Genomic DNA, 57,671 nt, shown 5'->3' on the forward strand with positions numbered 1-57,671 from the left:
CTAGCCCCAATACTGAACACACCCCAAGAAACCGCCGCCGCCCCATCTCACCAGAAAACTGTTCGCTCATGCCGAAATTATTGCATTGCTGGATTCAAAAAAAGGAGACTGGTTAGAACTGCTATACAAATCGTTCGGATAGTGGTGGTTTTAGATGGATGAGACTACCGGCTTACGGATGTCTCGCCTTCCGCTTGCACCTCTAAATTCGTCCTTGCTGGATCGCTAAAGGATTGGGATGACGGTTGATCGATTCAGCTTTCCGTCAAACGTTTCCGCCATTGCTGGTAAATGCCTGATAGAGATTGCATTTGGAGGATTTGTACCAAGTCTTTTGGAGGAGTGAGTACCCTGCCACCTCTTGGCTGGCGACTGATGCAAGATAGCACGCAATTTGACGCGTCGGTGGAAGAAGTAAATCCGTTGTGTTCGGGGCCAGAGGAGCCTACACTACTCCGGAACGCGATCTCATGTGGGATGTCCGCTTCGTTTATTGGCATTGGCCAAAGGGGGGTGCAAGCATGTTTGCTTCGCTAGCGGCAAGATCACAGAAGACAGCATCCGTCGCTCCAATCAGTAAGCTGGCTCCGCAGCGCTCGACCTCTTTGCAACGATCTCGTTCCGACGTGCCCGTTCGAGAGGGCGTGTCGTCCGCGGCATGGAGCTTTGCCGACATGCAGGTGTTTTCTCCTGCGCGGACAAAAAGCGGAGGGGCTATTGCGGGCAGACACAGCTCCTCTCCCAATGTGGGAGGGACTGGGATTCAGCACGGCGGCGAGGGGCCAACCAAGACTTTCACCGACGGAATCGATTTGAAAGCCGCCGAGCAGGACCTCACAGATCAAGGGGGTGGACCTGATGCAGGCACGAAGGCACCTGATGCGGGGACGAAAGCACCTGATGCTGGGACAAAAGCGCCCGATGCGGGCACAAAAGGACCTGACGCGGGTGCGCCGGCTCCGGCTACGGCCACGGCGGTCACATTTGCTACAGTCAATGCTTCAACTACGCCGGCCAGCATGAGTGCTCGAATCCCGCCTCGCATTGACCAATCCGTCGCCGTCACCCTCACGGGATCGAGCAGTGTCGACATCTCCGTTGACGGCGCATCAGCCACGAACGGGACAGCCACGCTGGATGGAGCGGCAACCAAGACCCTTAGCGCGAGTGGCGCCGTAGCCCTTCGCGGTACTACGCAGACTGCAGCAGGTTCCGCCGGAATGCTTCGTCTTGTGGCCAAAGCTGGTGCGACCGTAGTTGGAACAAGCAACGCATTCACAATTTGTGCAATTCCGACGACAGTGTCGATTGTCTTGGCCAATCTTATTACTGGGACTGAGCGTGGTATAGCTGTGACTACAAGTAATGACTCTGATAGTGGTCAAGTACCTGATCTCGATAAGGTACAGATGTCGGAGAAGGTCCAGTATGTTAATGGCTTGGGTTGTTTCGCAGGAATTGTGAGTGGGAACAATTCGGGCTTTCTTCCGGCAAATGCTAGCCCTCATGGCGTGGATTCTCATGGCACTCCTATTGCGCTCCTTACGTCGGCTGGCTCGATCGATTCCAAGCAAGCGTTCGTATTCAACGACCTTCGTTCCGGAGCTGCTAACATCCCTGTAACTAACAGTGGCTTTAATATTCATCGAGAGGTCACCGCAGCAGCAGGTGGCGCTGGGACAGGATTCTCTATCACAACGTCGAAGGCTGGTTTGGCAACTACGGTCAACGGTTCCTCCGTTCAGGCTGGTAGTGGCAGTGCGACAGGGACTCAGGCTGTCTAAGACAATGACCGAAGCCGATCAATTCGCAGCTACACTCGCTTACGCGACGTGGCCAGACAAAGGGATGATCGTGCGTGGCCGGCGTCTCACTATTCTTACAATGCGAGAATGCGTCCGCCCCAATGAGACGACCCAGATCATCCATGTGGCCGAGGCGATAGATCCGAGCGCTGTGCTCTACACCATGGGGCCGAAAGCAGTATTAGGGGAACAAGTCGATGGCAAGCTTGTAACGGCGCCAGAGGTGGAGGACGGCGATGCTCTACTGCCACCCGGTCTCTACGACGGCCCAGTCGTTCCAGGGCCGGCGGTCGATTACGGCTACGAGATGTCAACGTATCGGTTCGAGACACCTGGAGTGCATCGGATCGTATGGCACCTTGGGGACCTCGTGTCCAACGAGCTTCTCATTTTTGTGGAGTAATAACGGCACCTAATCATGCATGAAAGGTCTTTGGTGCCTGTGGTACTTACTCGATAATCTGTGCGGCCAGACTTAACGAGGCTGATGTCGTGCTTGGTGGGAATGAAATGCGGTGGCGTCAGCAATTTTTCGCATCCAGCTTATTCGAGGGACATCAAACTGCTACAACGTTATTTATATAGAGAAATAGAAAGTAGGTTCGTTCACAATGGAAGAACAGTTGGCCAGCGCTGCCGTTAACTCATGGAAGATTGTCATCGGCCGTATCGATCACGCTATCGCGGCGCTTGATGACGAACAATTTCAGAGACAGATAGCACCTGGAAAGAATCGTCTTTTTTATCTCATCGGCCATCTCACTGCGATTCACGACCGCATGTTTCCCCTGCTCGGACTTGGGGAGCGACTTCACCCTGAATTGGATGAAGTCTACGTTACAAATCCAGATAGAGCGCTTCCTGATTCTATCTCGGCCTCCGACCTCAAACGAATATGGAGCGAGGTCAATAACCGCCTTACCACTGCTCTTGAAGCGCTGACAGCGAGAGAATGGCTGCAGAAGCACGGTGCGGTCTCCGATGAGGACTTCGCCAAAGATCCTACGCGCAATCGCATTGCAGTCTTGATGAGCCGCACCAATCACGCGTCGTTCCATGCGGGCCAGGCCGTTTTGGCAAAATAGTTCTAAGGTTCTAACATTACTGAATTTAAGGACATGACCGCCACGTATCCGTGGCGGTCATGTCTATTCAGAAGATGCCACCTGATCAGATCAGGTGGCATCTTCGGTCTATGATTTCGCTAGGATCTTCGCCAGCGCATGGATGCGATCTGCGTCTTCGGGTGTACAGGTGGCTGCATCTTTATCCAGACTCACTGCCAGCGCCTTTAATTGTTTGGTCTTTTTCTTATACATCGCTGCGTTGAGCGCACTCACCTTCTCGGGAGTTAGAGCATTGCTGCGAATCAACTGATCCATATAGGCGCGAGCGGTTACAAAGTTCTCCGGCCAAATGATCTTGGGTTGGTTTTGGACGTTCAGCTCCGCGAGATGCACTTGAGAGGCTGCATCAATCTCATTTTGGGTGAGATATTTGCTCGGCAACAGCTTCAAGACGTCGATGCCGCGTGCCATCTCCGAACCGAAGATGTATCCGTTGTACCAGTAAGACGACCACTGTCCTCCTCCTGCGCGTCTGCCACCTACACCAATTGGCCCGCGATCGAAGAAGGCGATCTCGAACGGATGGGTTGGGTCGGTGAAGTCCATGACGGAGATGCCGCCCTGATACCAGGATTGCACCAGGAGATTGCGACCAGGAACCGGAATCAGCGATCCATTGTGGGCGACGCAGTTTTCAAACTCCGATTGCGGTGCCGGCATCTTGTAGTAGGAAGCCAAGGTTAGCTTTCCATCTTTTAACTTGAAGATGGCATCTGCTCCCCAGTTCATCGGATCGCTGTCGCGGCAACGCGGCTGTCCGCCGCCGCCCCACTCATCCGTGAATAAGACACTCTTGCCGTCGTTCGCAAAGTTGGCCGAGTGCCAGAAGGCGTAGTTGGGATCGCTTACTGCATCGAGGCGCTTTGGGTGGACAGGGTCGGAGATGTCCAGCAGGATTCCGTTTCCAGAACATGCGCCAGCAGCCAGCCCCATCGACGAGAACACCGTAATATCGTGGCATCCTCTGGTAGCTGAGGTAGTCTGGGTGCCATCGCCATGGTTGCCGCCCTTCCAGAGGCCGTTTGCGTCTCCGGTTTGTGGATCGGAGAAGATACGCGGGCTGTTGACGACCTTCGCCAGCTCTGGATGTGCCAGCGGCACCTTGATGACCACCACGGTAAATAGTGCAGTATTGGGATCGTTGGAAGGATCGCCACCTGAACATCCACCCAACTCTTCCGCTAGACGTACGGGAGCAGACCCTGAGACGTAGATATAGACGTTATCTTTATCCTTGGGGTCGACCAAAAGGGTATGTGTGTGGGAGCCGCGGCATGTCTGGACATCGACGATCTGCTTTGGGTTGGCGATGTTCGTGATGTCGAAGATGCGAACGCCCTTGATGCGGTCTGCGCTCGCCGGATCAGGTGGCCGCGGCGCCCGCACGGGTGGTGTGCCCGCTACTGTGGGTACGGTGTTGGCAAGAGGATCCGAAGGCGGGGGGGCCTGGTCGGGCGCTAGAGGAAGTCCCTGGGTCCCGCAATCGAGTCGGCCATTGGCCGCCTCAACCGACATGAAGAGCAGGTGACCATATATCGAGACATCTCCCTGCCCACCGGGGCAGACCAGAGAGGTAACGAGCTTTATCTTCGCTGGGTCAGAGATGTCATAAAAGTTGATGCCCATGTAGTTTCCCGAGAAGAGATACTTACCAGCGAAGGCCAGATCGGAGTTGGTTCCTCCGTAGCTCGGACCCCGTGGCCCAGTTCCTCTTGGAGCACCAGGGGCAGGAGGTGGAGGGACCGGAGCAGCGTTGGCCGCTGCGATCGCAGCGAGGTCCGGAGCGAAGATGCCGGGCTTTGGCGTGGTGGTTACCAGTTCCAGCCCAGAGGCTGCCTGCCCTGCATCGTACAGTCCTCCCTTCAACCCTACGCGAGGATCATCGGATCCGGAACGCGGATTAACATAGACCGTTGGAGCGGTCTGGCCAAAGCTCAGAGCTGAGCTGACTAGAAACAGAGCAAACGCGATTGCAACCCGGTTGCCGGTCGATCGAAGAGAGGACTTTGAGATCATTGTTTCTCCTTGGAAAGCATGTGCCGCATGATGTCGATCTCTGCTTGCTGCGTGTTGTCTACATCGGACGTGAAGTCAAACAAGATGGGATCCTGACAGGCTCCCGGCGTGTCAAGGAGTTGCTTCACCATTGAGAGCGCCCCGGTGTGGTGTTGAATCATTCCCACCAGAAAGAGGTGATCGAACTGTTCGCTTGTTGCCTCTTTCAACGCGTGCATCTGTTGAGGCGTCAGCATCCCAGGCATCATTGGCATGGACTTCATATGCTCCATGCCTGCCATACCTTCCATGTGATCCATATCGGCGCTATCGGATAATGGAATGCCGCGATCCGAGAGCCAACGCTTCATGAAGCCCATCTCGTCCGTTTGCGAGATGCTGATGCGTTTGCCCAACGCCAGAAGATCCTGGTTGTGACTTCGCGAGCCCATCAGTGCTGTCATCTCAACGGCCTGCCAGTGGTGCATGATCATGCCACGCATGAACGCGATATCGGCATCGGAAGGCGTCCCCAGCGGGGGAGTCGTGTTCGTGGACGGAAGAGTCTTGTTGCTCTGTCCAGGTGCGCCCGGCTGCACCACTACTACGCCACCGGTCGCAGCCTGAGTCGATTGCCCAACAGTTGCTGTGGTGCTCAGGTAAAACAACATTACGACGGCTGTGAGATATCTGGGTAACTTTGCAGCTTTAAGCAGTCTGAGAGCTAGGGTTGTGATGTTATGCACAAACATGAGATTAGTCCTTGCTATGTGCTGGGATTAGAAAGAAAGTTTGAGTGCAAATTGTATATTGAACGGCTCACCATAACCCAGACCTGGTGCTCCTGAACCGTTACGTGTCTGGGTAATAAGGCCGAAGGTACTGCTAGCGATATTCGAGACGGTTGGGTTAGCAAAGTTGTTGAAGTTGAAGATATTGAAGATTTCTACGCGAAGCTCCGACATGACCTTCTCCGTGATGGGTGTGTGCTTGAACATCGAGAAGTCAATTGTTTTGAAGTTAGGGCCATAGAAAGAATCGCGTCGTACATTGCCATAGGTACCTGCGGCAGGAAGTGTGAAGTAAGCGTTATTCGCGTTGGTTAGCCAGCGATATTGGCGACCACTGGCCGTACTCGTGGCAAGCTGCAACCCTGTGTAGGGATTGGCTCCGGCCACCATGTTCGGGCGATCCTTGAGTTGGCCGGTCTTGCTGTTGTCGCCGTTAACCAGGGGACTGATCGGCAGACCAGTCGAGTAGGTGTACAAGGCGTTCAACTGCCATCCGTTGGTAAGGCGCGGAATCGCATGGAAGAGTTGTGGCACGTTGTAGTATACGAAGCCGTTCAACGTGTGGCGCGCGTCAAAGGTGCTTGGACCATAGTCTTGATGGAGGTTGTAGCTGTTCATGGGTGTGGTGTCTGAGGAGCTGTCGTCCATCGACTTCGCCCAGGTGTAGTTGAGTGTAGTTTGAACGCCATGCCATGCGGCCTGCTTCACTGTTGCCTGAAGAGAGTTGTAGTTCGAAGAAGCCGCAAAGTTCAGTTGATTGATTCCCCCCAATGTCTTGCCGTTCAGGAAGATCTGATTCTCGTTGGGGAACAACGTCGTCTGTGAGAAGGGACGCGGACCTGTCGTGCTTGTTCCGTTGGCGACAGGCTGGTTAAGGTCGTAGAGCACGGGAAGACGTCTGCCCTCCGTGCCAACGTAACCTACAGTAACCAGGGTCGACTTGGAGAGTTGCTGCTCGATGTTAAGGCTGAAGACCTCCGCGTAGGGCATCTTGAAGTTCGGATTGATACCGAATGCGCCCACTTGTGGGGCAGCTGCTCCCGTAAATGGATTGATTCCGACTTGCCATTGCACATTGTTTGCATTGAAGATCGCAGCCGCGTCGGGACCAGCAGGATTGTTCTGCGCATAGGCGGCTCCTCCATTTGTGGTGACACCCGAGATCCAATTGTTCATAGGAGGAAAGTCATAGAAGATACCAAACGAACCTCGTAGGACGGTCCTGTTGCTATCCAACGGAGAGTAGGAGAACCCTACCCGCGGAGCAACCGCGGCATAGTAGTTGTCGTAGAGCTTATGCTGAAACCCGGGATTTGGTCCAGGGACGAAGCTATACACATCGTCTTTTTCGGCGTGTATTACGCCGGGGATGGTATATCGAACACCGTAACTGATATTCAACTTCTTCGCAGCCTGGAAGTTGTCCTGAATCCAGAGATCTTCTGTAGTCATCGTCCACACCCGCTGTGCGTTGCCTTGGAGAAGCCTCGCGCCAGCGGAGTTGGATGGGGTGCCGTTCAGAAAATCCGCCACATAGCTAAGCGAATTGCAGGTGGCCGACGTGGTAAAGCCGAGAGTCGCACAGTAGCCCAAGGCAGTAGAAGTAGCCGTGGACCCACCACCGAACCAGGGGCCGCGAGTTCCATCGAAGGTGAAGGTGCCGCGGGCGCTAGAAAAATAAAGTTGATTGACGTTCGAGTGCCGGTACTCGCCGCCGATCTTGAGTGCATGGCGCCCGATGGTCCAATGTAGCGAATCGGTGATGTGGCCGGTGACATCGGTGCGGCCGGAGGGCTGAGTTGCGCCGCTGATGTCGAAGCCGTTGACCGTAATAGTCGGTGCGCCGGCTGCAATAATTCCTGAAAGGCCAAGATTCAACCCCGCGTTCGCAGGGAAGAAGTTCTGGCTCGCGTCATTGAATGTCTGTAGGAAGTAATTTGTAGCCAACGTGACTTGATTCAGAAGGTGGCTATTGAAGATGTAGCTGTGCACAACGGAGAAGTTGTGAATGTGCATCGGCGCCGTCTGGAAGTACTCGGCAAAGCTCGAGTTGGTAACCGGCGCCGTCTGTCTTCCCGTTGTACCGAGATAGCGCGCAGAAAGTGTCTGCTTCTGACTGAAGGTGTGATCGAGTTTAATAATGCCGTTGTAACTGTTATAGTTTGCGATCCCGTTCGCAAAATAATTGCTGTTTGTAGCAGCCCCGGTTTTGGAATCAGCTGGAAAAAGAACGTTGTAAAGGTTCAGGCTGAGTTGGTTTGGCGTCAGGCCGTAATTGGCCATGTATTGCTTTGCCGCATTAATCCATGCGTCGGAGAGAACTGTATCGGTAATTGCGGTGTTGGCTTTGGCGATCTGGATTTCACCAGCAGTAAACAGGAAGGTATGGTCTTTCCAGATTGGTCCCCCCAGAGTAAAGCCTCCCTGATGATTACGAATAAGCTGTTTGCGGCTACCCACCGGCGCAACCGGTGAGATCGCAGCGAAGTACTCGTTTCTATCGAAGTAGAAGACATCGCCGTGGATGTTGTTGGTGCCAGACTTGAGCACCATGTTGGAATTGGCACCGGCATTGCGCCCTTGATCAGCTTCGCCCGCGGACTGCATAGAGAACTGGTCGATGGCTTCAATCGGGATGAGACCGCCAGCCACATTTGCGATGCCACCCTGGTTTGACGCGACGAGACCGAGCCATGGATCCACATTGTCGGCTCCGTCCACCTGAAAATTGATACTCGCAGTGCGTGAACCGTTGACCGAGTTTGCGAGCGCACCAACGCCAGGAGCATACTTCACCATTTGAGTGAAGTTTCTACCATTCATCGGCATCTCTTGTACTGACTTGGAATCGATGACTGCGACCAGAGCACTGGAAGTAGTATCGGTCTGAATGGAGTTGGCAGTGACATCGACGACGGTAGTCTCAGAGCCTATGGCGAGATCTACTTTGAGGCTTGTGACCTTGGTTACGGCGACCTCGATACCATCGATCTTCTTAGTCGCGAACCCTCCCATCGAGACGGTCAATCGATAGATGCCGATGGGCAACTCCGGAAAGAGAAAGTCGCCGCCGCTACCAGACTTGGCGTTTTGCACAAAGCCGGTAGCAGGATTCATGAGTTGTACAGAGGCGCCAGCGACAACGGCACTTTGGCTGTCGACGACTGTCCCGGCTACTGTGCCACGAAAGGTCTGTCCAAAGGCAGGAATAGTTATATACAAAGCAAGAAATAGAGCGATGATCCAGGTCTTCTGCATTCGTGGTCTCCTGTGCCGCAACTTGGATAGCAATTTTTGAGCGCACTACTCTGTAACCCAAACGATGTGGGTTTATGGGAATCTGTTTTGGTATTACTGAGGCGGCTATCAGGTTGGTGACAGGCTCAGAGCCTGCCAGCACTGCGGATTTCGAATAGATGGAAGGAGCACCTATATCTTTGGCTCATCACCGTCGGTGAGTCTCATATCATTCGCCAAGAAATATAAAGTATTGCCACCATTCGTCAATCGTAGACGAGGTGAAGCTATAGAAATTACACGCCTGGGGAAGATCAAGAAAAGCAATGGAGTAGTTATCCAAGTAGTATCTTCATTGACAGATATCGTCAACAAGATTTTCTACATAATCCAACAGTAAGGTATCGCTTATCCCACACGAACCTTATAAGGCGCTGGCAATACATACTCTCTCGAAAATCGTAGGAGATTTTACTGACTCCGCAGATCAGTAGTTCTACGGAGCATCAGTAATGAAGCAAAATCTAAGCTTCATGGCGACGTGTTTCGCCGCTGCATTTCGATCGTACAGATTCTCCACTCAAGCAAGATCGTTAGAAAGCAAACCGTACTCCGAGTTCCATGCGCCGGGCCGTCTCGGCGGCGATGGACTGGCCGAGATTCGGAGAAGAGACAACAGTCCCCACCGCACTGGCGTTCGTGTGGTTCAGGACGTTGGCGGCGCGAACGTTGAATGTCAGAGATCTAACGTGATCTGTGTCCTTCGGATTGAGCTTGAAGACGCGGCTGACATTCGCGTAGGTGTGTAGCACGGTTGGCATGGAACCAAGATTACGGGGAACATTGCCGTTGACGGTATTCGTGCTGAGCAATCCGAAGGGCGTGTTGTAGACGCCAGCGCCTGGAGCAGATGCATAGGATGGACGATCGTTGTAGGTGCCGTCTCCATTTGCGTCTGTACCCGTCGTGATGTTGTAGGGGAGACCGGTGTGCATATAAAACTCTGCCGAGACTTCGATCTTGCCGGGAAGCTTTAACTCGGTCTCTGCTAGTGCCCCGCTCGATTGCCAATCGGGCCGAGACGACTCGCCCTGGTTGCTGTAACTGGACTGTGGTTGAGCCGATGCGTATCCGCCATTGGATTTGAAGTTCACACCCCAATAGCCGAGATTGAGGGTGAAGCGTTTGTAACCCTTCTGCTCGATCCCCGCCCAGAAGACGGTTCCCCGCGTATGCGCGGAGTTTTGATATTCGAGGATATTTTGATTCGGTCCGATCGGGCGGGGGGCCAGAAGGGCAGTTATTGGATCGGGAGCGGCACCGTTGCTACTGCTTACCTGCGGCGCGTTGATATTGATCGACCGGGAATCCGCCCAACCATCCGCCCAGGTGAACCAGACCGAGGGATGCCAATGGTGGGGGAGGTCGTGATCGACGCCGATCTGAAGCTGCGCCGATGGGGCCTGTTGAAAGGCACGTTGAAACTGCCACTTTGTGCCGACCTGGATTGAACCAGCAACTGGGGTTAGTGGATTCTCGAAGTTTGGGGAGTAGACCAGGGCTTGACTTTGACGGGATCCATTCAAGCGGTAGACCTGAGTTGGGTAGCTCAGGTTCGTCGGAGAGCTGAAGAGTCCGGCTCTCAGGTGGAGCACCCAGGTTGATTTTTTGTCGGGCGCCCACGAGACGCCAACCCGTGGGGTGAAGTTGGCGAAGCTGCTAGGAGCGGTCTGAAACGCATAGCGTAGCCCAGTGGCGACTGTGAGACGAGGAGCGAGTTTGATGATGTCCTCGGCGAAGAAGGCCAGACGCCATTGCGTGAAGGGGACCAGCGGCGTACCGCTGGTTTGTTGGTAGGTGGTGGGTGCGCCGCCGGCAAGATCAAATAGGGCTCGTCTGTACTGCTCGATCGCAGTGATCGTAGTCGTTTGGCCGGTCGGGTTGTTGCTTGCGTCCAGCGTTGGAGCACTACCGCCACCGAAGACATAAGCGCCGTTGAAGGTGTCGGGATCATAGTTGTGCACGAAGAAGCCCAAAGACTGTACACCCACTTTGAAGGAGTGATTGCCCCGCGTCAGCATCATGTCGTCGTCGATCTCGAGATCGCGCTCGCGGTCGTTCAGGTTCTGGCTCGTGGCACCACCGCCGAGAAAGTAGCCGGCGACCTGCAGAGAGGGTGCCGTGGAGAGCGGGGTCTGCTGTGTGCGCTTCCAGCTGTAGCCGATACGGGTCTCATGCAGGAAGTTTGAGTTCAGGGTCAACACATTTGACCAACGCAGATCGTACTCGCTTACCAGACTGGAGTAGCCTGCTTCAGCCAGTGTGAGTCCGCCGATGCCCTGGTTCCCCAGATTATTGACATTGGCTGAATAGGAGAGTGTCGTGACGTCCTTCGGCGATAACTGCCAGTCACCGCGGGACGATGCGATCCAGAGGCGCTGTGGAGCCGAGACTGTCTGTTGTATCGGAGTCTGATTCCCATTCGCGGCGAGTGAGATCGCATTGACGACGTTGAATTCATCAATATCCCGCTTCTCGAGGGCGAGTGAGAATCCGCTTTTCTTTCGCAGGATCGGGCCACTCAACTCGAAACCGTAGCGCCGCCTTCCTGCTGGGGTCGCGGTGACGGAGAATGGATTGGTTGCATTGAAGCTACCGTCGCTGTCGGTAAGGAAGAGCGCTCCATGAAATGAGTCTGCTCCGGGTTTCGTAAGAATCTCGATGCGGCCACCCTGGGATGAAGGACGTTCATACTCAGGTGCGAAGGAATCCGGATTGACGCGTACCGAGGCGATAGAGGACTTGGGAGGCAGTGCGCTTCCATTTTGAAAGCCATCGACTACGACCGTAGCCGACGAAGAGGCTCCTCCGCCGCTCGATGCAAGCAATTGAAGCTGCAGCAGAAGATCATCCGGATCATCGGGAAGCTGGCGTATCTCCTCCTCGGAGAGTGTTCTTGTCCCGGCGCCATTATCGGCGTCTATTGCTGTTGGGTCCGCCGTCACTTGTACGCTCGTCTCCATCTGCGTGATTGCCAGTTGGAGGTCGATGTGGGCGACTCTTCCCACTGCGCCAGCGATGTTGGCGGTATTCGAGTTGAATCCTTCGGCTTGTACTGTGATCGTCCCTACGCCGACTGGAACGCACGGCATCACAAAGTGACCCGCTTCGTCCGTCGTTGTACTTTCGCCATCGGCAGCCTGTACCTGGGCTCCGGGGATAGCAGCCCCACTAGGGTCGGTGATAGCGCCTTCGATGCGAACGCCGGTTGAGCAGGGCTGCTGGGCAAATGCCTGGACCGAACTCCAAAGCATCGCCAGGACGATTGCCAGTTTATATCTCATATCCATCGCCTTATGTGCCTCAGCACAAGGGTCGCCGATCCATTAGAAGCAATCGAGAGGTTTGCAGGGAAATACCAGAACGATGCAGGAGGACACGATTCCTCAGCAGCGAAGCCTATGATTGTTAGGTTTTGAGTTCACGCAGGACGATTACGAACACAAGGCAATTCCGAGTCAAAAAGGGTTAGTTGATGTTGTTATCAGGGGGAGGGCTATTTCTGGCTCGTGGCAAGCAGATTCTGCCATCCGACTTTGCTCATCTTCAAGCGATGTCCGTTTGACAGGACGACCCAGCCTTCGTTGCGTCCCTCGCGGAGAATTTCGCGCACATGGTTGATGTTCACGATCGCCGAACGGTGGACACGCACGAATTTGCCGGGGTCGAGAGTCTCCGCAAGCTGCTTGATGGTTTCGCGAAACATAAAATTCTTTGGTCCAACGTGCAGGCAGGAATAGTAGTCCGCTGCTTCGATCCATTCGATATCTTCAACCCCAACAAATGAGTCCCTCGTTCCATTGTGCACAACAAGCCGCCTCGGATATTCTTTACGCTCCGTGGCTCCGTTGTTCAAGACAGCCAATACAGATTTGAGTTGTTCCTGGTTGACCAGTGCAGTTCGTGAGGCGATTCGCTCTGTCACGCGCAGCAGGGCAGCCCGTAGCCGTTCGGGCTCTACTGGTTTGGTCAGGTAATCCAATGCATGAACCTCGAATGCCTTGACCGCATAGTGGTTGTGCGCCGTCACAAATACTGTGATGGGCATGTTCACCGATCCGACTTGCTCGATGATCTCGAACCCATCCCTCCCCGGCATCTGGATGTCGAGAAAGAGTACGTCGTAGCGCCTTTCTTTGAGTGCAGCCACTACTTCCCTGCCGTTCCGGCACTCGCCACAGATCTCGATCTCCTCATAGGAGGATAAAAGAAACCGCAGCCGCTCACGCGCGAGTGGTTCGTCATCGGCAATCAGGACTTTCAGCTTCATTTAGCCGCGCTCATAGGGGATGATGATCGCAACCTCGAAGCCGCCCGCTTCCATAGGGCGTGCCATCATGTCGTAAGCCCCAGGATAGAAATGTGCGAGCCGATCCTTGGTGTTACTCAATCCGATGCCATGGCCCGGTTTGGCATGGCCATTTTGACCCGGGCCGCTGTCACGTATATGCAAATGAAGGAAGTCCCCCTTTCGGCGAGCGGAGGCCTCAACCCTGCCTTCGTTCTCGCAATGTGCAATACCATGTCGAATCGCGTTCTCCACAATGGGCTGTAACAAGAAGCAAGGAACGAGCCCATCGAGTGCACCAGGCTCCACCTTGACTTCAATTCGCAGACGATCGGCAAATCGAATCTGTTCGATGGCAAGATAGTTTTCCACGATCTCCAACTCCTGCGATAGAGGGACCTTTTCGGGCGTCGTCCTCTTAAGTGTACTTTTAAGAATAGCGTTCAGATGCGTGAGCATCTCTGACGCTTCTTTTTGCCGGCCAAGTTCCACCAGAGTGGTGATCGCATTTAACGTGTTGAAGAGAAAATGTGGCTCCAACTGCATCTGCAGAGCCCGCAGGTGAGCCACAGAGAGCTGTCTCTCCAGTTCAAGCGCCCTCATCGCATCGCGTTGCGCTCGAATCTGAAATTGAACGATCCCCGTGATGCCAAAGACAAATCCGTAGATAAGCAGTTCCATGCCGAAGCGATTGATGTTGAGAAGACTCGTCCATATGGAAAGGGCGCTCTCATGCCTCTCCCAACCGGCTACGGTAAATCCTAAGCTTCCCAAAAGCAGAAGATGGACGACTCCCAGACCACACGCGAGGAGGAGATTAAATCCGATTGGTTTCGGCGAGAAACCCAGCGCGGTTGGCGTTCGCTGTCCAAGCTTCCAAATAACATTGGCGATACAGCCCCACCATCCCCAAAGTACGGCCCCATACATTAGAGAAGGAAGATGAGTGACAGAGTGGCATTCACTTGCAGTTGCGAGAGCGAGTGCCGTCGAAATCAAGGATATGACCACAGTGCCGTTGAGATGAATCTCCGGGCGTGAAGGCCGGGGATCTACAGATTCACGCTGAGACGGCGTCGAGACCGGATACGGGGATGTAGCTACGAGTGAGTTCACTGCAAAGTACCTCCTGTACTTCCATTTATTGGAAATTTGTTGCCCCGATTACGCAGGATTCCCGTTTTCTCGTCAGTTCAAATCATAGCGTTTTCAGGTTTATGCTCAGATCATTCATTTGCTCCTGACTGAAATAATTGAAGCCGGAGCATAGACCCCACAGCAACCGCTTGCTGTCTTCCCTTTTATCTCTTACTGACTGAGCCATCTCGAGACCTCAACTCAAGACTGATGCCTACCATGGACAATCTCCACTTGTTTGCAGTCAAACACGTCACAGCCGCAGTGAAAGCCTGAATCTCTACAGGGAATGAAGTGGCTCTTCTTAGGGACGAAGTCTGTTGGGAAATTTCGGCGTTCCGTACGCCAGAAGGATCGCCCCGAAATCAATGGAATTCCCATCACTCGCTCCATGGACGATCGATTGTTTACAATTCTCCTTTTCACCAGCCTTTTCCAGGAGCCTCTCCGACGATGTCCCATTTTCTGCGCCGAACGACTTTGACTATGGCATTCACGATTGCAATTTGCTCCCCCTTTGCGAGCTATGCGCAGAATCGACCTTCCGATGCAGAGGTTCGTGCTTTTGCGGATAAGTTGCTCAATCGCATGACTTTGGAAGAGAAGATCGAACAGATGGAGCAGGCCGCGGGCCAATATGTCACGCCCGAGAGGGCGAACGAACTGGCAAAGAAGGGGGTAGGGAGCTTCCTTTTTTTCACCGACCCCGTACGCATCAACGAGTTGCAGAAGATCGCCGTAACTCAGTCCCGCCTACACATCCCGCTGCTCTTCGGTTATGACGTAATTCATGGCTTCCGTACCATCTTCCCTGTCCCGCTCGCCATGGCCTCCTCCTGGGACCCTGGGGCAGTTGCTAAAGCACAAAGCATGGCTGCTCTGGAGGCCCGCGCCGCCGGCATCCAATGGGCTTTCACTCCCATGGTCGACATCGCCCGTGATCCGCGATGGGGACGCATCATGGAAGGGGCCGGAGAAGACCCCTACCTCGGCGAACAGATGGCAGCCGCTCAGGTTCACGGCCTCCAGGGGGACTACATCGGCAGCCCAGACCACATCCTGGCATGTGTCAAACATTTCGCCGGTTATGGTGCGGCCATCGGAGGCAGGGACTATGACAGCTCCGATATCTCCGATGAGTTGCTTCACAACGTCTATCTCCGTCCTTACCATTCCGCTGTCAAGGCTGGCGTTGCAACCGTTATGTCCGCCTATATGGATCTCAATGGTGTCCCCGCCAGCGCCAACCCCTGGCTCCTCCAGGACGTTCTTCGCAAGGACTGGGGCTTCAAGGGCTTCGTCGTCAGTGACTGGGAGACCTCCAAGAGCCTCCAGACCCACGGTTTTGCCGCCAGCCTTCAGGATGCCGCCATCCGCTCTGTCAACGCAGGCGTCAACATGGAGATGACCAGCAACCTCTACCGGGATTACCTCCCTGCTGCTACTCAGGCTGGCACCGTCACCTCCGCCACCCTCGATGACCTCGTTCGTCCCATCCTCGAGATGAAATATCGCCTGGGTCTCTTCACCAATCCATACATCGACGTAGCGCGTGCCCAACAGATTACCCTCTCTACCCAAGAGCGTGAAGCCAGCCGTCAGACCGCCGAGAAGACTGCGGTTCTACTGCGTAACCAAGCCAATATTCTCCCGCTCCGGAAGGACATCCGCTCACTCGCCATCATCGGCCCGCTGGCCGACAGTCAGGTCGACACGCTTGGCTCCTGGTCGATTCACGCCGAGCGCCAGGACACCATCACCATCGCCCAAGGCCTTCGCGAGAAGCTGCCAAATACAAAGATCACGGTAACCAAGGGCGTCGAGATCGAACGCCCCGCCCCGGCCTCTATCTTTGACGCACAGGTCCCACCCACGAAGGCCGTGATGACCACTGACGAGGAGCGTAAGACAGAGTTCGACCACGCTCTTGAAGCCGCAAGGACAGCTGAAGCAACTGTACTCGTCTTGGGCGAACTTCAGAACATGAGCGGCGAACGGGCCTCTCGCGCCACGCTCACCCTTCCCGGCAGACAGGAAGAGCTCCTCGAAGCAGTGACCGCGCTAGGCAAACCGGTCGTGCTTGTCCTCATGACCGGACGCCCACTCGACATCACATGGGCTGCGTCGCATGTACCCGCCATCCTTAACGTTTGGTATCCCGGGACCGAAGGTGGGCACGCAGTAGCGAACCTGCTTACCGGGGACGCCAACCCGAGCGGTCATCTACCTCTGACCTGGCCCCGCGAGGTCGGCCAGATTCCCCTCTTCTACAACACCAACCTTACTCAGATTCCTGACGATACCGCTCATCGCTATTGGGATACTTCGAGCTTGCCCCTCTACCCATTCGGTTTCGGTCTAAGCTATGCGGGTTTCGAAATCAGCGATCTCGCCCTGGCAAGCGCGAAGGTCAAGAGCAATAGCGTGATTCAAGCCTCGGTCAAGATAAAAAACACCTCTGCCGTAACTGGCGAGGAGGTCGTCCAACTCTATACCCACCAGAGGGCCGGTAGCGCATCGCGTCCGGTCCGCGAACTCAAGGGATTTCAGAAGTTGGCGTTAGCACCTGGAGAGACTAGAACAATCCAGTTCTCTATCCCCGCCGACGAGCTTGCCTTCTGGAGCCCTTTGCTCCGGAAGACCGTGCTTGAACCCGGAGCCTTTGATCTGTGGGTAGGAAATGACTCCTCCGCCAAACTTCACACCTCGTTCGAGGTAATCTCTCACTAAACGCGCCTGCAGCAGCCCCAGACTGGAGAGAGATGCCCGAAGCCACCACGCGCACGGAGTGCCTTCGACGTGTTGCATGTGTGTATTCGAGTTGATGCGTCCACTCGATAATGGGATCGGAGCCGACTAGCCGATGGATAGACAAAGTGCTATTTGTGCAAATAGAGAGACGCTTAGAACCTGCTCCCTGGGCACCCTGTTCGGGTACAAACCAAGTAAAACCGTTTATTCTAGGACGTACAACTCTATGCTTGCTACGACAGGGGTTAAAGTTCAGGCTAATCGCACGGCAGATGAACGGCCTCGCCAGATTCCATTTGCTCGGATTCTGTGTGCTTCAAGCGATAGGCCGTCATGTAAGTCAGAACTCTCTCTCGCAGATCTGGAGGAGTCTCAATACGTGGCTTCGCCCTTCTCACCGCCGCGGTGAATGCTTTCACATCCTCTAACTGCTGCTGACAGATAGCACAGTCTTTCAAATGGGTGTTGAGATCGTCTCGTTCTTTACTTGTCAACTCCTTGTCAATCAAGAGTTGAATCATGATGTTGTAATTGTGGTGACTTTTCGGCATGAATCCTCCCCTGAAGACTCCAGATTGTCTCCATCGGCGTACGCAGCATGCGACGCTTTGTGCCCACCATGAAGATCGCCGTGCTGACATGCACGCGTCTGCTAGGTGGGTTCGATGGGCGAATGGTTGAGGAAGGCATGTAGATCGTCCACGCGCCACTGACTCGGTCCGAGGTGCTGAGCGCAACTTCAGTCCTTGCTTTTTGATGGAGCATGCTCCCGGTGCATGCGATTTCGCAAGCCGGATGCGTTTTTTCACATGGTCGAACATCCACTAAAGAAGCCTCCGCAGTACGTCAAAGGATGAGGATAGATCTCTTGTCAAGGAAAGGTTTACAGAAAAATCATTTTTTTTCGAAATTGTCGTATCCGAACTCGCCCGTGGACCAATCTGTCCGAAATGCAAATTCATTACCTAGCCAACAGTGTAAGAAGCAGTAGACGCGCGCAGCACAAGACTAAGAACTGCTTGAGAAGAGGGCACTCAAGTAATGCTGGCCGCAGACGAATCTATTGCCTCGTGGTTCAGCCGGACGGGAGCTAAGATGATTGGCTAGCGCACAGATCTCAAAATTCAATAGGAGTCCGCGATCTTCCGGCCGAGTTTAAATTTAAGCTCGGTTACGTCAATCGCAAGGAAGTCCTGGCAAATTCCCGATCTGCGCCACGGTCGCTGGATTTGAATCGCCGATATTCCCCCGGAGATACTCCAGTTTGCGCCCGGAACACTTGCGTCATGTGGGATTGGCTGGAGAAACCACAAGTCATCGCAATATCGATCAGACTTTTGTCCTTCTTTTCGAGGAGACTCTTTACTCGCGCAATGCGACGTTTAACCAGATATTGATGTGGAGTGAGATTTGTGGCAGCACGAAACATGCTGATAAAGTGTCCTCGACTGTACCCTGTCTCTTCTGCAAGTGATTGCAGAGTGAGATTCGAGGACAGACCCTCTTCAATTCGCTCCATAACTCTCTTCAACGCGGGGCGAGGGAGCGCCGTAGTCAAGGCGCTATTTGGCGAGACTGGAGACCGCAGATTCAGGGTAAGATAGCGGACCGCGATTGTGTGAGCAAGGGATTCCACGTAGAGCGAGCTTGAGGGCGTACCCAGCTCGAACTCCTCTCTCAGGAGAGCCATAAGTCTCCGAATGGCAGAGTCTTGAAACCCGGTTCTTAGATAGAGTTCTGGGATTGGTCGATCTAGTTCCTGGCCGACATTCGCCATAAAGTTGTTGTCGAATCCCAGCAACATGAATTCCAGGTTGTCAGGAGATCGCCACGTTGGAAAGTGACCAATTGGAGTTACCGTAAGCGATCCCGACGGTTTGGTAAAAGGAACAACACGGCCCCCGTCACCGGCGTATTCACCTTTGTTGAGTTTTGTGCTCACCCACAGGACATGACAACCCAAAATAAAATGCTCCCGTTCTCCGGGCGGCACGCGATGCCGCTCGAGAAGGAACTTGCCCCATGAAAGTGAATTGCTCGAAGAAACGACCGAGGACTCCGGACCTGTCAAGGCTTTAAGCGAAGCGGGTATGTCACAGGAAGTAGAAGTAATAGCCATAAGTTCGTCTTTACCAGGGGAGATGATTCTGCGAAATGGGAGAACCGAACGAGGAATTAGTTCGCTGCGGCACTGAGTAGGTTGAAATGAACTGCGGAAAAACGGTCAGATTGTCCAAATACAGAGCGTGAGCTTTTCTTGTCTTTCCGGGTATGTCATTGATCCCATTGATATTAAGCGGCAACATATTCCTATTCATACCAAATTCTCCGTAAACTCGACGCTATCGCTCTTCGCGGCCCTGAAGCATGTCGTGCTTCAAAAGTGTCCAACCTTTGTTTCTGCTTCCGGACATATCATGGGAGTTCTATGCAACAGATAAGACACACGCGAGATTTGCTTATTCCCCTTGCAGCAGGACTTCCCGTCTTTATTTACATAGGCTCCACACGAATCACGTTGGAATGATTCGTAAGCCACCAAGATAGAGTCACTTACCCTAGAAACAGCCGGTATCACTGATTGCTCTCAAGCAGGAATATCTATGCACGCCGTCAGGAGCGTGGACGTGGCCTAAATGGAATATCGAGAAGAAATCAAAGATAGCGCCGAATGAGAGCCTGAAATGTTTATCCCCGCCGGGCTTCCGTCCCAAGCCAGGGTCTCGAGGCGATTACAAGTGAGAGGAAATCTGGAACTGAACCGAATTCTCTGAATCTTGAGAGTCGTCGGCGTTAAGTTAAATTGAGGAGAAACGGGCCCCGTTTGTTCAACCGTAAAAGGATATTTGGCAATAACGAGATGGGAACTCGCTCATAGACCAAAGTCAGGAGGGGTCTATCATCCCCTGCGGGGAGCTTGCTCTCGTCAACCAAAAATCATTGATGCTTCTCACAATGCTTTCGAATTCCTCTAACTGCGATGGCTTGCTGATGTAAGAATTGGCATGAAGCTGATAACTCTTCAAGATGTCGCCTTCATCTCTTGAGGTCGTCAGGATAATGGTGGGGATTGTTTTGAGATTCTCATCCTGTTTGATTTGCGCCAGGACTTCACGCCCATTCATTTTGGGGAGGTTAAGATCCAGCAAGATGAAATCCGGCCGAGGAACGTGGACATATGCACCTGTCTGCCTCAAAAAATCCATCGCCTCAACGCCATCCACAGCTACATGCAAGAGGATAGAGCTATTAATGTCTCGGAATACTTCCTTGGCAAGCCGTACATCGCCGACATTATCTTCAACCAAAAGTACGTTCGTCATGGTTTAACCCCTTGCTAATACTGATCTCACGAATCTCGCTCCATCAATAGGAGCTGGATACTTCAGTTCCCATCAAGAACCGTTGTTCTGCATCCATATCAACAGGCTTTACAGATCAGACTAAGTCTTTAGCGATGTACCAATGGAACGACTTTACTTTGTCGACTGATTTCATCTACCATTTGCTTATCAAATATATCTAATTTATCAAATATAACAATTATAAAATCTAGATGACGTTCAACCAGTGACCAGTAAGTTAGCTCCAAATTCATGAGGCTCAGAAACTAATTTCGTTTATGGATAAAACTATTCTGACAACTTCGGAGGCAGCGAAATTGCTGGGGGTCTCAGTACGTACTGCGCAACTGTTCATTGAAGGGGGCTCGCTAACATCATGGAAGACTCCTGGTGGTCATCGCCGAGTCTATCGTACTGATGTCTTGGCACTAATAGCGAATCACACTCCGACTTTCTCCTCTGCTCGCGTGATTATCGTCGCCTCTTTAGAGCGTTTACACCGTTTCGAAGAGCTTGTTTCAGAAGTCAGTGGATGCTCCATAGGCTCCTATAGTGACGTTCATTCGGCATCGTTTGCGATCGGTCTACGTCTTCCCGCGGTCGTAGTCTTCGATTTGGAGGAGAGAAACAAGGAACGACAAGCACTTTTGCAAAATCTTGCCTCAAACGTTGCACTCGCGCCGGTGCGAATCATTTTGGTCGGGCGAAGGCTGCCAGCTATGGAACAAGCGAGCTCCGATCGATTCATTCACGTTGAAACAGCGAAAAAGCTGCCCGAAGCTGTTCGCGTAGTGCTTCACGCCTCCTCCAAGTCAAGGTCTTTGATCGCAGGAGGCTCATCTTTTCCGATTGCCCTGAATGAAAATCAACGCCTTACAGCATTGGAGAGATCCGGATTGGTTGATACAGAACCCGAGGAGCCCTTCGACAGGCTTACGTGGCTGGCTAGTCGCAGCTTGAAGATGCCCGTTGCTCTATTCACCATGCTCACAGCAACTCGCCAGTGGTTCAAGTCGCACCAGGGATTGGACTTGAAAGAGAGTCCTAGGGATTGGGCTTTCTGCAATCAAACTATCTTACAGAGAGACGTATTTATGGTTGAGAATCTGGCGCGAAGCGAGGAATTTGCAGCTAACCCAGCGGTCGTTGGTGGCCCCAAATTTCGCTTTTATGCCGGTGCACCGGTCATCGACGCGGATGGATTTGCGTTAGGATCACTTTGCGTCATCGATTACAAACCACGCACGCTAGATCAAGATCAGGTACGAACGCTTCTTGCCCTCGCGAGTTTTACTTCCGAGGCAGTTCAGTTGCGCGGTGCAAATCAACAATTACGCCAGGCTAAGGATGCCTTGCGCAATCAACGTAATTAAACGTATCCGGTTGCAGTTTGGATCATTACAATTTTGGACACATAGCATCTGATTTTTTTGGAAATTGCCAATTCTTGATCAGTTCTCAAGAAGCACTGATACTTTCCGTAACTGCATCCATTCATTCGTTCGTGGATCAAATAGATAGTTTTGGTTTCATCGAAAAAGACGAGGTAGGTGCATGTCGAAGTACATCAAGGACCCTGAAGCTATATCCCGCCTTTCTCCTGAGCAATTTCAAGTTACACAGCAAAATGCAACAGAACGCCCATTTAGCAACGCATATTGGGAACACGATGAGCCAGGTCTATATGTTGATATCGTCTCAGGGGAGCCACTTTTTTCCTCTCTCGACAAGTTTGACAGCAACTGCGGTTGGCCGAGTTTCACCAAACCGGTCGATGCCGAAAATGTAGAGGAGCGGCCTGACAACACTCTCGGCATGAACCGGACGGAAGTACGGTCAAGCCACGGCGACAGTCATCTGGGGCACATATTTGACGATGGGCCTCAAGATGCCGGCGGCCTGCGATATTGCATCAACTCCGCATCATTACGCTTCATTCCGGTGGAAGAACTTGAAAGCGAAGGCTACGGAGATTATTTGAAACTTTTTGAGAAGGAGAAATAGCGATATGAGTTCATTACAGGAAACCGCAGTACTCGCCGGCGGGTGCTTCTGGGGTATGCAGGATCTGTTACGCCGCTATCCTGGCGTGATCTCAACACGCGTTGGATATACCGGCGGAGATGTCCCAAATGCGACCTATCGCAACCATGGAAGTCATGCAGAAGCCCTCGAGATAGTCTTCGATCCTCAGAGACTGAGCTATCGGAAGCTATTGGAGTTCTTCTTCCAGATTCATGATCCGACGACGCTGAACCGGCAAGGAAACGATCTCGGAGCTAGCTATCGCTCGGCGATATTTTATTCGACTGATGAGCAAAAGCGCACTGCGGAAGACACAATCGCTGACGTTGACGCCTCGGAGATTTGGCCAGGCAAAGTAGTGACTGAGGTGCAATCTGCTGGCCTTTTTTGGGAGGCGGAACCCGAGCATCAGGACTATCTAGAACGCTACCCGAATGGTTACACTTGCCATTTCATCCGGCCGAACTGGACTCTTCCGCATCGGGCAGCCTGAGTGTAGACATCTAGGTTGAAGAACCCTGTTGTCTTGGTTCTCTGCTTAAAGGCTAAATCGCCTTGTAAATAAGATTCTCAAATTTCTTCTATTTGACGATCTGCGTCTCGCAGCAATGTGAGTTCGTTCCAATCCAGTTGCTCCTGTAAGCCGAGGTAATTAGCCGGACCGATCTTATCTTCGCCACGAAGATCTTCCAATGCAGTGCGCTCTGCCTTTATGGCTGTCAACCCGAACTCGCGAAGTCGGTCCAGCGGCACAACATTCGTTTTTTCGACGCATCTCTGCAATTTCACGGAAAGACGGTACCTCAGATTCTCTGCTTCTGGCCCATGCTGGTCTGCGATGCTCGCAAGCCCGACATTGGCCATAACGACGCGGGCAGATGCGAGCTCACGCGTCTCTTCAATGCTTCGATCCAGCTTCAAAAGCCTTACTAAGGGAGCAAGAGTAAGCCCTTGGAAAACGAGCGTTGCAAGGACAACCGAAAAGGCTGTCAATACAACAGTGTCACGATGAGGAAATGAGACGGGTAAAGCAAAAGCGGTCGTCATCGTTACGAAGCCCCTCATGCCGCACCAGCCTACGAAAAATGCTTGATCGACCGTAGCTGTTATGTTCCCGCCATTGGCGGATTCCCACCTGGATTCCAGGTAAGTAAAGCCGAGAACGACGATCAGACGTGTGCATACAACCGCCAAGATAACCAGGCCAGCAAACCCTAAGGCTTCTCGCAGATGAGTTCCCTGCATCCTCATAACGATCGATCTCGCTTGCATACCCATCAATAAAAACGCGAACACATTTAGAGTAAAGACCACAGAACTCCATACAGCATAGGACTGAACTCGCATTCGAGCATCAAAATCCGCCGGATCAGTTTTCCGAGCCAATGTCATGGCGAATCCGATCACGCATAGCACTGCGGAAAGACGGAGATGGACTGCGGCAATCCATATAAGATAGGCAAGCACAAATTGAAGCACATTGCCTCCCAGTGTGTCCTTCACCAGGCGATTCACATAGCGGACGACATAGGCCCAGAGGATTCCCAGCAATAAACCTCCAGGGGCCGCGAGCACAATGCGTAAACCTACGGGCAAAGAGAGTCCTCCATCTCCAAGGACAGTCAGTGCACCGCTAAACAGAAGCAAAGCCGTCGCATCATTGAAGAGACTCTCCCCTTTCAGGACCGCATCTGTCCTCCGAGGGAGGCGGAATTTCCTCAACACTGCAGATGCGGCGGCAGCATCAGGCGGAGCCACAATGGCTCCCAATGCAATGCCGGCAGCGAGAGGCAGGCCTAAAAGAGCCCAAGCGATCCAAGCCACAACGCCAGTCGTTAGCACGACGGCAAACACGGCATATGTCACGAGGGGGGCCAAAAAGCGTCGGGTAGCACCAGGGGGGAAATCATATGCAGCATCTACAAGGGCCGGAACGATAAAAAGTGCCAAATAAGTAGAGGGCTCGATCGAAATCGCTGGTGCACCAGGAATGAGTGCAACCAAGGCACCTGCTCCGGCAAGCATCGCAGGATATGGCAGTGACAGACGCCGGGCCACCTGCAGCAGCGCAATCGCGACGAGAAGAAGTACAAGGAGGCTCTCAAAGAAAGTCATTTAACTCCTTCATATTACTGGTTCTCGAAGATGATATTTCGTCCTTGTGAGGTAACTCAAGTCGATTCGCGGATATAAATTCGCTGGCGTTGTAATAGTTGGTCACCTTGGGAAAGAAGGAGAGGGAGCAACCATCACCCGATCAACCATTGCACTGGGCGCTATGACTCGAAGTAATTGCAGAAGGAATTGATAATGAAGACAAATTAAAAAATTCCGAGAGATGCGGGTTGTCTCTTCAGTCAGGGATATCTTTTCTCCAAGCCACTTCCGACCGCCGGAATCGTGGATCTTTTGTCCAGGGGTAGAAATCAAACTTCCATACCCTCTATGAGCAGTCTAGTTAAAAACTAGCCCACTTATTTCCCAAGTAACAGGTAATAAGTGGGCCAAAGGTTTCACAACGTCTACGTAAGAGCTAAAGAGAAAATATTCGGATGCCCGCAGATCGAGCCCCGGTCTACATTGTTAGTTGTCATACTCTGTAGATTCGGCCAAGCCCTTCCACTTCTCCAACTCGATGGCAACAAGCTTCAACTTATCCTGCACTTGTTGAACGCACTCCACACCGAGTTGCAGCCGTAGTGGAGGCGCAGGAGTAGTTGCAATCTCAAGAATCGCCGCCGCTCCCTTCACCGGATCTCCCGGCTGAGAAAGATGCGAATCCTCTGCCCACCGGCGAGCCGCACCTCCCGTTGCGCTGTAGTCTTCGATGACTTGCTGAGAACGTCCCAAAGAGCTTTCGCTAAGGAAATCGGTACGGAAAGGACCGGGCTCGATGACTGTCACATGGATGCCCAAGGGCAGCAACTCTGCATGCATTGCTTCACTGAGACCTTCCACAGCAAACTTCGTAGCGGAGTACACGCCCCATCCGGACCATGCTGAAAATCCACCCACCGAACTTAGATTAAGTACTCGGCCCGACCGCCGTTTTCTCATGGAGGGCAGCACCGCGCGAGAGACTGCAAGAAGACCTTCGACATTTACAGCAAAAGCAGAACGGACTTCCTCAGCCGATGCCTCTTCGACTGCGCCTACAAGGCCACGGCCAGCATTGTTGACCAGAATATCGATCTGACCGAAGCGGGAGAGCGCCAAAGCCACAGACTCGTCTATCTGCTTTTGGCTCGTAACGTCCAGTTCCACAGAGAGTAGTTGCTCGTGCGTACCCAACGCTTGTTCGACAATCTTTGGATCGCGGGCGGCCGCGACAACACTATCCCCGCGTTGCAAAGCAGCGCGCGCAATCTCAAGTCCCAACCCTCGTGATGCTCCTGTGATGAACCAAATCGGTGAGCTCATGACCTTCTCCTGTATATAAATTGACGTGATTCGATAGGCATAAATCAGCTTGGGTTTACAAGAATCAATTCGGCCTATTTGTACATTCGATACTCGAGGGATCGTATAGGATTCATGAATGCGAGATTAAAGTATTCGATGGCTCTGGCCCGACGCTACGAGTCAGATCGGCGCTCCCTTTTTATGGCTGCTTCAGCCTAACTTTGAAAATGATAGGAAGCTTAGACGACACCAGCGCTACCGGATTGTAAAGCTTGTCAACGCGCGACTGGTTATTTTTGGCGACTTTTCTGCCCATGGTTCCAGTTGTTCTGCTACCCTTGTCCGCATGCGTCCCAACTTGCTCGCTTCCTCCGTTCTCTTCTTGGCAGCCGTGTCTCAATTCGTGTCTGGCCAAGCTCCCTTCTCCGTAGACACTCGCTTGGCCGCCCAGAACGCCCTCTTTGATGACTCGTGGCAAGCCAACCTCAAGATGAATCCCACCTTGGCAACAGCCGTCGGCGACTATCGCTATAACGGTCAACTCGGCGACTACTCCCTCGCTGCCTCCGCCGCCAGACACCAGCGCGAAGTCGCCGACCTGGCCCGTATCAAGGCCATCGATCCTACCGGCTTCCCCGAGCAAGACCTGATCTCCCACGACCTCTTCCTCCGCCAATTCCAACAGCGCGTCGAGGACTACGACCTCAAAGAGTTCGAAATGCCCCTCAGCGCATCGGGAGGCGGGGGCGGCATCCACGCCAACCTCGCTGACCTTCCGCTTTCCATGCCATTCGACTCCGTGAAGCACTACGAGGACTACATTTCTCGCCTCCACCAAATACCCAGGGCCTTCCTCCAGACCGAGGACGTCCTACGCGCTGGAGTGAACGATCACCTCGTCCCTGTCCGCTTCATCGCTGAGAAGATTCCCGGCCAGGCCGACGGCGTAATCGCCGCCAATCCTTTTCTTCTCCCACTTAAAAAGTTCCCAGCCAGCTTTTCAGACGCCGATAAGAAACGTCTCACGGAAGAGATCACCTCCACCGTTACCAATGAGGTCTTCCCTGCTTACAAGCAGTTTGCTGCCTTCGTTACCAAAAACTACATCCCCTACACACGCACTACGCTCTCCATCAACTCCCTGGGCGGTGGCAAGCGTCGCTACCAGGCCACTCTCCGCCGCTTTACCACTACTGACCTTACTGCCGCCCAGATCCACAATATCGGCCTCAAGGAGGTCGACCGAATCACCGGAGAGATGGCCGCACTCGCCAAGGCCAACGGCTACAACGACCTCACGAGCTTCCGCGATCACATCGAAAAGGACCCCAAGTATCAAGCCGGCTCCGCTGAGGCCATCGTCGAAGACTTCCGCAAGTACATCGCCCAGATGCAGCCGCGCTTACCTGAACTCTTCAACCTCCTGCCCAAGACCGCCGTCACAGTCGAGCCTATCCCACCTTTCCAGGCCTCCGCCGCTACCCATTACCAGGGTGGAACGCCGGACGGTAGACGTCCTGGCCGCGTCTCGGTCGCTGTCTCCGATCCCACCCACCGCAGCTACATCAATGACGAAGCCGTTGCCTACCATGAGGGCGTTCCCGGCCATCATCTCCAAATCAGCATCCAACAGTCCCTCACCGGCTTGCCTGAGTTTCGCAAGCATGGCGGAAACTCCGCGTACACCGAAGGCTGGGGTCTCTACGCCGAGGAGCTAGGCAAGGAGATCGGCTTTTATCAGGACCCAGGCTCCGACTACGGCCGTCTCCGCTCGGAACTCTTCCGGGCCGTACGCTTGGTGGTAGATACTGGCATTCACGACATGGGCTGGAGCCGCGATCAGGTCGTGGAGTACATGCGTAACTCCCATGCCATCGACGAACCCACAATCCAGGCCGAGACCGACCGCTACATCTCCGGCCCTGGCCAGGCTTGCAGCTACAAGCTAGGCCAGCTCAAGATCCGTGATCTGAGGGAACGCTCCAAGCGGCAGCTAGGTTCCAAATTCGACCTCAAGACGTTCCATGACGAGATCCTCTCCGGAGGCGCCCTCCCACTTGACGTCCTTGACGCCCGCATCAACCGCTGGATTAAAGCTCAATTACCCGCCGTCGCAAGCAACTAGCGTCAGCCACTGGTCCCCATGTCTTGCTCGGAGACGCGGGGACTGATCTTCTTGCTTCGCGCCTCTCTTCGAGCAATCCCAGACTCTCAAATCCGATCACACAAGTGCTCATCTATAGGATCTTGATCGATCAGATGCATGAACTCGCAGCGAAATGGACAAGGCGAACTCATATCATGCAAGACCTTCGCACAGTAGATCTGACGTTTGCCTTTGACTCGGACATAAATGAGAGCGGCTGTGAGCATGCCTGAGCTAGGCGCAAGGAAGTAAATCCAAATTCCCTCCCAAGCTGATGCGAAGAAGGCTGAAGAGAAAGAGCGCGCCGGGTTTACGCTGAAGCCTGATAGCGATGAGCAGAAACCATAATAGAAAACAGTTATTAGAGCCACGAAGAACGGAGTCGAGTTGATAAGGTGCACTCTGTTTGTCGTGAATAATATGAGCCACATTAGTACTCCAGACAAAATAAATTCTGCAAGGAATGCGACTGCGTTCCCATACCTTCCCGGAATAGTTATGACATAAGAGACGGGAGGTGCTGATAAATGTACTCCGAGAACTTCATGCGCCGTGAATACCCCTACCATGGCGCCCACGAATTGGGACAAGATGTAGAAGATGGTGTCCAACGGGTGAATGCGACCGAGAAAGAAATAGGTGAGAGTGAGGGCAGGGTTGAAGTGTGCCCCGGTTCGACGTCCAAATGGAGAACGAATGATGAGTACTGTTGTGCCACCTACGGCAGTTCCCATCAGCAAGGCCTTACCCAAATCAGACAATGTCGATAGAGGCAATACATCACTGTAGATAAGCGTTCCAGAGAGACAGATGGAGACCATGAGTACGCACAGTTCAACGGCCTCCATCAAGTACTCCTTCCAGTGGGTAGCTAAGGCCTCGGCTGGAGTCGCCGAGAAAGGAAGAGTGGTGACGGAGACACAACGCTGCATATTACACCTGGGCAAATGGGGGCTTTGAGGCATTGAGCTAAAGCCGCCCCATCCACGTTCAAGGAACCTTCTTTGGGAGGGCTAAGTTTGATTAGGACGAATAACCCGCCCTCGTTAGCTCCGTGGCTTACGCGTCGAGTAGATTATCCAGTTGCGAAACTAATCCTTTATTAGACTTACAAAGCTATCGATTACAGATCTAAATCAACCACGGATTCCGGCGTCGAGCAACAGATGAGGGCTTGGCCCATGCCGGGCGGTTCCAAAGGGTCCGGTGCGTAGCGAAGACTGCCTTGCAAGATTCCGCATTCGCACAAATGGCAAACTCCTGTACGACAAGACCATTTCACTGGAACGTCGCACGCCTCGGCCAGCTCCAACAAACTCTTAAACTTGTTGTCCCATGGCACAACCAAACCGCTGCGAGTGAATGATACGAGTGGTCCACTTCCGGGGGCGCTATCTGGAGGGTGTGGAGGCTTGGACATCGTATTCGTTATCCCAGGCCCGAAGACCTCCAGATGTACCTTATCCTGGGGAACGCCCAGAGAAGTCAAACAGCGAACCATATCCTCTAGAAATCCCGTAGGTCCGCAAACATAGAAGTCGGCATCTACGGGAACGCCAAGCTCTCTTATGCGTGCTAGGTCCAGGTGTCCCAGGATGTCGAAGTCTGTGCCGAGTCGCTCAGTCGGATGTGGTTGGCTGTACGCTATTACCGAGCGACTTCCTGGGATCTCGCCAAGAAGTTGCCGGGCTTCTTCTGCAAAGACATGCTCCTCGGTGCAGCGCGCACCGTGAATCCACCATACTTTCCGAGGAAATTCGGAGCTACTAGATGCAAGAGCATTCAGCATCGAAAGAACTGGAGTGACGCCAATTCCAGCGCTCAACAGTACGACCGGTCCCGCGCCAGTTCGCAATACGAAGTTTCCGCGTGGAGCGCTACTCTCGAACACGTCGCCGATCTTCGATGTGTCCGCAAGAAACCGGCTACCCGGGCCACTCTCACGCTTTACGCTGATGCGATAGGTGCCAGCGCTAGAAGCCCCCGAAATAGAATAATTGCGCAGGATAGGTCTAGAAGCTTCGTCAGGGGAGATCTGCAGCACCAGATACTGGCCAGGAAGCGCAGGCGGAAGCGGAGACTTGTCCGCAAGCTCGAATACGAGTGAAGTCACCTCGCCTGTCTCCCGATGTACCTCCGCGACCCTCAGAGCCCGGAAACCAGCCCATGCAGGTGGAGATGAAATAGACGATGTGAGTCCGGCATTTCCGTTGTGCTCTCCCCTCTCATCCGCCTTGAGCAACTCTTCCAATGAGTCTTTCCATCCTGGACTCAGCGCAGGAATGCGCACTGCGATCGCGATGCGGTCAGGATTGTGGTTCGGGAGGTATAGTAGAGAATCCATTTCCGCAACCGTGATCTTTCCTGGTCCATCCTCGATCTTAAGAATTTCGTCTCCTGCGCCAACCTCCCCCTCCTCAATCACACGGAAGTAAAAACCTGGCCTTCGGTGCGAGACAACCAAAGCCGGCATCTGCGGATTATTCATTCGGATTCCGAGTCGATAGCAGGTTACACGGGGCTGCGTGACCTCGAAGACTGAGCCGCCGATTCTGTATCGGTCTCCAATACAAACTTCGTCATCCGCGAGACCTTCGACGGTGAAGTTCTCTCCAAACTGTCCGTACTCAAAATCAGATCGGCCAAGTTGGTGTGCCCAGTAGCGATAGGCTTCTAACTGATAGACCATCACGGCACGTTGTTCACCACCATGACCCTGAAGATCCGCCTGCCCATCACCATCCAGGTTCAATCGGCGCGCGACAACTCGGTGAGGTACGGAGTACTTCCAAATTGCGGTACGTACCCGCTTTCCTTGCCATTCAACTTCGCGTGGAAGACCTACATTGACGGACATCAGTTTTGGCATAGGCGCCTCGGCTTGGAGGTTCGAGGGAAATATTAACTATTTTCAGTATAAGTACCTTTGCGATGCATTCACGAGAGTATAAAGTCTTGGCGACTTGTTAAGATGCGGCACTCGAGAATAGAGAGATAAGTCCCTCAGGAATCGTAGGATGTGCGAGGACCGCCTCTCGGAGCGCGGTGTAGGGCATTCCGCCAAGCATGGCGATCTGCACACACGCCATAATCTCACCCGCACCAACCCCGAATGCCGCGAAGCCGAGGATGTTGTCGCTGTCACGCTCCACCAGACACTTTATGAACCCGCGCGTCTCCATAAGGCTGCGCGCCCGTAGCACGGCCTCCATCGGGACCTTGAATAGGCGATAGGCAATACCCTTATCCTTCGCCTCCTTCTCACTCATTCCGACGCGCGCAAATTCGGGATCCGTGAAAAGGCAGAAGGGTACCTGTCTGCCGGTAGTCACCCGGTCTCCGCCGAGTATGTTGTCACGAACCACACGGAAGTCATCCTCGCTGATGTGCGTGAATTGTGGACTACCTGCAACCTCTCCCACTGCCCACACTCCCGGAGCGGTGGTCTCTAGCCGTTCATTTACTTTGATATATCCCTTCTCCGTCAGTTCCACTCCGGCGAGTTCCAACCCAATATCTTTCGTGTTCGGCACACGTCCAGATGCGACCAAGAGGTGTGTCCCCTCCAGCGAACTCTCCACTCCGCCCTGCTCGAAAGCGACGCGCACCGACTGTCCCGATACTCCGGAGATATTTCTAATCCTCGCATTCAGAATCAGTTCGATGCCTTCCTCTTCGAAGAGGCTCTGCAAGCCTTCGGTGATATCATCATCCTCGCCGTGAATGACGCGATAATTGCGGTCTAGAATCGTGACTTTGCTACCGAATCGGCGCATCGCCTGTGCGAACTCCAACCCGACATAGCCGGCTCCGAGAACGATCAGGTGTTCAGGTATGACGTCGAGTTCCAGAGCCTCGACGTGAGTCAACGGCTGTGCCGATGCAAGGCCAGGGATATCTTCGATGAAAGCGTGCGTTCCTGTACCAATCACTACATTCTTACCAGTAAGCAATCGCTTCGTTCCGTCCGGCAGTGCTGCCTCAAGCATCTTTGGTCCCACAAAGCTGCCCGATGCCATGATCAGTTCCGCTCCGCTTTGCTTGTAGAGAGCAAGATGTGTGTCTACCAAGCCCTGCACCATTCCGCGTTTGCGATCTCTCACAGCAGACATACTTATGCGGAAGTTGTCGATACTAACTCCGAACTCCTCACTATGCCGAACAAAGTGCGCGATTTGGGCCGTATGAATGACATTCTTACTGGGAAGACATGCGATATTTGGGCAGGCCCCGCCGATATACTTGCGTTCCACCACTGCAACGCGCTGGCCTCTCCCTGCGAAGGTCCAAGCCAACAGTTTCGAGCCTGCACCGCTACCGAGGATGAGGAGGTCGTAAACCTCCGGTTGCTCTTGAAGATCCATATCTGTGTTCTCCGTTGTAGGCTCTGTGCCAAAATTTATCTTGCTCTTGGGTAACTTCATTCGTATCCCACCGTCCGGACCTAGGAGGTTCCGGTTGCAAATAGAGGAGTACCGTGCAACACCACTAAACCAAAGCCCAACCGAGGCAACTCGAACGATAGGAGCATCGCAGTGAAAAACAGTCCGGATGCAATGAGGGAACGCATTCTTGCGACCCGTCGGGTTCGGTGCAATGACTCGTCAACTGCAGCCTGAGTCAGAGTATCGCATTCGAACTGAAGGTAGGCCAATTCCACTAGACGAAAACTGTTGCATATACAAAGACAGGGACTGTAGATTTCAATCAGACGGCTTTGACCTCGCCGCCATCCATGCGAACAGATGTTCCTGTCATCCACTTCGCCGCTGGCGACACCATGTAGGCCATGAGGTCAGCAATCTCTTCTGCCTTGCCAAAACGAGCGATGCCGGTCTCTTCAGGGAACTTCTTCATTGCCTCTTCCACCGTGAGATTGTGTGCAGGCGCCCATTTTTCAAAGAAAGATTTTCTCCGTCCGGTCATCACAGCACCCGGCACCACGCTGTTGACCTGCACTCCATCCTTGATGCCTTGCTCCGCGAACGCCTTTGCCAGCGCGATGATTGCCGCATTAATGGAGGCCACCGCCGCAAAGCCGGGTTTCGGATCGAGAGCGGCACTCCCCGAGATCAAAACTACAGATCCGTTCGAAGCCTTCAATGCATCCCAAGCTCGGACGGTTAAGCGACGCGCACCGTGAAGCTTGAGCGCCAGACCATCTTCCCACTGCACATCCGTCATCTCGAACAAATCAATTTGGGGAACTGCCCCGGCAATATTGAGGAGAGCGTCGATTCTGCCGAAACGCTCAAGCGTCCCCGTGACGACGGTCTCTGTCGACGCAGGCTCGCGCAGGTCAAGTGCATAGATCAATGATTCAGCACCCGCGGCAGTCACGGATTCTGAAGTCTTTTGCAATTCATCCTTATTTCTGGCCACGAGTACAACGGCTGAAAAATCGCGCGCCAGTCGCGATGCGGTGGCGCGACCGATTCCCTGGCTTGCGCCAGTGACGATGGCAACAGAGTTGAGGCTCATGAGATCCTTTCAAACTACCGAAGTAAATATTCATCGAGCATGTCGCAATTGTTGCGAAAAGAAACCATGTCCCTCTCCACACGCGCCCTCAATCACCAAGTGTTTGATGTGCAGCTTCTAAAATTACTTCAACCACAAGATCTGGTGCGGTGAGCATTGGAGAATGGTCTACTTGATGCGAGCGAACAGTAGCGCCCATACGATTGGCCATGTAAAGCTGTGTCTCTGGACTAATCATGCGATCCTCTTCCGCGAGAAGATACCACGACGGTTTCGTACCCCATGTGGGTCTAGGGGCTTTCTCTTGGATACATTTCACTGCGATCGGCCGCTGAACCGCAAACATGATCGTTGCTTGCTCTTGCGAAACCCTATGAGCCACCGCCTTACTGAAACCTTCTTCTGGCATCCAGATAAAACCGTGCTCATCAGGCGCCAGGCGCGGAGCGTCCGGATGCGGCTCGGCGCGATAAAACACATCCGCGACCGTCTCTCCCTCATCAGGCGCCAACGCCGCCACATAGACCAGTGACTTTACCCGGCTGTCATGAGACCCGGCAATCACAGCACCGCCGTAAGCATGGCCGGCTAGTATTACCGGACCAGTCGTTCTCTCTAGCACGCGTTGGAGAGCGGCTATGTCATCCGTGAGCGATGTAAGGGGAATTGGAGCGCACGTTACCTTGAACCCCTGGTGCCTCAGAGGCAGAATGACATTCTGCCAGCAGGTTCCGTCAGCCCATGCTCCGTGAACCAGTACGACTGTTGTGTCTTGCAGAGAATTCATACACCGCTACCTTTCCGGAGAGATATGCCGTTCGCCTCTAAGAACTCTTTTATCGCAGTGGCAATTTCTGCGGAGTGCGTCTCTGTTGCAAAATGTCCCGTATCGAGGAACTGAATGCGAGCCTTCGGCAAATCCTTTCGATAGCCCTCGGCACCCGCAGGGATAAAGAACGAATCGTTCCTGCCCCAGATCGCTAGCAAAGGGGGCTTTGACTTTCGAAAATATTCCTGAAAGGCGGGATAAAGCTTAAGGTTCGATTCATAATCGAGGAACAGGTCAAGCTGAATCTCTTTGTTCCCTGGCCGCTCTAGCAAAGCCGTATCTAACGTGTAAGACTCCGGAGCCACACTGTCAGGATTCGCAACACCGTGCGTGTACTGCCAGCGAGTTCCTTCCAAAGTCAAGATATTCTTCCGGATCACATCCCGGTTTTCGGCCGTGGGCGAAGCCCAATAAGTCCTGATCGGTCCCCAAGCATCGCCGAGCCCCTCTTCGTAGGCATTACCATTCTGCGAAATAATTGCTGTAACCCGTTCCGGGTGATGCATTGCCAAACGGAAGCCCGTCGGCGCTCCGTAGTCGAACACATAAATCGCATATCGCTCGAGGCCGAGCGCGCCAGTAAAGGCCTCCAGCGTTCCAGCCAGTGCGTCGAAAGAATACGTGTACTTTCGTTTTTCCGGAACTTCCGTAAATCCAAATCCAGGAAGATCCGGCGCGATCACCCTGTAGCTGTCGGCGAGGCGGAGCATAAGGTCGCGGAACATGAAGGACGATGTGGGGAACCCATGAAGCAAGAGCAGCACAGGTGCGGCTTCGTCTCCGGCCGATCGGTAGAAGATCTTGATGCCGTCTGCCTCGACCCTGTGTACGGATGCAACAGGAATGACGGACTGGAAACTGGTTGGAGAGGTGTACTCTGCCAACGTTGAAACTATCTGACTCATAAAGGCTCCCCTTGATCTGTTGGTGTTGATGATCCGCTGATAGGCGCCCTGCCAATCCAACAGCGACTCCATCACACGAAGCCGAATGGCCCTACCTAGCCGATGGCTAAGCAGTGCAACCAACACGCCAACCCCGATTCAAGTGGGCAAAAAAAATAAGTCGTTTGCGCACAGCAATATACCTTCGAGAGGAGAGCATAAAACCAAGCTCCGACTGACAAATTCGCGACGGACGACCAACACTGTCAGAATCTAGTCGTATCGTTGGGCACCGCAGTTGGCTTTTCGAATCCCAATTAGAAAAATTCCGTAAAGGGCATCATCAACAGTTTCGGCCCACGGTACTTCGACACTTAGCGTCAGACCCATTGAATCAGAATGCATGGTTGAGCAGAATGCCCCGCACCTCGCAAGAAGGGTCACAGCGAGCTAGCTTGTCGCGTGCGGCCGCTCGTCATAGACAACATTTGCGGTATACCACCCGAGATAGGATTCACTCAACTCCGATTCGGAGCGCCCTTACTGGGATATCGATTAACCTCGCACTTGGTTGAATAGTCGCAATCGCGCGAGAACCACCTGCTTGACCGATTCTTCTGCTATAGGCAACAGCTTATAGGGAACAATCTCTCGCGGCTGCTTGGCGAAGGCGTCTTCCAGACCGTGTCGCCATGCAACACGCAGTTCAGTATTGATGTGAACGATATTTATTCCCGCCGCAACAGCTTCCAGGAGATCGTGGTCTTCTGTTCCGGAACCGCCGTGCAAGGTCAGTAAGCTTCCAGACACACTCTTAATTTCCCGGATCCTTTTTATGTCAAGGCGTTTCTTTGCGTCCCCTTGCACCATGGCTTGCAGCATCCCGTGCGAATTGCCGACCGCTGGAGCAAGGATATCAACTCCGGTGCTTTCTACGTACTGCTTCGCTTCTTCTGGAGCAGTAAGCACCTTCGAGAGCTCAGGCATCGATTCGTGAATCTCAGACCCTGTTCCGATGTTTCCGATCTCTCCTTCTACAAGGATCATCGGATTAATCGACTTCAGTACCTCTACTGCCTGCTTGGTTTGCTTGACGTTCTCCTCAAATGGCAGTGCGGATAAGTCAAACACAATAGAATCGAATCCAGCTTTGGCTGCCGCAATTGCGCTATCCAAGGAATGTGTATGGTCGGCATTGAGAAAGATAGGAACGTCATGCTCCTCACGCAGGCTCTTTACCAAAACCGCGATTTGCGCAACACCTAAAAATGCCCGCTCACCTTCCGATGCACCGACGATTACCGGCACCTTCAACTCTCGAGCTGACGCAAATACAGCTTTCAGCAGAATCCAATCAGAGATATTGAAGTGGCCGATGGCCTTCCGGTTCTTTTGCGCTTCTTCTAATAGACTTCGTAAGTTCATTATTTTCCTCCGGCGATCTGCCCATTATTTGCTGGCAGAATGTATCCCTATCGCCCGCGTTTACTGAGAACTCGCCCCTTGGGGTCGCGCATCATGTTCTGCGTCCTCGATGACGCTTTGGTCGACCCAGCCGAGCAAAGCCCTCAATGCGTCTTGCTTCAAAAGATAGAAAGACACGGCTAAGAGAACCACGTCCTTCATAAGAAAAGCCACATTTCCAACCATAGCGGGAAAACCACCAGCCGACGCTGCCCAGCCATCCGGCATGAAAGGGATGATCGTAATCGTTGTGATGAAGGTAAGTACCGACCCGAGAGCACCCAATACTCCCAATATTTTATTCCAGAAACCGGCGAGTAGTAGCAATCCAAACAACCATTCCGATACACCCAAAAAATAGGCGGATCCTTTGATCCCGAAGACCGGATACATCCAAAAGATGAGGGGTCCATGAGTAAAAAATGGGATCAACCCCTGTGCCTCATAGTTGAACCACTTCTGGTATCCGAAAAAGAAGTAGATGATTACCATCGATGCCCGAATGAGATGGTAGTCGAGTTCACCCTTAAAGAGTCCCATCTTCGCCAAAGCTTTTAAAAGGAAGCTCATTTTTTGTTCCTTTCGTTCAACGTTCTTATGTTGAAGACAATCAGTGGTTTATGCATCAACAAGCGCAGATGTGACTTGGCTTGCCGGGTTGAAGGAGTACTCGCTCCCATGTATGGAGCATGCCCACAGCAAGAGTGCAACCTGGGGGCCATTGCAAAAGAGATTTATTGACCATCGAACTCTTTGACCTAAGTGACTCTCCCACCGAATACTTAGGTTGCGGCCGCAGGTCAGTGAAGCTTAATATTTGCATGACGAACCCGCGACCAAAATCCGACACTGACGGGATTCAGATGTAGCGACCGTCGTAGAGCACACTGGCTGACCAAGTAAACATATGTGAGTGAAGCGCTCGATGTGTTAGTCCAGGTTGAACTACTCCGTTTTTAGTTCTTTCAAATTGCCAAACGTATTCCTGTGACCTGCCAGCGCGTTTCCGGATTATGGAAATTGCGGTAAGTCGCCCGCACATGATCCGCAGGCGTAAGGCACGATCCTCCCCGCAAAGTCATCTGACTAGACATGAATTTACCGTTGTATTCCCCCAGTGCACCGGGGAGAGATTTATATCCTGGATAACCCACATAAGGACTGGCGGTCCATTCCCAGCAGTCTCCAAAAAGTTGCTTAACGCCTAGACCATTCGCGGTCGTGGGGTGTAACCGTCCTGTATCAAGCAGATTCCCGTGCCGGCGCTCCTTGCTCGCGACCGATTCCCACTCCGCCTCTGTCGGAAGCCGACAGCCACGCCAGCGCGCGAAGGCTTCCGCCTCGAAGAAGCTAATGTGGCATACCGGAGTGTCGATCAGCTCCGAGAGGCCATGCCATCCTTTGAGCGTGAAGACGCGCCATCCCGTTGCATCGCCAGAATGTCGTTCCCAGTAAAGCGGTGCTTCCCAGCCTGCTTGCTCTACCGACTCCCAGCCTTCAGAAAGCCAGAGTGCCGGCCGCGTATATGCGTCATCAGACATAAACTCCAAATACTCACCGCAGGTGACTTGGCGGCTCGCAAACTGAAACGGTTCTAAATAGACCTTGTGGCGCGGAGTCTCGTTGTCAAAGCAAAAGTCCAAAGGCTTCTCGACGTTCATACCGATTTCGATAAGTCCACCCTTAAAGTTGAGCCATTCAAGTTGAGGGATTGAACGGGTGGAGTCCTTCGGCAAAGCTGTAGTTCCGTAGGAGGGGCGCAACGGATTTAAAAAAAATGCGTGCTTGATATCAGTCAGTGCCAGTTCCTGGTGCTGTTGTTCGTGGTGTAGACCCAGCAAGATGCGCCGCGATGCCTCTTCGTCGATGGAGCGGGAAAACAACCTTTCCATCTCTTGATCGACATACGCGCGGAAAGCCAAGATCTCGTCGAGCGATGGTCGCGAGAAGGATGACCGCAGCTTCTTCGCAGGAATCTCCTCACCCAGCGAGATGTAATAGCTATTAAAGAGCCGATGAAACTCTTCTCGAAAGGGACGGTAGTCGGTCAGATAGGGTCGTAACACAAAGGTCTCGAAGAACCATGTGGTGTGTGCCTGATGCCATTTGACTGGACTGGCCTCTGGACACGACTGCACCATTTGATCCTCGGCGGACAAAGTAGAGACAAGAGAACGCGTCATTGACCGTACAGCTTGATATTTCGGCTCAAGAAGACACATGGAGACAACTCATATATTGAGATTTCGACGTAGGTCTGTACGTGCAGGCGAGGGAGTTAATCGTCACACGGCAATAGGTTTCGAAGTCGGCACGACTTTATAGAGCAAGTAATGCGCCAAAGAACAACACCGTCTCATCGGCAATCTGACACTATAAATTTCTTATTTTTGGGTGGCTTGGTGGTACAGGCAGCCGAACACAATGCGCACGATCACTGACGGAAACGCTGACAGATCCCCGCCACTGTCAGCTCTCCGTCGCATAAGACGTCGTGGCATATCGTGTAAAAGCGAGGATCATTCAGAACGCAATCGACTGTCGACCATCTTTTGTTGTACCGATACGGAACGGTTTATTCCGAGCTTCTGCATTTTGTAAACCAAGGAAGTACGTTTCATCCCCAACCGCTCCGCAGCACCGTGACGCCCACCGACGACCCAGTTGCTCGCATCGAGTACCCGGAGTATATGGTCTCGTTCCACATCCTCAAGACCCGTCAACGGCGCGTTTGATCCCTTGTAGCTACTGAACGGTTCCAATTCAGAGGTCGGAGCACGTAATACTGTATGTGGAGAAAGAATCACTGCTCGTTCGATAAAGTTTTGCAACTCCCGAACGTTTCCAGGCCAACGATACCGTACCAATGCATCCATTGTCTCAGCAGGAATTTCATCGATCTTTTTATTCATCCGCCGTCCATAGAGTTCTACAAAATGGCGGACCAGCTTCGGGATATCCTCAGTTCGCTGGCGCAAGGCCGGAACGTGAATCGGAAATACTTTCAGTCGATAATAAAGATCTTCGCGGAAAGTAGTCTGCTTCACCATTGCAGTCAAGTCGCGATGGGTGGCTGCGATCAGACGGACATCAACTTTATGCGTGTAATTGCTGCCGAGTCTCTCGAACTCTTGCTCTTGGAGGACACGTAACAACTTCGCCTGAAGTTCCAGTGGGATGTCACCCACCTCGTCAAGAAAGAGGGTGCCTTTGTCCGCGAGTTCAAAGCGCCCTGTCTTCTGTGCAACCGCTCCGGTGAAAGCTCCTCTTTCGTGCCCGAACAACTCGCTTTCAAGGAGACCAAGTGGTATCGCTGCACAGTTCAGTTTGACGAAAGGCCGTTCCCGGCGGCCACTTAAATTATGGATACCGCGCGCGATCAGCTCCTTGCCTGTTCCCGTTTCGCCGAGGATCAGAACGCTCGAATCTGTAGGAGCCACGATGGACACCAGATCCAACGCGGTCTTCAACGCTGGACTATCTCCAATAATGTTTCCAAACTCAGCACGAATTTCCGCTTCGAGATAGAGTCTCTGTTTGGTCTCTTTGTCTCGATCCCTTATCGCCTTTTCGTAGTCCAACGCGTTTTCAACAGCTATGGCTACTTGACGCGCGACCTGTTCAAGAAAGTCGATATCATCGCGACCAAACTCCCTCTCAGACCGCGTCAGGGCAGCTAATACGCCTACTACGCCGCTTCTGCTTAGAAGCGGCAGGTCGCATCCCGATACCAGGCCCTCATCCATTACCCGTTGATAGAAACGCTGACCGACGTTGCTACCAAAACTTTCCGGATCGTAGCGAAGTTCTTCGAAGCTTTTAAAGTGTTGAGTCTTCCCGGTTCGGAAGGCCTTGCCGCAGATAGAACCATGGGTGGGGATGATAGTCCCATCACGCAGGGAGCCCCGCGCCTCTGGATTATATAGAGTGGTTACGCGCAACTCCCCACTGTCCACATCGGGCAGGATCAAGGCGCAAAAATCACATCGCGTCACCCTCAAGAGATCCGTAGACAAGGTCTCTACCAGACGACGCATATCTAACTTCGATGCCATGCTGTTGGTAGTCTCCAGTAACAGGCGCAACCGATCGCGTTCAAGCCGCAACTTTTCTTCATTCAGGTTGCGCTCAATCGCAATTCCGGCGATGTGGCTCGAGTTCTCGATCAACTGCAAGTCGGCGGCGTCAGGGCTGCGCGCCTCACGATAATGAATGGCGAAAGTCCCGAGGACTTGACCTTCGCTCGTAAACAAGGGACGCGACCATACCGCACGAATTCCATAAGGCAGTAACAGATGACGATAATGATCCCAGACCGGGTCCTGGAGGATATCGGTCACATAAACTGGCTCTCTTCGATAAACGGCTGTCCCACAGGATCCACCTTTAGGGCCAATGAGCATGGACCCTAGGTCTGTGATGAATCCGGGAAGGCTAGGCGCCGCAGCGCAATAAAGTTGCTTTCCGTCATCGTCTGGAAGCCAGATGGTGCACAATGTGCCGTCATCTCGAGATTCGACCAATTGGGCAATGATCGCGAGCACCTCAGACAATGGGGATCCTGCAAGAATCAACTTTAAAAGATTGAGCACCGACTCGCCGGAGAACAGACCTGAGCCGGTCTGCACCCGCTCACTGCTCGATTCGGGAGATGCGGGAGATTGCGCCGTTGTCTCCATGAATTACTCTTTCTTCGCGCCACGCCGCGACAAAGGCCCCGACCATGTGGCAACTTAACATTACGTATGGATTATAAAAAGGAAGGGTGTTGGCCATCGACCGGGTCGCCGGCAACTCGTCGCCTTCTCCGGATTAGACCTCTCGATCGTGGGGAGCGGATCTTCGCTCGACGATCACCGCAGCGTCTCATCACCTTATCTTATGCGTTGCGGAAACAGCTCACTTCAAAACTAACTAACTTCCATTTAAATCATAAAAGCTCGGCACTTGTCAACGCTACCTTCACAGGTTACAGTTCATTAGAACTCAGTCCGAAGCACACACCATCAGAATCAATATCAGCCGGAGACATAACTCACTGGATCAATTTTGGCGCTCGTCACAGAAGCTGCCATCGTGTTGCTCACAACCGACAATTTCGAACTCGTGCCGTCCTGGTGGGGCTCGAAGCGTCGCTTTAACAACTGCAACCGACAGCTCCAATTAATCTCTTGCATTTCTGGCTTTCTTCGAAGTAGACTCGGCATGCTTTCCAGATGCAACGACGTCCTTCATTTGGTCTACGTCTACCAGAGCTTCACAGGGCCTAGCCTCACTGTTTCTATTGCGTCGTTACTCTCAGTTTGTCTCAACAAACTTGCTTAGCGTCTTGGGACACGCGTTGATTTAAGAACGTGACGCCAAGAGGATCAATTGTGAAATTGATAAGCCCCCCGCTCCAATAGATCCCCGTCCTTTAAATCAAATACGAGAGAGAACATGTCGATCGAACAATCAGGACCACAAGGTACCTTCGTAGGCCCCGAGCCGAATAGCACCAGCACTCCTAGCTTTCAGATTCAGGTCACGAACGCTTCCTTCTTTGGAACCGGACCTGGCACTGCCTACGTAGGCATTAATTCCGGCGGGTGGTGTTATCTGACATCGGACCCCGGTCAGGCGGCATCCTTTACCGCCGCAAAAGATAGTAAGGGCAGGAAGTTCATCACCACGCCGAACGGTTGGCTATCCTATCAAGGCTCGACTCCATACTATTTGGGGAGTTGGAAAAACATAACGAACGAGTACCAGACCTGGATTGAGAAAGGCATCCTCTATCTTCATGGCGGGGCCATGTCTTTTTACTCCGACGGAGCGAATACCTGGCTGTATAACCAATCCGACGATGCCGTGGGTTATACAAAGTGCACAGTGATTCCCACAGATGTGCCATAGCAGAACAAGAGTCCAGGCAGAATCGCCTCACACGCAAATGTTTTTTTAACCGCGGCTCAGCAAATCCAATCCGGATCTGAGCCGCTCGGACCATCACGACAGAACCAAATCTCATGTGCAAAGCACAAGTCGATTCATCCAGTCGACAAGCGGTGATTTGCCATGGGATGGTTCTGCGCGCAACGACATACCGAAGAGGGAGATCCATGTGGCTGAAATTAAACACATCGTGTATCTAATGCTGGAAAACCGGTCTTTGGATAATGTCTTGGGCTGGTTGCACGACGGCTCCGAGCCGCCACAGCACCTCAATTTTATTCCGAAGACCACTCCAGCGGTTCCCTACAATGGCCTGAAGCCTGACACATACTGGAACAAAAATAACCAGGGCGCCAAGGTCTACGTGTCGAAGATCAGCCCTGCTGACGGTCAACATATTCCGGACGTCGATCCGAACGAAGACTATGAGCACGTCCAGATACAGATCGCGGATGGCATGGGCGGGTTCTTGGCGGACTACCAGACAACATCGAGCAAAAAGCCGAACTGCATCTTGCAGGCCTACACGCCGGAGTCCTTGCCTGTCATCAACACCCTCGCGAAGCAGTTCGCAGTCTCTGATGCTTACTTCTGTTCCGTGCCGTCCAACACCGACGCCAACAGAGCGTTTTCGCTGACCGGCAATTCGATTGGCACGTACGACAGGCAGGCAGACACCGCTATGGTCGATACGGCAGTCTATTACTCGCTCGGCATCCCGCCTTATCCATTCTCGCGCCGCTGTCTATGGGATGTACTTTGGGAATCCGGACTAAGGCTCACGACAGATTGGTCAATCTTCTATCATCAAACCTGGCCTGGTCCGAACATCCCAACCGGGCCTGGTACACAATGCTTCACGCAGTTGATGATCGATAGCCTTCAGAAGTACGACGATAAGTTCTTTCGCAAGATCGATGAGTTCTACCGTATTCTGAACGGTGCTCCGAATACTCAGCTACCCACCTTCAGTTACATCGAGCCCTGCTGGAACCTCGATTACAGTGGAACCACTTATCAGAATGGCAATGACTATCACCCCCCGGCGAACCTTGCGTGCGGAGAGGCTTTCCTCCATACCCTCGTCACCAAGTTGCAGGCGTCCCCATACTGGGACAATACCCTGTTGATCATCACATTCGACGAACATGGCGGAACCTACGATCATGTCGAGCCCCCGACAGGTGTCAAAGCGCCTTGGGCGGACCAGTCTGATGGCACGGCCCCCCCCACACACTACGCCGTACCATTCGACTTTACCCGCCTGGGCGTTCGCGTGCCTCTACTCCTCATCTCCTCCCTGATCGAACCGGGAACTGTCATTCGATCCAACACCGACGTACCTTTCGATCACACGTCGATCATCGCCACCATACTCAATCACCTGAAGATCGATCCCCACAAATGGCAACTCGGCTCACGCACGGCAAACGCTCCTACCTTCGAGAACGTAATCACCCGGCAGACGCCAAGGTCGCCAGTCGAACTGCCACCAGCGAAACACTGCAGCCCTGGCACAACTGCTATGTCAGATGAGCCCGCACACGACCTACCGGTAAGTATCATGGCGCGGGCCCTCGCACACAGGGCTAAAAAGCAGAACCTTCCAGACGAAAAATTGCGGAATCTATTCAAGGAGCACTTCGTCGACATTAAGACGACCGCGCAATTACATGAAAAGGCCAAGATAATCGATGATCGAATCTCATCCGGTGGCTGAAGTTCGGGCGACGACGCAAATATCCGCCTGGACGTGTTATCGACGGTAGAACCGCTTGGCAAAATAGTTGCCGCCGAATTGAATGACCTGAACTAGAACGATCAGAATCAACACTGTTCCCGCCAAAACATCGATACGGAAACGCTGATACCCATAGCGGATAGCCAGATCTCCAAGCCCTCCACCACCAACCGCCCCCGCCATCGCGGAAAAGTTGATCATCGTGATGGACAGTACCGTGAAGGCGCGAAGCAGTCCGGAGAGCGCCTCAGGCAAATAGACCTTTAACAGGATCTCTGGTGCGGAGGCACCCATAACAACAACAGCCTGAATGAGCCCAGGCTCAACTTCGAGTAGCGCCGCCTCCGCAAGGCGAGCCGCATAAGGCATTCCCCCAAGCACAAGTGGCACGATAGCCGCCCACGTTCCGATCGACGTCCCCACCAGCAACCGTGTAACCGGTAGCAGCAGAACGATAAGGATAAGGAACGGTACAGACCGAGAGATGTTGGTAAACGCAGAAAGCGCTTGATAGAACACCCGAGACGGTGCAACTCCTTGCGGCTGCGTCGCGGTTAGAAGCAGTCCAAGAAAAAGACCGGAGATTGCACAACCGGGCGCGGCTATGCCAACCATTAGTAGCGTTTCGAGCGTGCCTTTTTGCAACAGCGGGAGCAAGTTACTGGTAGCTTGATAGTCCATCACAGATCGCCTCTAAGCGACGCCTTAGCAGACCGCTCTTCGGGTGAGCTACTTGGAGCGAATAACCGACGCGCCTCGTCGGTTTGCGGGCTATCAATTACTTCGGCAGTCGGTCCAGACTCTACAATCCGCCCAGAAGATAAAATTGACAGAGTATCGCAGACATACTCAGCCGCCTGCAGATCATGCGTGATGATCAGGACTGTAACCCCAAACTCATCGCGAATCCTTCGCAGCACATTGAGCACGGAGAGCTTCGTCTCTGTGTCCAGAGCGGAGGTCGGTTCATCAGCCAAAAGGATTGCGGGAGCCGTCGCAAGCGCTCTCGCCAAGGCGACGCGCTGACGCTGTCCGCCGGAGAGTTTAGCAGGGTATTCGCTCCCTTTATCTGATATGCCGAACCACTCCAGAAGCTCAGCGACACGAGCCTCTCGGTCACGTTTTCGAATGCCGGCGATCTCCAGAGGCAGCGAGATATTCTCTGCCGCAGTTCGCGAAGCTAAAAGATGAAGGTGCTGAAAGATCACGCCAACCCGATGACGCTCCCGTCGAAGTTGCATATCGGAGAGCGTGTTCCAGTTACAGCCTTCGATCAATACCTCACCGGCATCGGCTCGCTCCAGACGCAGGAGGCATCGCAACAAGGTTGTCTTACCCGCACCACTCGCGCCCAGAATACCGTGAATAGCACCCTTCTCAAGCGAGAGATTTACACCGTCAAGTGCATGGTGGATCCCCATTCCGTCACGATAGGATTTACTTAACCCACGAAGCGATATGGCAAATGGTCGCGATGTCTGAATATCAGGCGCCGAAAGGGTAGCCGCAGGTGTCTCAGCGCCTTCGTCTTCGAACACTTGAAACTGACTCACGCTGGTCGCCTTCCTCATGTCGCCGGCACAATCGCACCGTTATAATGCCCAGCGATAAAGGACTTTGCCGTCGTTGAGCGCAGAGACTCCCCCAACTTCACGATGCGTGGGTCCGATTGCTGTGAGCTATTGGTTACGAGCACGTTTACGTAGACAGAATCCAAACTCTCATGCAGAACAGCGTCCCTGTTCGGGTTCAGTCCGGCATCGAGAGCGAAGTTGGCATTGATGACCGCCAGATCCACATCCTGCCGGCTCCTTGGCAACTGGGAGGCATCGAGTTCAACAAGCTTCAAAGGATGTGGCCCATAGATAACATCTGCCAACGTCGCCTGGTTTCCTAAACCCTTGCGCAGCGATATCAATCCAGCGGTCTGCAACAAATAGAGAGCCCGCGACTGGTTTACCGGGTCATTGGGCAAGGATACCTGTGCTCCGTCGTGCAGCCCAGCGAGCGACTTCGTTCGGCCCGGATAAATACCCATCAGTGGGACATAAACCTTCGCTACCGGGACGAAATTTGTGGAGTGATCCCGGTTGAACTGGCTAAGAAAAGGAATGTTCTGATAGAGGTTCGCATCGAGGTCTTTGCCAGCCAATGCTAGATTTGGCTGCACATAGTCCGTGAACGGCACAATCTGTAACTCAACTCCGTCGCGCGCAAGCTCCGGGGCGATGGAGGCCAATATCTCTTCAGCCGGTCCCGGAGTGACGCCAATACGCAACCGCGAACTGTGATTCCGGCAGCCACTGAGCACGGCAACAACAAGAGTGAGAGCTATGGCCGTAAATTTACGATACAACATAGGTAAGTCTCCGAAGTAGATCAGGCAACGGCAACAGATTGCATTACATCTGCGCTGAAGCGCTCCATCTCTTCTAACTGTGGGCTGAATTGAAGCAGCAAAAGGTTCACTCCGGCCCGCTCGAACTCGCCGATACGATCCTGTACCTGCTGCGGAGTACCGGTTAGCCCAGAGCGAAGCCCCCGATTCGATACGGAGTACTCTTCGATCGACATGCGCCGCTCAAGCTGTGTGCCGCTGAGCCACTGTTCATAGTTGGCGAATCCCTTCGCGTTCTGCTTCACATCGGTGATGCGTGCTAACTCTTGGCCTACCTCTTCTTCTGTGTTTCTGGTAAAGGCATAACCAGCGACGCCGAACTGCATGGCTCCGAGGCCGAACTTTTCTCGGCGCTCGCGCATATCGGCGATCTTCGCACTCACATGATCAGGCGAGTCGCCGTGCATCACATACGCATCGCATTTGAGTGCGATTAGGTTCTTGGCCGCTTCGCTCTCGCCACCCGCATAGATCGGCGGACGCGGCGAGCGTACGGGCTTGGGCTCCAGCACCGTCGCTTCCGTCTTATAAAACTTACCCGTATAAGAGAAATTTGACTGTGACCAGGCGCCATTCACCACATCAAGCCACTCGGAGGTACGCGCGTAGCGATCGTCGTGCTGCTCAAAGTGGACGCCGTACATCCGGGCCTCCTGCTCCCACCACGAGCTGACAACGTTGAGCGCCAGTCTCCCGTTCGAGATGTGGTCGATATTTGCGGCCTGCTTTGCTAGCAACGCCGGCGAGTGGAACGTAGGCCTCACCGCCACCATGAGCTCCAAGGTCTCCGTGACCGCAGCTAGTGCCGCCGCCGTCGACCACGCGTCCAGGCTCGGAGCGTCGACTCCCTTAATATCATTCAGGTTCAACTCAGCAATCAGCGAAAGATCGAAGCCTAACTCCTCGCTGCGTCTTGCAAGCCGACTGGTGTAAGCCCAGGACGCCTCCATGCCCTCATCTTCGACATTGCGCAACCACCCTCCGAAGACCGGCATCCAGTAGCCAAAACGTAAGCCATTAGACGGCATTGGCCACCTCCCGCTCTAGGAAATCAGCCAATCTTTCAAATGGATTGAACCCGATGACACGAAGTGGGTCAGCAACAAAGTTCGAAAGCGCATTCACGTCGTAGAAATAGATCTCGCCATCGCGGTCATCCACAATATACTCAACGCCACCTACATCGATACCCGCAGACTGCACGATTAACTCGATTGCGCGGATCACCTCCGCAGATGGGGTAAAGCCCTCAACACGCAAGCCCGCTTTAGAGGCTTCAAGCACGCAGGCGTTATCGAGGGCCTCGCCGCGGGCCGTCTGGCAGATGTCCGCTGGGCATAGGTCGAAGGTCTGCCCTGTTAGATGGACTTGAATCCCGTAAAGATACTTGCCACCAATTGTCTCTACGCGCGAGATGAATCCGCCGCGTGCCGGAATAAACTCCTGGACAAGCGCTACATGGTCAAGGCCGAACTCGATCGCGTCCTGAATCACCGCGCGCGACAGTTGCTCTGGAGTGTCGAATCTCTGGATGCCTTTGCCGCTCCCGCCGACGTTCGGCTTGATCACAATCGGATACCGTAATCCCTCGGCCGCGTCAATCGCTTGACTCGCCTGATGAATTACGCGCGAAGATGGATAACGCAAACCAAGCGACTGAAGGAGTGAGTGTTGCAGCGCCTTCGATATCTCATATTGAAAGGCCTTTGCGCCATTTAGGACGCGCACACCCTGAAGCTCAAGGTGGCCCAGCCAGGAGAGTGTGTGAAAGACGCCAGAGCCATGATCGCGGCTATCGGCGGAAGGACTCATGCGATTGAAAAGTACCTTGAAAGGCGGAAGAGAAGATCCGTCCACCGAATAGAAGTGATCCGGAGCGAAGAGCCGCTGAAACTTCACATTGCGCCGTTCGAGTTCCGCGAAGATAGGTGCGAACCATTGGGGATGCTCGTAAAGAAAGGCGATCGGCGCTCGCGCACTGCTCGGATCTATGTGCTCTGCTTCGACTGCAAACGATGTCGACATGTGTTAAGGCTCCTTTGGATTGTCACAAAGTAAAAAGAAGTTCGGGCCACGCTTCAGTGACTCCATCTAGAGTAAACCTTTACTGCGAACCACTGGCAGTAACTTTGGACGACTTAGCCTGTAGAAGCGTCTGAATCTGATCGGCTCCCAACTGTATCTTCAAATCGATGAAGCGTTTCCCAAGAGCGGCCGAGGAGCGGCGGGCATCGCCAACGATGCCCGTATCGGAGTGCTTCTCCACCGGGGAACGCGGCTCGCCGGGCTTGCGTGGAGCATCGCCAACGGCAGTAGGCAAGAGGTCGGATCGCACCCAGTTATTTTTGCCTTCCAGGTAGAGCAGTTCGGACGTATCCGGGATACCTCCGTGGGAGCTTGGAGGATAGCCGTTCTTCTCAAGCCAGGCGTCAAACTCATCGTTCGCTTTGGTATAAGGACCGTCTGAGTAGACGACGCGAACTCCCGCCGACTCATACTTTGCGTCAAGCTTCTGCGCGAGCTCTCGCAACTCTTTCTGGCCGCCCCCATGATCGCCAAGCAGGATGACGTTCTTGAAGCCATCCACAATCAACTGCTCCGCGACTTCTTCGTTAAGTTGGGTAAAGACCGCGCTGGATACCCCGATAGTCCCAGGCTGGCTAGGATTCGCTCGATTGAGAGAGAACGGATTGACCGGTGCAACAATCGCATTTCCAAGCTTGCGTGCAATTCCTTCAGCAGTCGCCCGGGCAATAAAAGTGTGTCCCCCAATGGCATTTTGAGGACCTCGTTGCTCCGTGCCTCCATTAAAGATGAGGACAGTCGTCTTTCCTTCATCGTGAATCGCGTGATACAGTTCTGGCCAGGTCAGATCCTCAAGGAATACAGACGTAGGAACATGAGCGGAGATCTTGCCTGTGATGGAAGGCGAATCCGCGGCAAGCAACGTCCTCACGCCGAGTGCCATAGCTGCAGTTAAAACAAGCGCAGCCCTTGAGTACTTGTTGCTCTTGATGAAGTGGTTCATAAAGCTCCTTATCGGTCTGACGGCTGATACGACTGATGAAAGTGATCGCTGACCCAAAGTTCAAGACCAGCTTTAGGGCGCATTTAGTAATTGATCCGTAGTGCGAACTGGAGCTGACGATTAGAACCCGTCGCCGTGGCTACATTACTGCCCACCGTCGTCGAGATCGTACCGAGCGTCGCCAAACTGCCATAGCTGGAAGCAGGATTGCCAAAGTTCGGATGGTTAAGAATATTGAAAGCATCGACACGCAGCTCCAGATTGGTGCGTTCGTGCCACAGGGGTATGTGGCGATCCAATCCGAAGTCGACGTTCTGAAGCCCCGGCCCGCGCAGGTTGTTGCGTCTCGTCGTACCGTAGTTGAATACGGTGCTCGTCGTTGTATTTGCATTGGCAGGATCGTTTGCTCGGAACGCCCCTGTATTAAACCAGTTGGTGACCGTGTGAGTCCTGGCTCCGGTGCGCGAGTCCACTGCAGCATTCGGATCCTGGCCGGCCACCACAAACGCCCGATCGGACGCACCCGTATTGGAGGCAATACTATCCGTAGTTGAGACGGTGAAGGGACGTCCACCCTGCAAAGTCAGCACAGTAGACGCCTGCCATCCCCCCGCAAGCACACTACCGATCGACCGCGAGCCATTCAACCATCTGCGGCCATGACCAAAGGGCAGATCGTAGAAGCCAGAGGTAACAAAACGCAGCTTCTGATCGTAATCCGAAAGACCCCACTCCTGTTGAGGATGGGCTGGATCCTGCGCGGTATTGTTGTTGTCCAAAGACTTCGCATAGACGAGATGGGAAAGAAAGTTCAACCCGTTGCTATACCGCTTTTCAACTCGCACCAACAAGCTGTTGTAGTTACTGGAAACACCAGAGTTGATGATCGAGATAGCTCCCCATTGGGAGTTACTCCCTACGTTATTGAAGGGACGAAGCGACTGAATCGTTGCAGTCGGATTAGCAACTCGCGTAGCTAGACTTGGGTTGTTAGCGGCATAGCTCCCCGTCGAATGCGTTCCCTTCGATCCCTGGTAGGACACCTCCAGCAGCGTCGTAGCACCAAACTGATGCTGAATACCCAAACTGTACTGCGTCACATAAGGACGAGGCATAACAGGATTGATCGATGTCACCCCAACGCCGCCAACAGGCTGCGTCGAACCAAAGGGACGTGACCACTGCAATGGAGCTGCCCTGGTGCCCGTAAACGACTTGCTCAAGAGAAAAGGTGCACCCAACGCAGTAGCGCTGTTCCAGGTTTGTACAGCGACAAGATTGTAGTAGATACCGGCTCCGCCACGAATCACCGTCTTATCGCTTCCCTTCACCCGATACGCGAAGCCAAGACGCGGTGCAAAGTCGCTTGGCGTCTTGTCATAGAGCGTCGTAAAGATAGGATTAGCTCCCGAAACCTCGAGTAGACCTGTCGTGCTATTTACCGTATAGGTCTGTCCCGCGCCCGTCAGCACGGCGTTCTGAGCCGGATCGAACTTGGAGATGCGGTTGTATCCCTCTGTGTGAGGCGCGGCATACTCGTAGCGCAGGCCGTAGTTGAGCGTGAGAGACCTGGTCGCCTTCCACTCATCCTGCACATAAAGCGAGAATGCCCGCTGCCTCGGAAACTGTTGCTCGTTGCCGGTGCCGTACGAGTCGCTCGAGATATAGCCCAGGAGGAAGTCTGCCCAGGCGTTGCCAGTATAAGTCGTGTTGGTAAAGCTGAACGAGCCACGTCCAGTACTCACGAAGAAGGAGTGCTTGAAGAAGTTGAAGTAGTCTCCGCCAATCTTAATGCTGTGACTTCCCTTCACCCAGGTAAGTCCGTCGACAAGGTGAACGGTATTATCGCCGCGCCACTGAGGATCATTGTTAAGCCCAATAGAACTAAAGCCAGCGATACTGACATACGGAACACCGATGTTTCCCGAGTCCGAAGACTGTAACCCGCTACCGCCTCGCGGCAGACCCAGGGCACCCACCACATCTCCGTATTTTTGGTCTTCATTCTGATAACCCGCATCCATGCGATTGAAGCCGCCGCGAAACTCGTTGATGACGTTAGGAGTAAAAACATAATCATCCACGAACGAAGCATGTTGATAGGTGTGCGGCCCAATAACCCCAAAGTTTGGTGTCGTAGAAGCGCCTGTAAAGTCGCCGGAAGTGCCAGTATCTTTGCCGGTAAGGACGGTGTACTCCCCTGCAATATTCTGCTTATTCGAGAGGCGCTGATCGACCCGGAAGGTGACCTGATGGTTATTGGAGACATTTGAGACGTTATTGGTGAAGTTGTTGCTGGCCAAAGCTTGATTTTGCGCCTGCGGAAAATACTTCAACAGGGCAAGACTGACTGACGAAAAGCGAGACGGGGAAAAGCTTGTCGTCTTTAGGCCAGAGACAGGGTCAGTAAGTTGTGTACCGAGAAAACCAAAATCGCCCGAGCTCGCGGCCGATAGATATTGACTATTCGGAACGGACAGTTGAACCCCAGGAGAAAAGGACGTAAAGGTTCCTTCATACGACGCGAAGAAGAAACTTTTGTCCTTCCAGATAGGGCCGCCAATGGAACCACCCAACTGCTTGCTGTTGTAAGGAGGGTTTGCTGTGTTAGTAAAGTACGGACGTGCATTCACCTTGCCAGTCCGGTAGAAGCCGAAGACCGAACCATGCACGCTATTAGTGCCTGACTTCGTGCTGAGCAGCACCTGCCCTCCAGAGTGGCGACCATACTCCGCAGGGGCGATGCTACTGATGATACGAAACTCGCGGATCGCATCCAACGACGGCCGCACCGTGGGCTGATTGGTCGTCCAGTCATTATCGTCGGCGCCATCTAGTAAATAGTTGTTCGTAGTGTCCGGCATGCCAGCGACCACAAAACCTCCCCTCGTCTGCAGGCTCGAACTTGCCGTCGTCGCACTCACGTTAGGATCAAGCTGGGCGAGCTGCCAGAAGTTACGCGAGTTGCTTGGAAGCTGCTTGATCTTCGCCTCGTCGATCACAGCGCCATTGAGTGAATCCTCCGTCTGGATAAGAGGAGCTCCTGTCGTAACTTCGACTTTCTCCGACACATCACCGATCAAAAGAACGGCGTCATAGCGTGCCTCCTGGTTTACCTGGAGGACGAAGTGTGCGTTCACAACCGTCCTAAACTTGGGAGCCGTGACCGTAATCGAGTACTCTTGCGGCTGTAACTGCGTCACAAGATAATCGCCCGACTCATTGACAACAACGGTCCGCGTCTCACCCTTCTCGGTATTCGTTACGATCACGGTCGCACCAGTGATGGCCGCACCGGAAGAATCGTGCACGCTACCGCGCAGAGTGGCAGTTACACTCTGCGCGAAACCCGGAATGGAGAGAGGAAGCAAGAGAGAGATATATAACGCACGTCGAAACACTTGGTTTCTCCTTCAAGGCTGTCCAGCATTCCTGCACGCACATGGGTTTGCTCCCAATGGCTTGGAGTCAATGCGCGAGGGCTCTATAGCTAGGTTCAGGGTGGCATGGTCGTCATCGCGCTAGGCCCCTTCGGGCAGAACGTGACAATAGAAGAGAACTCTATCGACAACGACAACAACGGCGCCAGCAAGGGTGCATTCGCATTCGCTCAACGACACATCTTGAAAAGGAACGAGCTGCCGAAACTTCAATCCGAGCTTGAGAGCAGAGTTTATGCATGGCTACTTCTTCTCCCCGGCCGGTTTCGTATCGGATATGCTCTCGCTCTTAGTTGACTCAGCCTTAGCAGTGTTCACCGGCTTATCCTCTTTGGTCGGCACAAGGCATTCATTGGAGCGGCAATTATTGCTGCTTTTGGAACCAAGCCGCTCAAGCAGAGCAACTGTCTCGGGATGGACCACTGCATGCTCAAAGAGGCCGTTTGCCGAATCGGCAACCGTGTCCCCGAGCTTTGTCTTCGCGCCGAGGTCCGCGCCATGCGCCAACAAATACGTAATCAGGGCATCGTCTCCGCGAAAAGCAGCACCATGAAGCGCCGTATAGCCTTTGACATCCGCCTTATTAAGGTCGGCGCCATGCTCCAGGCAGAACTTCACGGCATCGATGCGAGCGGAAGGTGCGTTGGAGGTCCAGTAAGCAGCCCAGCCGACACCGGCGGCGGCCATGAGGGCCGTGTCCGCGCTCTTCGTGGCGACGTTTGTATCCGCACCATGCGCAGCGAGCAACTCCATCACTTGAAGATCGCTTGCCAACGCCGCCCGCCAGAAGGGTGTTGCCCCCGTCACATCAACCCATGTCTCATCGTTTGCGAAGACGCGAAACCATAATTTTCTTGTGAGCGCGGTATTTGGATCAGCCTTGCGATCCAGCATTAGTCTCAGCAGATCAAGATATGTGGTGTCTTCCTGCGCTGTAATAGGTTGCGGATACCAGGTATGTGGCGCCCACTGCACATCGATCACCGCATAAAGCGCACTAAGTCCATCAGAAGACGTGAGCGTTACATCTGCGTTGTGTTCAATCAGAACCTTTGCCGTGTCATAGTGGCCGTTGATGAGAGCAAGCAGCAGAGGAGTGGCCTTGTCGGTCTCGCTGCGTGCGTTGATATCGGCATGAGCAGACAGGAGTGCCTTCACAGCCGAAGTCTGCCCGTCGCGAGCCGCAACATGCAGCGCCGTCAAACCACCAATGGAGAGGCTACCGTAGACACGGTTGCGGCGGTCTTCCGCAGTGAATCCATAGGCATCCGGAGTGTCTTTCTTACCCCCCGGCGTTGGCTTTTCATTCTTCACGGAGTGCTCTTGATGTTCCGCCTCTTGGCTTGGCGACGACGTCTTTCTAGCAGCCTCTGCAGTGACGGTCTTTGCATCAGGTTCAGCTTTTACTACATTGTCCGACCCTTCAGATTTAGCTTCAGAGACTATTGCCTTTGCTGCAACGCCACCTCGCAAGCCAGGATCTTTTTGCGCACCGGCAGCAAGTTCTTCACCATTCACGCCCACAGTGACTCGCTCCAACTTCTGCACGCTGGTCTTGTAGGTCGTATCGGCGCCATGTTGCGTCAGCACACGGATAGCGCCAATTCGGTCTCTCGCCGCGGCGAAAAAGAGAGCACTCTGGCCAAAGGTCTTCTCCCGAGTGTTAATATTCGCTCCGTGATTCAGGAGGACAAGCAGCGCATCGGACGTTCCCGCTGCGGCAGCCTGCATCAGCGGCGTTGTGCCATTCTCGTTGGCTGTGTCGACCTTCGCTCCAGCCGCCAACAGTGCTTCAATGGACGCGGCATCCCCGTTGCCTGCGGCGAGCATCAGTGGCGTCACTCCCTCTAGACGTGTGCGGGCCTCCGGAGCCGCTCTCGCCTTCAGCAGCAACTGCACGAGCTCGACATCGTCATTGTAGGCAGCCCAGTGCAAGGCGGAGAAGCCATCGCCCTGCGTAGCATTGACATCGGCATGACGAGCGATGAGCCTCCGTACAAGCTCGCGATCATCCTCCTTTGAGGCCCGAATCAACTCGCTCGGCTTCGGAATTGAATTCACACCCCTCGCCTTCGATCCCTCTGCCACAGAGAGAGGAAGCGCGCCCAGAAATGTTGCAAACAAGAAAAGTACCGGTTTCGCAAGCTGCATCGCGTTCTCCTCTCCCTAGATGGACAACTGACCTGTACTGTCGCCGATAGACTGAGCATTCACTCCCAGCCGATGCAGGATGGTCTGGTAGGCATTCGCTGTAGGCGTACCTTCAGGCGTCCTCAGATGGTAGTTGCCTTGGATCGTCCCATTCGCATGGCCCGCGAGCAGCATGGGAACACGCTTATGGTTATGCACATTGGAGTCGCCCATCGGGCTTCCGTACACCACCAGGGAGTGGTCAAGCAGAGTACCATCTCCATCGGGTGTCGCGGCAAGCTTGTCTAGAAAATAACCAAGCAGAGAGACGTGATAGCAGTTGATCTTCGCAAACTCCGCGATACGCGTCGGGCTTTCTCCGTGGTGCGAGCAGGAGTGAAAGGGCGTCGTTACACCGCTGCCAGGAAAGACCCGCTGGCTGACGTCGCGGCTCATCTTGAACGATGAGACGCGGGTCGTATCCGTCATGAACGCGAGCACCTGTAGATCGAACATCAACTTCACATGCTCTTCGTAGGACTCCGGTACACCCAGAGGAGCTTTTGGCAAAGCCGCGCTCTCCTTCGCGGTCTGGTTGTATCGCTCGATGTTCTGGATGCGGCGCTCAATCTCCCGCAAGTCAGTAAGGTAAGCATCCAATCTCAATCGATCTGCGCCGCCTAAGTCCCCGCGCAGACGAGGCATCTGCTGGACAATCCCATCAAGGATGCTGCGATCAAGCGCACGGCGTTCAGCCCGATCCTTCGCCGTGGATCCATCGCCAAATAAGTTCTCAAACGCAACCCTCGGATCGAGCGTCATCGGAAGTGGCTGCGTTGGAGAAGCCCAGCTAATCGTGTCCGAATAGACGCAAGCATAGCCATAGGCGCAGGCCCCAGTGGCGTCTACGTCCTCGATGCAAAGCTGAATAGAAGGCAACGGAGTATCCTGACCCGCTTTCGAGGCATAGATCTGATCGAGGGACGTTCCGGCGTAGATGTCCGTGCTCTCCGTCATCTTGGGATGGGCAGCCGTCAGGTACGCCGCACTCGAACGGAAGTGATCGCCCCCCTGCTCCGAGGGTGCATACGCTCCCGCAGGATTCAAATCCGTGTTCGAGACGATCGTCAGATAATCGCGATGCTTCTCCAGAGGACTGAGAGTCTGTGTGAACTCAAAGTCCCTGCCCTCGCGGACGGGAGACCAATAGTGCTTGCTGCTGCCATCCATCGTGCTCCCCGCCGCGCCGTGAACCATCTCGATGCAGGCGAGCCGTGTCTTATGCAGGTTGGCAGACTGCGCAAGTGCAGTCGCTGCCGGAATCATCGCATCCAGCAAAGGCAGACCGAGAGAGGCTCCGAGGCCCCGAAGAATGGTGCGGCGCGATAGGTGTCGTTGTGTCAGGTACATAGCGTATCCAGGGAGATCATGTGTATGCGGCGAACGAATTGGCCTGTGCGAAAAGCACATACGTCGCCGGAGTTCGAGGCTTAATGTGCGAAACCCGCACGATTGCCTCAAAGCAATCTCATTTCAGTTGTATAAGGGGGAGCTTAGGAGTGCGGTACTAGCAACAACGACAGACGATGCTAGCCCGCATACGCATGGTGCGCATGATCATCAAGGCCGGCATGGAAAAAAGCGTCATCACAGTGTCTGGGGTTCCTGAGTTACTTTGAACATATCGCCAATTGTTCACAACGTCAATACCTTTGCAGTCAAAAGCCCTCATCTAAAAGCTCCCATCGCGCAAAACCACCCGAGTACCGCCACTAACGGAACCAACAGACGCTGAGTTTACGCGCACTGCTGGTTGCCGCTTAGGAGCAGGAGGATTCGTATTCTCATCACGTTCCTGAAAGGCGCTGCTCTCTACGATTCCACTCACAATGTCAGAGAAACGATAGTTGTTCTTACGAGAACGATCAATGATAGAGCGCACCAGCGGTTGATCTCGATAATCCGGAACACGCCCAAGCCCATAGACAAGCAGATTCTCCGTGAAGGTACGCAAGAAGGCATCGGAGTGGCTAAGCAGCGCCCGGCGAAGCGCCACGGGTCCATCAAGCTTGGAACCGTCGAACATCGTTCCCGTGCTATCAATCGGCTTTCCATTGTCCAACTTCCGCCACGCTCCCGTTGCGTCAAAGTTCTCCAGCGCAAATCCCTGCGCGTCGATCCTGTTGTGGCATGAGGCGCAGAAAGGATTCTTGCGATGCTCTTCCAGCCGTTGC

At 53.5% G+C, this 57,671-nt stretch carries 41 protein-coding genes (1 of these 41 running past the window's edge); 10 read left to right on the top strand and 31 right to left on the bottom strand.

From position 1 onward, the window contains the following. Positions 1-644 precede the first annotated feature (644 nt). The 3 genes from HB393_RS05375 to HB393_RS05385 all read left to right on the top strand — a co-directional run bounded on the left by HB393_RS05375 (position 645) and on the right by HB393_RS05385 (position 2,890). Entirely contained in the window at positions 645-1,784 is a 1,140-nt protein-coding gene (locus tag HB393_RS05375) for a hypothetical protein (RefSeq protein ID WP_213804141.1), read from the top strand. A 100-nt stretch (positions 1,785-1,884) separates the two neighbouring features. Further along, complete coding sequence (locus HB393_RS05380; RefSeq protein ID WP_213804142.1) at positions 1,885-2,208, top strand: hypothetical protein; 324 nt, start codon at positions 1,885-1,887, stop codon at positions 2,206-2,208. A 208-nt stretch (positions 2,209-2,416) separates the two neighbouring features. Continuing rightward, positions 2,417-2,890: a DinB family protein gene (locus HB393_RS05385; RefSeq protein ID WP_213804143.1), complete on the top strand. Its 474-nt coding sequence runs from the start codon at positions 2,417-2,419 to the stop codon at positions 2,888-2,890. Between the two features lie 108 nt (positions 2,891-2,998). Here HB393_RS05385 and HB393_RS05390 read toward each other — a convergent pair whose 3' ends face one another. The 6 genes from HB393_RS05390 to HB393_RS05415 all read right to left on the bottom strand — a co-directional run bounded on the left by HB393_RS05390 (position 2,999) and on the right by HB393_RS05415 (position 13,984). After that, positions 2,999-4,948 (bottom strand): hypothetical protein, encoded by a 1,950-nt coding sequence (locus HB393_RS05390; protein ID WP_213804144.1) that lies wholly within the window; start codon positions 4,946-4,948, stop codon positions 2,999-3,001. After that, a complete protein-coding gene (locus HB393_RS05395; RefSeq protein ID WP_213804145.1) occupies positions 4,945-5,598 on the bottom strand; it encodes a DUF305 domain-containing protein in 654 nt (217 codons plus the stop codon). The genes HB393_RS05390 and HB393_RS05395 overlap by 4 nt, the downstream gene beginning before the upstream one ends. Before the next feature lie 108 nt (positions 5,599-5,706). Further along, positions 5,707-8,976: a TonB-dependent receptor gene (locus HB393_RS05400; protein WP_213804146.1), complete on the bottom strand. Its 3,270-nt coding sequence runs from the start codon at positions 8,974-8,976 to the stop codon at positions 5,707-5,709. 572 nt (positions 8,977-9,548) lie between these two features. Beyond that, positions 9,549-12,299, bottom strand: a complete 2,751-nt coding sequence (locus HB393_RS05405; RefSeq protein ID WP_213804147.1) for a TonB-dependent receptor — start codon at positions 12,297-12,299, stop codon at positions 9,549-9,551. 212 nt (positions 12,300-12,511) lie between these two features. Then, on the bottom strand, positions 12,512-13,285 hold the full coding sequence (locus HB393_RS05410; RefSeq protein ID WP_213804148.1) for a LytTR family DNA-binding domain-containing protein: 774 nt from the start codon (positions 13,283-13,285) through the stop codon (positions 12,512-12,514). Continuing rightward, positions 13,286-13,984, bottom strand: coding sequence for a histidine kinase (locus HB393_RS05415; RefSeq protein ID WP_213804149.1), 699 nt, complete (start codon positions 13,982-13,984; stop codon positions 13,286-13,288). Between the two features lie 909 nt (positions 13,985-14,893). Between HB393_RS05415 and bglX the strand changes: the two genes are divergently transcribed. Beyond that, the gene (gene bglX / locus HB393_RS05420; protein ID WP_255550833.1) at positions 14,894-17,170 is read left to right on the top strand and encodes a beta-glucosidase BglX; all 2,277 of its coding nucleotides are present in this window, start codon (positions 14,894-14,896) and stop codon (positions 17,168-17,170) included. A gap of 278 nt (positions 17,171-17,448) precedes the next feature. Here bglX and HB393_RS05425 read toward each other — a convergent pair whose 3' ends face one another. The 3 genes from HB393_RS05425 to HB393_RS05435 form a co-directional block, all read right to left on the bottom strand. Beyond that, positions 17,449-17,742, bottom strand: coding sequence for a hypothetical protein (locus tag HB393_RS05425; RefSeq protein WP_213804150.1), 294 nt, complete (start codon positions 17,740-17,742; stop codon positions 17,449-17,451). Positions 17,743-18,362: 620 nt separating this feature from the next. Continuing rightward, positions 18,363-19,310, bottom strand: coding sequence for an AraC family transcriptional regulator (locus tag HB393_RS05430; RefSeq protein WP_213804151.1), 948 nt, complete (start codon positions 19,308-19,310; stop codon positions 18,363-18,365). Positions 19,311-20,076: 766 nt separating this feature from the next. Further along, entirely contained in the window at positions 20,077-20,514 is a 438-nt protein-coding gene (locus HB393_RS05435) for a response regulator (RefSeq protein WP_213804152.1), read from the bottom strand. A 299-nt stretch (positions 20,515-20,813) separates the two neighbouring features. On the opposite strand from HB393_RS05435, the gene HB393_RS05440 reads away from it, so the two are divergent. The 3 genes from HB393_RS05440 (at position 20,814) to msrA (ending at position 23,053) form a co-directional block, all read left to right on the top strand. Beyond that, positions 20,814-21,908: a GAF domain-containing protein gene (locus HB393_RS05440; protein ID WP_213804153.1), complete on the top strand. Its 1,095-nt coding sequence runs from the start codon at positions 20,814-20,816 to the stop codon at positions 21,906-21,908. Between the two features lie 181 nt (positions 21,909-22,089). Then, complete coding sequence (gene msrB, locus HB393_RS05445; protein WP_213804154.1) at positions 22,090-22,539, top strand: peptide-methionine (R)-S-oxide reductase MsrB; 450 nt, start codon at positions 22,090-22,092, stop codon at positions 22,537-22,539. A gap of 4 nt (positions 22,540-22,543) precedes the next feature. Continuing rightward, positions 22,544-23,053 carry a peptide-methionine (S)-S-oxide reductase MsrA gene (msrA, locus tag HB393_RS05450; protein ID WP_213804155.1) on the top strand — a complete coding sequence of 170 codons (510 nt, stop codon included), beginning with the start codon at positions 22,544-22,546 and terminating at the stop codon, positions 23,051-23,053. 77 nt (positions 23,054-23,130) lie between these two features. Here the strand turns inward: msrA and HB393_RS05455 are convergent, their stop codons facing one another. Beyond that, positions 23,131-24,675 carry a cation:proton antiporter gene (locus HB393_RS05455; RefSeq protein WP_213804156.1) on the bottom strand — a complete coding sequence of 515 codons (1,545 nt, stop codon included), beginning with the start codon at positions 24,673-24,675 and terminating at the stop codon, positions 23,131-23,133. Between the two features lie 468 nt (positions 24,676-25,143). Next, on the bottom strand, positions 25,144-25,980 hold the full coding sequence (locus HB393_RS05460; protein WP_213804157.1) for an oxidoreductase: 837 nt from the start codon (positions 25,978-25,980) through the stop codon (positions 25,144-25,146). A 421-nt stretch (positions 25,981-26,401) separates the two neighbouring features. Between HB393_RS05460 and HB393_RS05465 the strand changes: the two genes are divergently transcribed. Continuing rightward, the gene (locus HB393_RS05465) at positions 26,402-28,087 is read left to right on the top strand and encodes a DUF885 domain-containing protein (protein WP_255550834.1); all 1,686 of its coding nucleotides are present in this window, start codon (positions 26,402-26,404) and stop codon (positions 28,085-28,087) included. An 86-nt stretch (positions 28,088-28,173) separates the two neighbouring features. Here the strand turns inward: HB393_RS05465 and HB393_RS05470 are convergent, their stop codons facing one another. The 10 genes from HB393_RS05470 to HB393_RS05515 all read right to left on the bottom strand — a co-directional run bounded on the left by HB393_RS05470 (position 28,174) and on the right by HB393_RS05515 (position 41,445). Beyond that, entirely contained in the window at positions 28,174-29,073 is a 900-nt protein-coding gene (locus tag HB393_RS05470) for an aquaporin (protein ID WP_345945050.1), read from the bottom strand. 158 nt (positions 29,074-29,231) lie between these two features. Further along, positions 29,232-30,977, bottom strand: a complete 1,746-nt coding sequence (locus HB393_RS05475) for an MOSC and FAD-binding oxidoreductase domain-containing protein (protein WP_213804160.1) — start codon at positions 30,975-30,977, stop codon at positions 29,232-29,234. A gap of 97 nt (positions 30,978-31,074) precedes the next feature. Next, a complete protein-coding gene (locus HB393_RS05480; RefSeq protein WP_213804161.1) occupies positions 31,075-32,472 on the bottom strand; it encodes an FAD-dependent oxidoreductase in 1,398 nt (465 codons plus the stop codon). Positions 32,473-32,815: 343 nt separating this feature from the next. Further along, positions 32,816-33,589, bottom strand: a complete 774-nt coding sequence (locus HB393_RS05485; protein WP_213804162.1) for an SDR family oxidoreductase — start codon at positions 33,587-33,589, stop codon at positions 32,816-32,818. Positions 33,590-33,677: 88 nt separating this feature from the next. Then, a complete protein-coding gene (locus HB393_RS05490) occupies positions 33,678-34,376 on the bottom strand; it encodes an alpha/beta hydrolase (protein WP_213804163.1) in 699 nt (232 codons plus the stop codon). Continuing rightward, complete coding sequence (locus HB393_RS05495; RefSeq protein WP_255550836.1) at positions 34,373-35,383, bottom strand: alpha/beta hydrolase; 1,011 nt, start codon at positions 35,381-35,383, stop codon at positions 34,373-34,375. The genes HB393_RS05490 and HB393_RS05495 overlap by 4 nt, the downstream gene beginning before the upstream one ends. Positions 35,384-35,857: 474 nt before the next feature. Further along, on the bottom strand, positions 35,858-36,727 hold the full coding sequence (locus HB393_RS05500; protein WP_218623899.1) for a class II fructose-bisphosphate aldolase: 870 nt from the start codon (positions 36,725-36,727) through the stop codon (positions 35,858-35,860). Between the two features lie 60 nt (positions 36,728-36,787). After that, positions 36,788-37,336: a DUF417 family protein gene (locus HB393_RS05505; protein WP_213804164.1), complete on the bottom strand. Its 549-nt coding sequence runs from the start codon at positions 37,334-37,336 to the stop codon at positions 36,788-36,790. 395 nt (positions 37,337-37,731) lie between these two features. After that, a complete protein-coding gene (egtB, locus tag HB393_RS05510) occupies positions 37,732-38,988 on the bottom strand; it encodes an ergothioneine biosynthesis protein EgtB (RefSeq protein ID WP_213804165.1) in 1,257 nt (418 codons plus the stop codon). 297 nt (positions 38,989-39,285) lie between these two features. Beyond that, positions 39,286-41,445 (bottom strand): sigma 54-interacting transcriptional regulator, encoded by a 2,160-nt coding sequence (locus HB393_RS05515; protein ID WP_213804166.1) that lies wholly within the window; start codon positions 41,443-41,445, stop codon positions 39,286-39,288. A 760-nt stretch (positions 41,446-42,205) separates the two neighbouring features. Here HB393_RS05515 and HB393_RS05520 point away from each other — a divergent pair. Beyond that, positions 42,206-42,661: a hypothetical protein gene (locus HB393_RS05520; protein ID WP_213804167.1), complete on the top strand. Its 456-nt coding sequence runs from the start codon at positions 42,206-42,208 to the stop codon at positions 42,659-42,661. A 208-nt stretch (positions 42,662-42,869) separates the two neighbouring features. Further along, a complete protein-coding gene (locus tag HB393_RS05525; RefSeq protein WP_213804168.1) occupies positions 42,870-44,420 on the top strand; it encodes an alkaline phosphatase family protein in 1,551 nt (516 codons plus the stop codon). Between the two features lie 36 nt (positions 44,421-44,456). Here the strand turns inward: HB393_RS05525 and HB393_RS05530 are convergent, their stop codons facing one another. The 10 genes from HB393_RS05530 to HB393_RS05575 all read right to left on the bottom strand — a co-directional run. Next, positions 44,457-45,122 (bottom strand): ABC transporter permease subunit, encoded by a 666-nt coding sequence (locus HB393_RS05530; RefSeq protein WP_213804169.1) that lies wholly within the window; start codon positions 45,120-45,122, stop codon positions 44,457-44,459. Continuing rightward, positions 45,122-45,994, bottom strand: a complete 873-nt coding sequence (locus tag HB393_RS05535; RefSeq protein WP_213804170.1) for an ATP-binding cassette domain-containing protein — start codon at positions 45,992-45,994, stop codon at positions 45,122-45,124. Before HB393_RS05535 ends, HB393_RS05530 begins: the two co-directional genes overlap by 1 nt. Positions 45,995-46,008: 14 nt before the next feature. Then, positions 46,009-46,800 carry a MetQ/NlpA family ABC transporter substrate-binding protein gene (locus tag HB393_RS05540; RefSeq protein WP_213804171.1) on the bottom strand — a complete coding sequence of 264 codons (792 nt, stop codon included), beginning with the start codon at positions 46,798-46,800 and terminating at the stop codon, positions 46,009-46,011. A gap of 20 nt (positions 46,801-46,820) precedes the next feature. Next, entirely contained in the window at positions 46,821-47,867 is a 1,047-nt protein-coding gene (locus HB393_RS05545) for an LLM class flavin-dependent oxidoreductase (protein ID WP_213804172.1), read from the bottom strand. Continuing rightward, on the bottom strand, positions 47,857-48,864 hold the full coding sequence (locus HB393_RS05550) for an ATP-grasp domain-containing protein (RefSeq protein ID WP_213804173.1): 1,008 nt from the start codon (positions 48,862-48,864) through the stop codon (positions 47,857-47,859). Before HB393_RS05550 ends, HB393_RS05545 begins: the two co-directional genes overlap by 11 nt. A gap of 79 nt (positions 48,865-48,943) precedes the next feature. After that, the gene (locus tag HB393_RS05555; protein ID WP_213804174.1) at positions 48,944-49,867 is read right to left on the bottom strand and encodes a creatininase family protein; all 924 of its coding nucleotides are present in this window, start codon (positions 49,865-49,867) and stop codon (positions 48,944-48,946) included. An 83-nt stretch (positions 49,868-49,950) separates the two neighbouring features. Further along, complete coding sequence (locus HB393_RS05560) at positions 49,951-53,268, bottom strand: carboxypeptidase-like regulatory domain-containing protein (RefSeq protein ID WP_213804175.1); 3,318 nt, start codon at positions 53,266-53,268, stop codon at positions 49,951-49,953. Between the two features lie 282 nt (positions 53,269-53,550). After that, complete coding sequence (locus HB393_RS05565) at positions 53,551-55,458, bottom strand: ankyrin repeat domain-containing protein (protein WP_213804176.1); 1,908 nt, start codon at positions 55,456-55,458, stop codon at positions 53,551-53,553. A gap of 15 nt (positions 55,459-55,473) precedes the next feature. Continuing rightward, positions 55,474-56,847: a DUF1552 domain-containing protein gene (locus HB393_RS05570; protein WP_213804177.1), complete on the bottom strand. Its 1,374-nt coding sequence runs from the start codon at positions 56,845-56,847 to the stop codon at positions 55,474-55,476. A 322-nt stretch (positions 56,848-57,169) separates the two neighbouring features. After that, positions 57,170-57,671: the final stretch of a DUF1592 domain-containing protein gene (locus HB393_RS05575; protein ID WP_213804178.1), read on the bottom strand. 1,964 nt of this gene lie beyond the right edge of the window; only the last 502 of its 2,466 coding nucleotides appear in the window; its start codon lies beyond the right edge, outside the window; the stop codon is at positions 57,170-57,172.

The sequence above is a fragment of the Granulicella sp. dw_53 genome (genome assembly GCF_018449545.1).
Lineage (GTDB): Bacteria > Acidobacteriota > Terriglobia > Terriglobales > Acidobacteriaceae > Edaphobacter.

Bases quoted from the DNA above. Each gene is read 5' to 3' on its own strand.
- HB393_RS05410 (WP_213804148.1), bottom strand. From the start codon at position 13,285: ATGAAGCTGAAAGTCCTGATTGCCGATGACGAACCACTCGCGCGTGAG.
- msrA (WP_213804155.1), top strand. From the start codon at position 22,544: ATGAGTTCATTACAGGAAACCGCAGTACTCGCCGGCGGGTGCTTCTGG.
- HB393_RS05440 (WP_213804153.1), top strand. From the start codon at position 20,814: ATGGATAAAACTATTCTGACAACTTCGGAGGCAGCGAAATTGCTGGGG.
- HB393_RS05475 (WP_213804160.1), bottom strand. From the start codon at position 30,977: ATGCCAAAACTGATGTCCGTCAATGTAGGTCTTCCACGCGAAGTTGAA.
- HB393_RS05380 (WP_213804142.1), top strand. From the start codon at position 1,885: ATGCGAGAATGCGTCCGCCCCAATGAGACGACCCAGATCATCCATGTG.
- HB393_RS05555 (WP_213804174.1), bottom strand. From the start codon at position 49,867: ATGAACCACTTCATCAAGAGCAACAAGTACTCAAGGGCTGCGCTTGTT.
- HB393_RS05435 (WP_213804152.1), bottom strand. From the start codon at position 20,514: ATGACGAACGTACTTTTGGTTGAAGATAATGTCGGCGATGTACGGCTT.
- HB393_RS05485 (WP_213804162.1), bottom strand. From the start codon at position 33,589: ATGAGCCTCAACTCTGTTGCCATCGTCACTGGCGCAAGCCAGGGAATC.
- HB393_RS05530 (WP_213804169.1), bottom strand. From the start codon at position 45,122: ATGGACTATCAAGCTACCAGTAACTTGCTCCCGCTGTTGCAAAAAGGC.
- HB393_RS05565 (WP_213804176.1), bottom strand. From the start codon at position 55,458: ATGCAGCTTGCGAAACCGGTACTTTTCTTGTTTGCAACATTTCTGGGC.
- HB393_RS05570 (WP_213804177.1), bottom strand. From the start codon at position 56,847: ATGTACCTGACACAACGACACCTATCGCGCCGCACCATTCTTCGGGGC.
- HB393_RS05385 (WP_213804143.1), top strand. From the start codon at position 2,417: ATGGAAGAACAGTTGGCCAGCGCTGCCGTTAACTCATGGAAGATTGTC.
- HB393_RS05430 (WP_213804151.1), bottom strand. From the start codon at position 19,310: ATGGCTATTACTTCTACTTCCTGTGACATACCCGCTTCGCTTAAAGCC.
- HB393_RS05425 (WP_213804150.1), bottom strand. From the start codon at position 17,742: ATGCCGAAAAGTCACCACAATTACAACATCATGATTCAACTCTTGATT.
- HB393_RS05460 (WP_213804157.1), bottom strand. From the start codon at position 25,980: ATGAGCTCACCGATTTGGTTCATCACAGGAGCATCACGAGGGTTGGGA.
- HB393_RS05490 (WP_213804163.1), bottom strand. From the start codon at position 34,376: ATGAATTCTCTGCAAGACACAACAGTCGTACTGGTTCACGGAGCATGG.
- HB393_RS05520 (WP_213804167.1), top strand. From the start codon at position 42,206: ATGTCGATCGAACAATCAGGACCACAAGGTACCTTCGTAGGCCCCGAG.
- HB393_RS05415 (WP_213804149.1), bottom strand. From the start codon at position 13,984: ATGGAACTGCTTATCTACGGATTTGTCTTTGGCATCACGGGGATCGTT.
- HB393_RS05400 (WP_213804146.1), bottom strand. From the start codon at position 8,976: ATGCAGAAGACCTGGATCATCGCTCTATTTCTTGCTTTGTATATAACT.
- HB393_RS05540 (WP_213804171.1), bottom strand. From the start codon at position 46,800: ATGTTGTATCGTAAATTTACGGCCATAGCTCTCACTCTTGTTGTTGCC.
- HB393_RS05455 (WP_213804156.1), bottom strand. From the start codon at position 24,675: ATGACTTTCTTTGAGAGCCTCCTTGTACTTCTTCTCGTCGCGATTGCG.
- msrB (WP_213804154.1), top strand. From the start codon at position 22,090: ATGTCGAAGTACATCAAGGACCCTGAAGCTATATCCCGCCTTTCTCCT.
- HB393_RS05395 (WP_213804145.1), bottom strand. From the start codon at position 5,598: ATGTTGTTTTACCTGAGCACCACAGCAACTGTTGGGCAATCGACTCAG.
- egtB (WP_213804165.1), bottom strand. From the start codon at position 38,988: ATGTGTCTTCTTGAGCCGAAATATCAAGCTGTACGGTCAATGACGCGT.
- HB393_RS05470 (WP_345945050.1), bottom strand. From the start codon at position 29,073: ATGCCTCAAAGCCCCCATTTGCCCAGGTGTAATATGCAGCGTTGTGTC.
- HB393_RS05515 (WP_213804166.1), bottom strand. From the start codon at position 41,445: ATGGAGACAACGGCGCAATCTCCCGCATCTCCCGAATCGAGCAGTGAG.
- HB393_RS05500 (WP_218623899.1), bottom strand. From the start codon at position 36,727: ATGAACTTACGAAGTCTATTAGAAGAAGCGCAAAAGAACCGGAAGGCC.
- HB393_RS05505 (WP_213804164.1), bottom strand. From the start codon at position 37,336: ATGAGCTTCCTTTTAAAAGCTTTGGCGAAGATGGGACTCTTTAAGGGT.
- HB393_RS05405 (WP_213804147.1), bottom strand. From the start codon at position 12,299: ATGAGATATAAACTGGCAATCGTCCTGGCGATGCTTTGGAGTTCGGTC.
- HB393_RS05550 (WP_213804173.1), bottom strand. From the start codon at position 48,864: ATGTCGACATCGTTTGCAGTCGAAGCAGAGCACATAGATCCGAGCAGT.
- bglX (WP_255550833.1), top strand. From the start codon at position 14,894: ATGTCCCATTTTCTGCGCCGAACGACTTTGACTATGGCATTCACGATT.
- HB393_RS05545 (WP_213804172.1), bottom strand. From the start codon at position 47,867: ATGCCGTCTAATGGCTTACGTTTTGGCTACTGGATGCCGGTCTTCGGA.
- HB393_RS05480 (WP_213804161.1), bottom strand. From the start codon at position 32,472: ATGGATCTTCAAGAGCAACCGGAGGTTTACGACCTCCTCATCCTCGGT.
- HB393_RS05390 (WP_213804144.1), bottom strand. From the start codon at position 4,948: ATGATCTCAAAGTCCTCTCTTCGATCGACCGGCAACCGGGTTGCAATC.